Raw genomic sequence first — 57,671 nt, 5'->3', positions numbered from 1 at the left:
ATTCACGCCTGCCGTTGTCAACTATCTTTCCGTCTTCCCTGTACATGACCCCTGTTACACCCTTGAGGCCCTCGCCCTTTCCGAGCTTTTCACAGACCTCAACCATCGTTGCCTCGCCCTCGCCGATAACTATAAAATCAGCGCCGAACTCATTCATCGTCTCAATAGGCTTTACTGTTGTATGAACGCCTCCGAGGCAATACGGCACATTAGGGAGTTCCTTCTTCAGCTTCTTCATCATGGTTAAGGACTTCTGGTATCCAACGGTCAGAAATCCCAGGCCAATAAGCTCGGGCTTGAACGCCTTGATCTCACTGATAATGGTATCGTGATATTCAGGGTCTGCGTCAAAACACTGAACAGTATGGCCTGCCTTCTCCAGCATTGCTGCCACATACATCAGACCTAATGGCGGGACAACGTTATTACCGTCTAAAACCTGTGAATTGATAAGTGTGACTCTCATAGGCACCTTCCCTTGTAAAAGATTTGTTTATTTCCTTAAGCGCAGCAGGAACACTTAGTCCCCTGTGACTGCGGTTTTTTGCCTTTCAATGTGACTGAATAGAAGGTTATATACTCAACCTTCTTGTAAAGATAGTTTTGAGTTATCGTGACATCAGGGAAGCCGGCTTCTACAGCTACCTCGACAAAACGCTTGTCAGTCAGAGCTCCGGAAAGGCATGCCCCCCAGAGTTCCTTGTCCCTCTTCATATATCCCGGAACAGGCTGGTCAGCAATAATGTCTGAAATAACAAAACGCCCTCCGGGCTTCAGTATCCTGAAGACCTCTTTAAAGACATCCGTCTTGTCTTCAGTCAGGTTTACAACGCAATTGGATATAACAAGGTCTATTGTATTGTCTTCAGCAGGCAGGCTTGCAAGGTCGCCTTTTCTGAACTCTACGACATCGTAGCCGAGGTTATCCGCAACAGCCTTTGCATTCTCCCTCGCGGTATCCAGCATCGCGTCTGTCATATCAACGCCTATGACCTTGCCGTTCTTTCCAACGCGTTTCGCAGCTATAAAGCAATCTATCCCGCCACCGGAGCCGAGGTCAAGTACCGTCTCATTTTCTTTAAGTTCAGAAATAGCCGCAGGATTGCCGCATCCATAGGATACATCCAGCACTTTGTTTGGTATATGTTTAAGGTCATCCGGGTTATATCCTGTAGGGCAGTAGTAGTTCAGCTCCGGTGTGTCAGCTGCCTCCCCGTACTTCTTCTTTACCTTCCGGGCAACGTCTCCTTTTATCTCAGGCCTGCATACATTCTCTTCATCTTCAACATCAACAGAGAGCACGCATGAACAGTGGTAACAGCCGACCTCTGTCTTGTCGTCAATAGATGTAACTGCATTCGCCAGATAAGGAGGGAGCTTGGAATCCATGGCATTGAACACATGAGGCGTTACATACCCGTCCTTCTTCTCAGGCGCAACACCTTCAGCAGCCATGTCCCACATGATATCTTCATATAATGCTTTGTATGTAGAGCAGTAAGGGTCCTGTGCCTTTATGGAGCCCTTGCCGGAATCGACTTCGCTTGCGTAATAGCTGTGCGAGGTGCAGCCGCCGCCGCAGAAGAACTTTAGATAACAGTCCCTGCAGCCGTCCTTGTCCTGAACCGTATTCTCCCTGCCGCACTTCATCATATCCGAGCCCAGCCATATGTCCTTAAGCGACTTGTCTCTTATAGAGCCGGAATCAAAGGCAGGATCGCCGTTCAATGAGCCGCACGGATAAACATGTCCGTCGGCGTTTACGCATATCTTTTCATAGCAGTTATTGCAGAGGTCGTTCTTTCTTCCCCTCTTGTAGCGGATACGCGCCTTCAGCGACTCCTCGTTATCAACGATGACATCCTGCTCCTGAAATACCTTGCGCTGCTCCTTCATTATGCTGGTCACCTTCTCTGACGGGACATACAGCTCATCTACATTGCTTGCGCCGCGCCCCTTTGAATGCATCCAGAGTATGTGATGGTCTTTGATGCCGAGCTTTGAGAGGAATTCAGATGTCTCTTTTATATTGTCTTCGTTGTATTTGCTTATGGCGGTTGAGATTATAGGGATTATGCCGATAGCGACCAGCCTTTTTACGCCGTCGACAGCCTTGTCAAAGCTCCCTTCGCCGCGCAGTTTGTCATGTATCTCAGCGTTGGGACCTTCAAGGCTTACCTGCATTATGAGTTTCGGGCCTTTAAGTTTATCGAGCTTTTTGATCTTTTCATCATCAAAAAGAGTGGCGTTTGTAAGCAGTATAAGTTCGCGGTCTTTTGTCTTGGTGATATATTCAATGACCTCAAAGATGTCATCTTTTATAAATGGTTCTCCCCCGGTTACATAAAAACGGTTCACCCCAAGGGCAACAGCATCGTCAACAAGCTTCTTCACCTCTTCTGTGCTCAGCTCATCTTTCAGCTTGGCTCCTGCGCTCACAAGGCAGTGTTTGCATCTCAGGTTGCAGGCAAGCGTGGTATATATCCAGAGCTCATCAAGTTTCCCCGGCGCAATGGCCTTTGCCCTCCCTTTGTAGGCAGGCTTTACAACAGGTTTTTCAGATATGAACTGAAGCGTTCCGGCAGCGCTGATAAAATCCGATACCTCAGAATTTATCTTATCGTTATCAGGATATCTTTCAGACATGATCCTCTTGATATCCGAAACAGTATGTTTGCCGTTGCAGAGCTTAAGGATCTCAAGCCCGGTGCGGTTTACACTAATCCAGTTAGGCGACTGAGGGTCTATGAGAAGCTGTATGCCCTCTTTTTCTTTTATAATATATTCAGTTGAGTAGAGAGTATCATCAGGTTTAAAGGTCTTGAATACTGTTTCATTGACCTTCCAGTTATCCAGTTGATATTGCTGGATACGATCATCTCTTTCTGTTCCACAGCATGCTTTTGCCATATTATCCTCAATTTTTACGAAAAATATATAGTTAGTTTAGCATATAAACATGGTATTATTTTGAGCAGGAACGATGCCAGATGCTTAATGGACTTTTCATAGTTACTTATAATTTACGATAACATTATAATATTTATAAATACAAGGCTGCGGATCATGCATTAATAATGTAAAATAGTCCCATCTGTAAGATAATAGCTCACTATTTTTATTCGATAAAATTATGGCGCGTCCAAAAATAATGTTCCAATGCCAGAGCTGTGGATACGCGAGCCCGAAGTGGCTTGGCAAATGTCCTGACTGCGGCAGCTGGAACAGCTTTTCCGAAGAAGAGCGCATCACTAAATTTGCAGCCACAAGGGCGGCTGAACCCGTATCACTATCCAAGATAACCGCATCTTCCTATGAAAGGACCTCTACAGGCATAGCTGAACTTGACAGGACTCTTGGTGGAGGGGTTGTGATGGGCTCTGTCGTGCTTATAGGCGGCGACCCGGGCATCGGAAAGTCCACCCTCATCCTGCAGGCGCTCAAAGGGCTTACAAAGATCGGCAAACTTCTTTATGTCTCAGGCGAAGAATCTCCCGAACAGGTGAAGATGCGGGCAGACAGGCTCAATATAAAGTCTGATGACATAATCCTCCTGCCCGAAACCTCACTTGAAGGGATAATGACCGTCGCGCAGGCTATCAACCCAAAGGTTATAGTCATAGATTCGATCCAGACGATATTCTCCCATGAACTTCCCTCTTCACCCGGCTCTGTCGGACAGATAAGAGAGTGCGCCACAAAGCTGATGTTCATGGCAAAGAAACACGGCACTCCGCTCTTCCTTATCGGGCATGTCACAAAAGAGGGGGCAATAGCCGGCCCGAAAGTGCTTGAACATATAGTGGACACTGTGCTCTATTTTGAAGGTGATAAGGGAAACCCCTTCAGATTGATAAGGGCGGTAAAGAACAGGTTCGGGCCTGCAAATGAGATAGGCGTCTTTGAGATGACTGAAAAAGGGCTTCGCGAGGTCGACAACCCGTCGCAGCTCTTTCTCTCTGAAAAGCCGAATGATGTGCCGGGCTCTGTCGTAACAGTATGCATCGAAGGCACAAGGCCGCTCCTTGTTGAGATACAGGCTCTCGTCTCAACCTCCAAGTTCGGTGTCCCGCGAAGGATGGGGCTCGGCGTGGACTATAACAGGATAAACCTGCTCATCGCTGTCCTTGACAAGCGGATCGGAATGCAGCTTGGAGGCATGGATGTATATGTAAATGTTGTCGGCGGGCTTAAGATAGATGAACCTGCCGTTGATATGGGGATCATCACAGCCGTTGCCTCTTCATTTAAGAATAAACCTATAGCGCCGGGCATAATCACATTCGGCGAGGTCGGGCTGTCAGGAGAGCTTAGGGCTATCAGCCAGGCTGAGACAAGGATCAAAGAGGCTGCAAAGCTCGGCTTCAAAAAGGCAATCGTCCCCACTAATAACGCCAAAAAGATAAAGGGCCTGGATATCGAGGTGATAGGAGCCAAGAACCTTGAGGAATCTCTGGATATACTCTTCTTTTAATATTTCTCCTTATGAAAAATAAAATTATTCTTACCTCTTACTTCCTGTTTTTTGCTTTAACCATTATCGCCTGCGCTCCCAAAACCGCACCGCCTCCTGTTTATGAAAAAGCTGCTCCATCATTAGCAGAGATCATTGAAGCAACCGGGCTTAAAGATATAGAGACATTCAAAGCCATAACAGATATAAAGGTCCTGGCTGACGGCAAACCTCACTCTGATGTAAGCGCATCAGCGGTACTGCGGAAACCCGGCATGTCGCATATAAAGGCATATAAGTTCGGCATCCTCGTGGGTGACATCATTATAAAGGACGGGCAGGCGCATGTCCTCTCAGGAAAGGTGAGCGATAAAGTGAAGGAGTTCAGCAAAGAGCTTTATAACGCAGTCTTCTGGTGGGATGATATGAAGGACGCTAATATATACAGACGCGGAAAAGGTTATGTTTTGGAGAAAGAGAACAAGGTAATAACCTTGGACAGCGCCACCCTTCTTCCTCAGAAGCAGGCGATAAAGATAGGGGGAAGAAATATAGTAATAATGTACAGCTCACCAACAAAGTTTGATGAATTCTGGTATCCGTCGATGATGGATATAACCCTTGATAATTATGAATTCAAAGTCAGAATCGAAAAACTGCGGCTGAATCCGGAGATACTGGAGGAAGAGTTCATCCTGCCTTAAATTATCGGAATCCGATTCCGATAATCTTAAATAATTCTTATTATGCTATAATCATGTGGTTATGATTAAGCCGATATTTACTAACGATGGGCTATATCACATCTACAATCGAGGCGTAGAAAAAAGGGATGTATTTATGGATGATGGGGATTATTTGCGCTTTGTCCATAACCTTTATGAATTCAATGATGAGAGCCCTGTTTCAAATTTCAATTATCACTTTGACAAGCAAACAAAAACTGTCAGGTCAACTCATTTTACCGTCAAAAAAGAGCCCAGAAAACTACTTGTAGATATACTGGTTTTCACTCTCATGCCGAACCATTTCCACTTATTACTGAGACAGCGGAAAGAGAAAGGGATCTCAAAGTTCATGCAGAAAACAGGCATTGCCTATACAAACTATTTCAATAAAAAATATGAACGGGTCGGGCCGCTTTTCCAGGGTAAATTCAAGGCGGTGCATGTCAATGAAGAACCGCATTTCATACATCTCCCTCATTATATCCATATGAATTCATTACAGCTAAATTATGGGAATCGGATTCCGATAGATTTTCTTTCAGGCTACAGGTGGAGCAGTTTTCCGGATTATATAGGCAGAAAGAACTTTCCTTCTGTGACGAGCAGGGGCTTTTTGCTTGATATTTTCGGTGGTGAAGACGGGTATCTCAGATATACTGAAGAACGTTTGGGATATAAGGAGAATGAAAACATCTTGGAGCAAGTCGATGGAGTGGCGTTAGATTAAATTATTGAAATCGGATATCGATAATTTCTCTCAATATGTTACTTAATTTTACTCCAGCCCATACTCTTTCCATCTCTTGTCAACAAGTCTTTTGATCTCATCAGACATAAAGAGTTCATCAGGCCAGTCGCGGGTCATGCCTTCTTCTCTTGTCTTGCGGGTTGCGTCTATGCCCATCTTTGAGCCGTAGCGCGGGAAGTTTGCGGCGTGGTCGAGGTCATCAAGCGGGCCGTCGGCAATGACGACATCTCTCTTCCAGTCAACATTATTAAGCACGCGCCATGCGGTGTAGGAGATGTTCTGCACATCCACATCATCGTCAACTATTATGAGGAGCTTTGCAAACATCATCTGCCCCTTGCCCCAGAGGCCGTGGATTATTTTCTTCGCATGGCCGGGATAGCTCTTCTTTATTGATATGAGAGCGCAGTTGTGAAATACGCCTTCCATCGGCAGGTTCATATCCTTTATCTCTGTGAACTCCATCTGAAGCAGCGGAAGGAATATCCTCTCAGTCGCCTTGCCGATGTAGCAGTCTTCCATAGGCGGTTTACCCACAAGTGTTGCGGGATATATCATGTCCTTCCTGTGAGTGATACAGGTGACGTGAAAGACAGGATAATGATCAGCAGCTGAATAAAATCCGGTATGGTCTCCGAACGGCCCTTCGATGCGTGTCTCTCCGGGTTCAAGATAGCCTTCTATAACAAGCTCGCTGTTCGCAGGAACCTCTATATCGGATGTAATGCACTTGACCATCTCAACAGGCTCTTTTCTTAAAAATCCCGCAAACATCATCTCATCTATCGCCTCAGGAAGCGGTGCGGTTGCTGAGTACATGACAGCAGGATCGCTCCCGACTGCGATTGCGGCGGGCATGCGTTTATTCATCGCCTTGTACTTGTCATAATGGCGCGCGCCGTCTTTGTGTATGTGCCAGTGCATGCCTGTTGTCTGTTTATCAAATATATGGATGCGGTACATGCCGCAGTTCGGCCTGCCTGTTTCAGGGTCTTTGGTAAATACCATCGGCAGTGTGATGAACCTCCCTTCATCCGTGGGCTGTCCGTCATTGGGCCAGCACTTGATTATGGGGAATTTGCTCAGGTCAGGGTTATCCTTTTCTATGACCTCCTGACACGGAGCATTTTTGACAGTTTTTGGAAAGAACTTTGAGAACTCCAAAAGCTTCGGCAGCATTGAGAGCTTCTCCATCAGAGTCTTTGGCGGGGACTGCTTGAGCAGATCATTTATTCTTGCGGCGACATCATTGATCTTCCCGACTTCAAGCGCCATCGCCATCCGCTCAAATGAGCCGAAGATGTTTGTCACAACAGGAAATTTGGAACCTTTTACATTCTCAAAGAGTAGCGCTTTGCCCCCGCCCGGGCCTTTACAGACCCTGTCGGTGATCTCGGATATCTCAAGGATAGGGTCAACCTCAGCCTTTATCCGCTTCAGCAGTCCCTTCTTTTCCAGGACAGCAATAAATTCTCTAAGGTCTTTATAAGCCATGAAGATATGATACAGGAATTAAGCTGTTGGGAACAAGATAGTATGGCTAAGCCTTTTCGTAATCCTGAAGCTCCTTAATCGTCTGCGGATTGTAGGTATTCAACTCCAGCCCCTGGCATTTTATCATGCATGCAAACTCAAAGACCTCAGCATTCCTGAGCACCGTCTTCAAGTCTTTACCTATGGCGATCTGGCCGTGACCGCGAAGAACAAGTATATTGCAGTCCTGGCCCATAATATTCGCCTTGATATCCTGTGTTAAAAGCTCAGACCCGGGATTGGAGTATGAGATCACCTTTATGCTCTTCAGATAGGCCGGGACCTCTGGGATAAAGTTAAGGTTGAAGTCAAGAGTTCTGGCGCAGGAAAGTGTTGTTGCATATGGCGATTGAAAATGCAAAATCGCCTTGATATCCGGCCGCTCAAGATAGATAGCCCTGTGAAAAGGTGTTTCCCTGGATGGTTCAGGCCCGTCATATTTATCTTTGTCATCAAGGTAACAGGTGGTTATGTCATCCTGTGTCAGCTCGCCGAGCCAGGCGCCGGAAGATGATATGGCAAACATATTCTTATAGAGCCGGGTGCTGATGTTCCCGCTTGAACCGACTACAAGTCCGGCAGCTTTTACTTTATGAGCGTGGCTGATGAGCTTTTCTATCATATTTAATTATCCCCACTTTGACAAAGGGGGGCATGGGGGGATTTTAAAATAATGGTGCAGATAATTTTCATTGCAAAAAATCTCCCTTAACCGTTATTAACATTCTACAATGGAACAATATAATTTAAAAGTGTAAAGACAAATATTGTAATGCTTATGTAGCCGTTCATATTGAAAAATGCCATATCCAGCCTGCTGAGGTCTGACGGCCTTACAAGTGAGTGTTCATAAAGAAGCATCGCGGCTGCGATAAGAACTCCGAAAAAATATATCGCAGATAGATGAAAAAGGGGAATGAGAAGGAGGAGCATCGAGATGGTGACGAGGTGAAATGCCCTTGCCGTCCACAGGGTCTTATTTATCCCGAACCTGCTCGGCACTGAATATAATTTCTGCTCTTTATCAAAATCTATATCATGCAGGGCGTAAAAAAGGTCAAACCCTGCTACCCAGAATAGCACAGCTATGACAAGTGGGAATATCTCCGGCTCAATAGTGCCTCTCACAGCTGCCCAGGCGCCGAAAGGGGCAAATGATATTGCGATACCCAGCACGACATGGCATAACCATGTAAACCTCTTTGTATATGGGTAAAGGATAATGATCGCTATGGCAAATGGAGAGATCATAAAACATAAATGGTTCAGTTTATATGCCGCTGCCACAAAGATGGCAAATGCAACGATAGTAAAGAATAACGCCTCGCCTGACCTTATCGCCCCGCTTGGAAGCTCCCTCTCCTTTGTGCGCGGGTTGAGGGCGTCTATCTTTTTATCAACGATCCTGTTCATCCCCATGGCGCCGGAACGCGCGCCGAACATAGCTATCGTTATCCAGAAGATCTGCCTTATGGTCGGGATGCCCCCTGCGGCGAGCAGCGCTCCTGTAAAGGCAAACGGCAGGGCAAAGACTGAATGCGAGAACTTTATCATCCTGAGGTAGTCTGTAATTTTCTTCAGCATCGACATAACGACTTATTGTAGTTTCAGGCAAGAGTAAAAGCAATATCATAGAATTGTTTTAACATGTTTGAACTTTCCCCTTGCCAATGTTAAAATATTTTCCGCTCTTGTACCTGCATTTTAAAAGAGCCTTATTGACTACCATGGCTGAGATAATCCCGTTCAAAGGTGTTTTGTATAATCCTGAAAAGGTCGATGCCGGAGCTGTTACGGCTCCTCCATATGATATAGTCTCGCCCAAAGCCAAGGATGATCTCTACCGGAAAAGCCCTCATAATATCATCCGCATAGATTTCGGCAAGGACAATGATGGAGACGATGAGAATGAGAACCGCTATTCAAGGGCATCTGCGTTATTAAACGAGTGGCTTAAGAAAGATATTCTGCATCAGGACTCTGAACCGGCTTTTTACTGTTATGAATCTGCCTATAGAGTTGATGGTGAAGAGAGGAGGCTGAGGGGCATTATCGGCGCGGTGAAGATAGAGGAACTCGGCTCAGGAAGGATCCATCCTCATGAAGAGACCCACTCAAAGCCGAAGTCCGACAGGCTGAATATCCTCCGTTTCTGCAGAGCCAATATAAGCCCGATCTTTTCCATCTACAGCAGCGCTGAAAAAAAGACCTCATCTATTTTGGAAAAGGTTGTAAAGAATAAGCCGTTTATCGAAGCTATTGATAGCGACGGCTTTATTAACAGGCTCTGGAAGATAAGCGATCAAGAGTCGATAGATGCCATCAGAAAAGAATTTTCAGATAAGGACATATTCATTGCTGACGGCCATCACCGTTATGAGACAGCTCTTGCGTTTAAGCATGAGATGGAGCAGAAGGGCGAATCAAAGACAGGTGACGAACCATTTAATTATGTCTTGATGTTCCTTGCAAATATGGATGAGCCGGGACTGACGCTCCTTCCTACGCACCGGATGGTCGAGATAAACAGCAGCATAAACATCACTGAGGTTCTGCGCCACTGCTTTGATATAGAAGCCTTTTCATATAGTAATGACTCAGAAGAAAAGGCTGCCATGGACAAGATGTTCTATGCCATGAAGACCAAACAATACTCGATAGGCATGTTTGATAAAGATGAAAAAAAATATTATGACCTAAGCTTCAGATGCCCGCATGACAGCCTTGATTCTCATGATATCCTCAAGAAGCTCGACGTGACTGTGCTTCATAAACTCATATTCAGGGAGATGCTGAAAGTTACAAATTATGAATACGAGATGTCTCCTGAAGCAGCTGTCGAGCGGGTGAAGAACAGCCCTGCGCGCGCAGCCTTCTTCCTGAGCCCCACAAGGGTGGAAGACTTGAAGGCTGTTGCGCTTGAGGGACAGAGGATGCCACCAAAGTCCACGTACTTCTTCCCGAAGCTTCTGACAGGCATGGTCATTTTTAAATTCTGAACCTTAATAAGAGAATATCATAAAGATGAAGATCGGCATCATCTCAGATTCGCACGACCATTCAGAAAATATCATAAAGGCTGTGAATGCCTTCAAAGAGAAGAAGGTCGATCATGTCATACATCTTGGCGATTACGTAAACCCCGCTTCTATCAAACTCTTTAAGGATGTAAAGCTAATCGGCATCTTCGGCAATAACGACGGTGACAAGTTCAGGCTGATCAATTCATTTAATGAGATTGGCGGCGAGATAAAGGGCGACTTCCACGAGTTTGAGGCTGACGGCCTTAAATGCGCATGTTATCACGGCACAGAACACCAGCTCAGAAAATCGCTTGTTGATTCAGGCACATATGATGTTGTCATGTTCGGCCACACTCATGCATGTGTAAATGAAAAGGCCGGCAATACCCTTGTTCTTAATCCAGGCACTTCCCACGGCTTCTGGAAAAAGGCGACTGTGATGATATTTGACACAGTGACGAGAGAAGCTGAGATAATCGAGCTGAAATAATTCCCGGCAAAGAGACCTATTATAAAACCTCCCCATACCCCTCCTTGGTAAGGAGGGGATTTAAAATTCTCCCCTTACCAAGGGGAGACACAGAGGGGTGATCTTCTCTTGCATCCCAACCATTTCCATCATATGATTTAAATCATGGCATCGGTTTTTGAAAAGAGTTTTAATAAAGAAGTTTCAAAAATAATTTCAACTTAAGGAGGATGTACAATGTTTTGTAACCAATGCGAACAGACAATGGAAGGCGGATGTGACAAGAAGATAGGGGTATGCGGGAAGAACGAGGATATATCAAGCCTTCAGGATATTACTATCTTCGGGCTGAAAGGTGTTGCGGCATACGCGCATCACGCCAGAGAGCTTGGAAAGAGCGATCCTGAGATAGACGCCATTACACAGGCTGCTCTCTACTCGACGCTTACAAATGTCAATTTCAGCCTGGCGGACAATATCAAGACAGCTCTGAGTGTGGGTACGGCAACTGTAAAGGCGATGGCGCTTCTTGATGAGGCACATACCTCAAGATTGGGAATACCCGAACCTGTGACGGTCTCTGAGGACAGGGTGCAGGGCAAGAGCATACTTGTCACAGGCCACAACCTCTACGCTCTTGAAGACCTGCTCAAGCAGACCGAGGGCAAGGGCATTAATATATACACCCACTCTGAGATGCTTCCTGCGCACGGTTATCCCAAGCTTAAGAAGTTCAGCCACTTAAAGGGAAATGTGGGCAAGGCATGGCATGACCAGAGAAGGGTCTTTGACGACTTCCCCGGAGCCATCCTCGTCACAACAAACTGCGTGATGCCTGTGAGAGGCACATACGGCGACAGGATGTTCACTTATGACGTGACCGGCGTTGAGAATTCATTAAAGATCGAGAACAATGATTTCTCTCCTCTTATTAAGAAGGCTCTTTCGCTGCCTGATGCTGATGTTAAATCAGACAAAACTCTGACAACCGGTTTTCATCATGAGAATGTCCTGAAGCTTGCTCCGCAGATAATAGAGGCTGTCAAGGCTGGAAAGATCAAGAGGTTCTTTGTTATCGCAGGGTGTGATTCACCGGGTGACGGGAGCGATTACTTCAGGGAGCTGGCAGAGCTTGTTCCAAAAGACTGCGTGATACTGACAACTTCATGCGGCAAGTTCAGGTTCAATGACATTGACTTCGGGAATATCGACGGCATCCCGCGCTATATAGACCTGGGACAGTGCAACAACTCTATCTCCGCTGTCAAGATCGCGCTCGCGCTCGCTGATGCGTTCAAATGCTCGGTGAACGAACTGCCTCTTACCATAGCGCTCTCATGGTTTGAGCAGAAGGCTGTCGCGATTTTGCTCGGCCTCTTCAGCCTCGGGGTAAAGAATATCTACTTAGGGCCCAAGCCGCCTGAGTTTGTGACGCCCGGCGTATTAAAGGTGCTTCAGGACAACTTCAACCTGAAGCTTACAGGCGATGCGAAAGTTGACATAAAGAACATGCTGGGATAATTAAGTTACAAATTATTACATCTTGCAGTATAAACAAAGACCCTCTGAGAAAAAATCTCAGAGGGTCTTTGGAATAAACAGATCAGATACTTATTTCTTTTTGTGTGAAGAACACTTTGATGACTTACCGCTTGCAGAATTCTTGCATGCTTTCCCTTCTTTGGTCTTTGCAGTGCATTTTGCCTTCTTCGGCGCGGCTGCCTTCTTTACTACCTTCTTCTTTGCAGCTTTCTTCGGTGCGGCCTTCTTCTTTGTCGCCATGCTTCCTCCTTTTAAGGTTGTACATGATATGAATCTTTGAATAAGTATACCAGAATAAATACTTAATACATAGGGGTATGAGTGAAGAACAAAATAAATTGATGAGAGGCTGATAGTATTTTCAATTGCCGATAGTATATAATTAGTTCCCCTTCATGCGGTTCCTGCTCTGTTTCCATAAACGGTCCGGAAGAACTTGTCAATCCGTATGCGGCACATTATAATTTATAAAAGAGAGGTTTTATGAAACGTGAAGACATAAGAAATATCGCAATCATCGCCCATGTTGACCATGGCAAGACTACGCTTCTGGACGGCATGCTGCAGCAGGCAGGCATATTCCGCGTCAATGAAAAGGTGCGTGAAAGGGTAATGGACAGCAACGACCTTGAGCGTGAAAAAGGCATCACAATAATGGCGAAGAACACCGCTGTTGATTACAACGGGATAAAGATAAATATTATAGATACCCCCGGTCACGCCGACTTCGGCGGTGAGGTAGAGAGGACGATGAAGATGGCAGACGGCGTTCTGCTTCTCGTTGATGCTTCTGAAGGCCCTCTGCCCCAGACGCGGTTTGTATTGAACAAGGCGCTTGAACTGAATCTGCCTCCTATCCTTGTTGTGAACAAGATAGACAGGCCTGACGCAAGGATACAGGAAGTGCTGAATGAGGTGTACGACCTCTTCATCGACCTGAACGCAACAGAAGAGCAGCTTGAGTTTCCCATAGTTTATACAAACGCAAAAGTTGGAACCGCTACGCTCGACCTGGATGTTAAGCCTGAGAACCTGAAGCCTCTCTTTGACCTTATAGTTAAGACAGTCCCGCCTCCTGAAGGTGACAAAGACGCGCCGCTTCAGCTGCTCGTAACAAATATCGATTACAACGACTATGTGGGCAGGATGGCTGTGGGCAGAATATTTGCCGGTACTGTGAATGTAGGGGATACCGTGGCTGTGATAAACATCAACGGGGAGCAGGTGAAGACAAAGATAACATCAATGTTCACTTACTCCGGCCTTGAAAGGATAGAAGCAAAGACGGCACATGTCGGCGACATTATCGCGCTTTCCGGCATTGAAGGCATCAACATAGGAGACACGATCACAGATATAAACAAACCGATGCCGCTTCCGAGGATAAAGGTGGATGAACCTACCATCTCAATGATGTTCTCCATCAACACATCGCCCTTCGCAGGCAAGGACGGAAAGTTCGTTACATCAAGAAACCTGAGGGACAGGCTCGAGAAGGAGCTTCTTTACAACGTCTCCATCAGGGTGAGTTTTGACAATACAGATTCATTCAAGGTCATGGGCAGGGGAGAGCTCCAGCTTGCGATACTCATCGAGATGATGAGGCGCGAGGGATATGAGCTTTCAGTATCAATGCCTGAGACGATCACAAAAGAGATCAACGGCGTGAAGAATGAGCCTATGGAGCTTCTTGTCATTGACGTTCCTGAAGATTTTGTCGGTGTTGTGACTCAGCAGCTCGGCATGAGAAAGGGCAAGATGCAGAAGATGCTAAATAACGGAAAAGGCAGGGTGAGGCTTGAATTCAGGATCCCGTCACGCGGCCTTATAGGTTTCAGGTCGCAGTTCCTTACAGACACAAGGGGCACAGGACTTCTCAACCATCTCTTTGACGGTTACGAGCCGTGGCACGGGCCTATGACATCAAGGCAGACAGGCGCGCTTGTTTCAGACAGGACAGGCAGAACCACTACATACGCTCTCTTTCACCTTCAGCCAAGAGGCGTGCTTTTTATCAGGGATAACATCCAGGTCTATGAGGGCATGGTCGTCGGCGAGAATTCGCGCGATAACGACCTCGATGTCAACGTGACCAAGGAGAAGAAGCTCACCAACATCCGCGCATCTGGCACTGACGAAGCGCTTCAGCTCATCCCGCACAGACAGCTGACGCTTGAGCAGTCTATAGAGTTCATCAAGGAAGATGAGCTGATAGAGGTCACGCCTCAGCATATCAGGCTGAGAAAGAGGGTGCTTGATCCGGGCAAGAGGCCGAAGAGAAGGGAATAGAGGAAGAAATACGCGGCTTAAAGTTTTTCCGTGATAACTTTTAAAGAGAGGCCCTCAAAAGAGCCTCTCTTTTTTTATTACTGGATACTCAATGACATATTGGCGGAACCGATTCGAAATGATTATAATGGATATGGCCGGCTGACATGAAAAGCCGCTGAGATATTAAATATTAACCGGAGGCTGACTATGTTTAGAAGATTCTTCAGCACAGAGAATGACATCTCACTCTTTTTCATGAGGCTGCTTCTCGGTTTGGTGATGCTCCCTCACGGCGCGCAAAAGCTTATCGGCCTCTTCGACGGCTCAGGATATTATGGTACTATCGCATTCTTTACCGGAAAGATGGGTCTGCCGTATTCTGTGGCGGTGCTTGTGATAATAGCCGAATCTCTCGGCTCTATTTTTCTCATCATAGGTTTCATGACGAGGCTGGCTGCTCTCGGCATTCTATGCATAATGACAGGCTGCATATATCTTGTGCACATTGAGAACGGTTTCTTCATGAACTGGTCAGGAAAGCAGAGCGGTGAAGGCTTTGAATATCACCTGCTTGCTATCGCGATAGCCCTTGCCCTGATGATCAAAGGCGGCGGAAAGTGGTCGATAGACCTGTCGCTGTCCGGCGGAAAGTCAAAGAAATAATATTGAATAGAAAAAGCAGTTAGATCCCGAACCAGCTTTTAAATACTTCCTTGATCTCTTCCATCTCTGAATCGGTCAATCTTTTGCAAGTCGGAATGATGCGGATAGAGATGCTCTTTCCATTGCCCCACGGCCACCAGGCGCATAGGATGCAGGCATCCTGCTGAGTATCAGAGGACATAAGCATCTGCCCCTCCCTGAGATTGCCAAGACTGCCATTTACCGCCTGCACTGTATCAGGAGCTTTTTCGATATTAGAAATGTCCCAGGCGAAGTCAAGATATTGATCAAGTATCGCGCGGACCTTCTCCCTGTCACCTGTATCAAACTGAGCCATAACTGTCCCAAAGTAATCGTCCCATTTCCATGAGATGACCCCATTGAACGCGGCTGAAAATTCTTTGCAGATCTTTTCAAGGCCTGATCTATTCAAGTCGCTTATGACAGCCTCCGGTCTCCAATTAAAATTTTGACGCTCTAAACAGTATAGTGAATAACTGCTGAGTTAACAACTGAATAGTTCATAAAAGCAGCCTTGCTAAAAAAATACCGGCGCTTTGGAGATCCGTTCAAACAGCTTTATCTTATTGCGGTGAGGGGCCCAGTTAAGAAGAAACGTTGCCAGCGCCTCCCATAATGAGATCCAGGCGGCGATCGTCAGGCCTTCTGCAAATAACCGGCTTACTACGGTCTCATCAATTGCAAGTTCCTGATTCACCAGGACAGAGAGGGTAAGGATCACAACTCCTATCGAGAAGAGGGTAAGAGCTTTTCTGGTCATCCTCTTTAATTCGCGGACTTCGAGTTCTTTCTGGTGCAGGAAGTAATTCCTAATGCTCATCTGCACGCGGGAGGTATTTGTATCGTCGGTCATCGCGGAGAAACGGAAACGGATAACAAAATCTTCCTTGCCGATCTCATGAACCGAGTCTATGAGATAATCAACAAACTCCTGATCCAGGTCTTTTTTGAGATACGGGGCGTTCTTGTCGAAATAATTGTAAAGGTCCTCTATCCTTTCGGTGGTGATATCTATTATCACCTTCCCGTCAGCTGTGCGCGAATATCTTTCGAGCAGATCTTTCTTCATATTAATGGCCCGTAATTAATATAAAAGTTTTACTCTGTGCCCCTGTCTATCCGACCTTTACCTTCCAGCCTGTGCCGTCGGCCTTGTCCTCAAGTATGATCCCCTGTTCAAGAAGTCCGTCACGTATATTATCCGATGTCTTCCAGTCTTTATTAGCCCTTGCTTCCTGCCGAGCAGATATCATCCCCTGGATCTTCTCTTCAGTCAGCGTTATCCCCTTGACCTTTATCAAAGACCTGTACCATTCTTCAGAGGTCCTGTTAAAGATATTCAATATGCCGCCTGCCTCGGCAAGAAGGCTGCGCGTCCTCTGCACAAGATCCTTTGCCTTCTGGCCTGACGGTTTTGCGTCAAGGAATTTATTCACTTCCCTTATAAGCTCAAATATATGCCCCAATGCAGATGCGGTGTTGAAGTCATCATCCATCGAACCCTGGAATTTATCCTTAAAAGAAGAGAGGAGCGCTTCCAGTTCATCCGAAGATGCGGGCTTCTCTTTCTCTACTGCATTTTTAATAAAATCAGCGATCCTTGTGGCTGTTGTGTAATACCTGTCTATGTACGACTCAGCCTCATTAAGATGCACATCTGAAAATTCTATGGGACTTCTGTAGTGCGCTGAGAGCAGAAATGTCCTGACCACTTCAGGGTCGTACTTTGCGAGTATCTCCTTGATGGTGAAGAAGTTGCCGAGCGACTTGGACATCTTCTCTTTTGCCAGTGTGATGAAGCCGTTGTGCATCCAGTACTTCACGAACGGTTTGCCTGTGTACGCCTCGCTCTGCGCGATCTCATTCTCATGATGCGGGAATGTCAGGTCTGCACCGCCGCCGTGAATGTCAAAGGTTTCGCCAAGATATTCCGACGACATGGCTGTGCATTCGATATGCCATCCCGGCCTGCCTTTGCCCCACGGGCTCTCCCACCAGGGCTCGTTTGGTTTTGATGCTTTCCAGAGCGCGAAATCAAGCGGGCTCTTCTTTCTCTCATCCACGTCAACCCGCGCGCCTGCCATCAGGTCGTCAACATTCTTCTTTGAAAGCTTGCCGTATCCTTCAAACTTCGCGACCTCAAAGTAAACATCACCATCAACAGCATACGCAAAGCCTTTATCAATAAGCCCGCTGATCGTCTCTATCATCTCTTTGATATGGTCTGTGGCGTTCGGCTCAATGTCAGCCCTGCTTACGCCGAGAAGCTCCATATCAGTGTAGTATTCATCAGTATATTTTTTAGCCACCGCTTCTGTGGAGATGCCCTCCTCATTCGCCCTCTTTATGATCTTGTCATCAATGTCGGTGATGTTCCTGACATGGGTCACCTTATATCCCCGGTATCTCAGGTATCTCTTGATGATGTCAAATACTATGGCGCTTCTGGCATGTCCCAGATGGCATACGTCGTATGCCGTGATGCCGCATACATACATCCTTACGTTATTCGGGTCAACAGGAATAAAGTTCTCCTTCTCTCCGCTCATTGTGTTATATACCTTTAACATTTCACCTTTCCCTTCCAGTTTGTTTATTCTGTTCTCAAGCGCGCTGATATATTCCTTCATCTCCCCGAACCTCTCTTCAACAGGATCAGGAAGGTGCACATGGTCAAGCATCTCAACAGGCCCTTCATCAAGTATCTTTACGACCCGCCTCTTTATCACCCTGCCCGGCACTCCAACAACAATAGAGTTTTCAGGCACAGAGTGAAGCACTACAGAGTTGGCGCCTATCTTTACATGGCCGCCGATAGTTATCGCGCCAAGTATCTTTGCCCCTGCGCCGACGACAACATTATTGCCCAATGTCGGATGCCTCTTCCCCTTCTCCTTGCCTGTGCCGCCAAGCGTCACCCCCTGATATATGAGCACATTCTCGCCGACCTCTGATGTCTCGCCGATAACGACTCCCATGCCGTGGTCAATAAAAAATCCTCCGGCTATCTTTGCTCCGGGGTGTATATCGATTCCAGTAAGTATCCTTCCAAGATTTGCCAGAAGCCGAGGGAGTACTGGCACTCCGGCATTCCAAAGTTTGTGATTCAACCTGTGCAGAACTATCGCCTGAAAACCGGGATAAGCAAGGATCACCTCAAGCCGGTTCTTTGCCGCCGGATCCATATCAAAGACCGTCTTAAAGTCCTTACGCACATCACCCCAGAATCCCATAAACGGTATTATACTATAAAAGTCTCCGGTAGTCAGAAGAAGATTGGAAGAGTATTAAGGCTCCATCTCATTTTAAATTCACTCTGAGGTTTCTATCTTTCAAAGTAATTTTCCGAGGTGCTAGCACAATTTTATTTTATTGACCCGGCTATAGATTCTTGTTATTATCCAGTTGACTATCTGATAACTGGTTATGTGCAAATAATAAAAAGGAGAAACTATTATGGTTCTTATCGAGTCTCTTGATGATTTGAAAGCTAACTTGCTCACTTTAGAAAAATACCGAAATAGCAACGAGGCAAGGTATACTGAATTTTATAAGGAAATTATACGGCGTGGCGCATGTTTTATTGTTTACATGAATGATGAAAATATCCATTTTGCGCCTAGCAGATTTATAGGATACAAAAACAATAATATGAACGACCATATCGGAAGTAATACAAAAGACGGCAGAGTAACCAATCCAGTCATTGACAAAATCATTGGCAATAAAAGTGAACAAAACAGATCGAGAGAATTAGAATACATGAAATTTTGTAATGAACTAGGTGTTGACGCATGGAAAAGGAAAAAGAAATTCTGGGAAACTGAAATCATAGTGAACACTTAACAAAAGCATCAACACCGACCGGGGTTAATTCTGTTTTGCTTTAAGCATCTCTTTCGCATGCTTCAATGACACATCCGATATCTCACCGCTGAGCATACGGGCGATCTCCTCGACCCGGGCATCCTTCTCCACCCGATTTATCCTGACCCTGGTCTTGCCTTTCTCCGTCTTCTTCTCTATCTTGAGATGGATATCGGCGTAAGATGCTATCTGCGGAAGGTGCGTTATGCATATCACCTGATGCATGGATGAAAGGTCCTTCAGCCTTTTGCCCACAGTCTCAGCTGCCTTGCCCCCGATGCCAGCGTCTATCTCATCAAATACCAAGACAGGGATATTGTCGCCGTCAGACATGATGCCCTTTAGCGCAAGCATCACCCTTGAAAGCTCGCCTCCGGATGCTATCTTTGAGAGCGGCTTGAGCGTTTCGCCGACATTCGGAGATATGAGAAACTCGATATCATCGATTCCCATTGATGTCACTTTAAAGCCGTCTGCCGTATCATCACCCTGCTGCTGTGCGATGCTTATGGAGAATTGAGTGTCAGGCATGGAGAGCTTTGAAAGTTCCTCTATGATCTTCGGCTCAAGTTTTTTCGCAACCGATTTCCGCTTCTTTGAAAGCTCATGCGCCTTTTCAGTCAGCCTATTCCTAGAGTCATCAAGCTCTTTTTTAAGACTGTCCAGCATCTCTTCAGAATGCTGAAGCTCCTCAAGCTCTATCAGCGCGCTCTCTCTCTTATCAATAACATCCTGAAGTGTCTCGCCGTATTTCTTCTTCAGCCTCTTTATCAGTTCAAGCCTCTCCTGAACCTCCTCAAGCCTTGCGGGATCAAAATTGATCCCATCCTTATAGTCCCTGAGAAAGTATGAAGCCTCCTCAAGAAGCGGCATCGCCTCCTCTGCCGACTTGAGCGCCTCTGCAGCGCGTGAGTCTATGACAGATATCTCTTTGAGGTCATTGATCACTGAAGAGAGATTTGTGATACTGGCAGAATCCAGAGAATAAAGAGAGTCATAAGCCCGGTTCGCAAGCTCAGCCAGACGCACCGCGCTGCTGAGTATCTTTGTCTCCTCCTCAAGCTCCTCTTCTTCTCCAACTTTAACACCGGCTGACTCGATCTCTTTTATCTGGAACTGGAGCATATCAATTCTCTGCAGCCTCTCTTTATCCTTTTGAGTTAGCGCGGATATCTTCTGCCTCAACCCGCTCATCCTTTCATAGAGATCTGAAACCTCCTGCCGCTCTTTATGCAGCCCGCCGTGTAGGTCAAGAAGCTCAAGCTGTTTTTCCGCCGCAAGCAGAGACTGGTGCTCGAACTGTCCATGGATATCAATGAGAGCACTGCTCGCATCCGAGAGCGTCTGAAGATTGATCATGGAATCATTGATATACGCCTTGCTCTTTCCGGTGGATGAAATATTCCTCGTAAGGATGATGCCTTCATCAGCCTCGACGCCTGAGTCGCGCAAGAATGTCTCTACAGATTTATTAAATGCTCCGGGTTTGATATCAAAGAAGGCCTGAACTGTCCCCTCTTTTTCTCCGCTGCGGATGATGGTGCTCGTCGCTCTTTCGCCGAGAGCAAGTGATAAGGCAGATATTATGATTGACTTGCCCGCGCCTGTCTCGCCTGTGAGAACATTCAGCCCTGGCCCAAACTCAGCAGCAGCATCTTCAATGATAGCGAGGTTTTTTATTCGAAGCTCACGCAGCATTAGGTATTTTACAACAGGGGGATAAATTAAGGAATCAAATAACGCCCCCAGGCTCTGCCTCTCCCCCTCTTAAGATAAGAGGGGGTAAAGGGGAGTTATGATTTTTTTAGAAGCGGGGAATAATATTTATGAACTTCCGTATGAATGAAGTCCTGAGAGTACGAGGTTAACGCCGAGATAGGTGAAGATAACAGCTACAAAGCCGATGATGGCGAGTACTGCGGCCTTCTTGCCTCTCCAGCCTGCGACGAGGCGGGCGTGGAGATAGACTGCGTAGACAAACCATGTTATGAGAGACCAGGTCTCTTTCGGGTCCCAGCTCCAGTATGTTCCCCATGCGCTGTTCGCCCAGATCGCGCCCATTATGACCCCGCCGATCGTGAAGAGAGGGAAACCTACAGCGATGCTCTTATAAGTCATGTCATCAAGCATGTTGACACTGAGGTCAAGGCCTCCTAAAACCTTCTTAAGCCCGAGTCCGAACCTCCATACTGCCGCAATAAATATTGTCCCTACAACCCAGCTTAATGCCATCATGAATCCGGATGTGCTCTTGAATGTGGCTGTAAGGAAATAGCTCTGCAGCATTTGCCCGCGCTGTACAGATGAAAGGTTCACATAGTCAATGCCCATGGCAATAAGCACAACGAGAAATATCCCTATGACAACGCTGCCGAAGATATAGGGTATCTCATTCCTGGAATCAGTTATCATGATAAGGTACGCTGTAGCAGCGCCGAAAGAGACGCCGAAAGCAGCATAGCCTATGAAGCTCAAAAAGACATGGAAGAGGAGCCAGTTTGACTGAAGCGCAGGCACAAGAGGCTCGATCTCTGTGGACATTCCGGATACATCTATGAACGCAAGCGCAAGAGCTGCAACAGGAAGGACAAAAGCGCCGAGAGAGCGGTTCTTGTATTTAAACTCGGTCAGCAGGTGCATGGCTATCAACGCCCATACAAAGAAGATAAGCGACTCATAAAGATTCCTCAATGGGGCACTTCTTAAAACAGACTCGATCGTTCCTGAGTCAGGCACTCCACCTGTCCAGAAGTTAAAGGAATCACGCCACCTTAGAGCCAAGGCAATGGTTTGGCTTAAAAAACCCAGCATGGTAATGCCGCTGGCTGCAACAGCTATACCTGGTTTTCTGAAACCGACATAGCTGAAATAAACAGCCATGGCTATAAAATATAATCCCGTTGATATTCCAAAGAAAGTGCTGCTCATTTTGTGCTCCTTGCCTCGATCGCTTCAGAGGTCTTAGATAATATGCTTTCTATCTCCTGCTCAAAAGAGAGCCTGTTCTTTGTGGCAGAACCCCCGATCAGGATACTGACGGAATTCTTTTCGTTTACGAGCCTGACCCATATCTTTTTATTGCTCATAAAGAATGTGACATAAAGGCCTAAGCTCATAATAATACATGCTAAATAAATAATCCATACTCCCGGGTCCTTTGAGACCTGAAGCCCTGTATACTCCATGCCCCAGTATTCCACAAACTCGATACTGTGCCCTCCGTCCAGGAGCCATGTCTCAGGATGGCGCTGAAGGAACCAGCCGGTATATGGAGCCTTGCCCGGTTCCTCGATCTGAATTGCGATCGCAGGCTCCATCATCTGATCATCAAATGTATATAATATATTGGTACCAGGGTCACGGCTGAGAGCAGGTGAAAAGTCTGCAATAGTACCTTTTATCCCTGTGCCCGGGATCTGAAAAGACTCACCGTATTGAAGCCTGATGGTCTGCGGCTGGCCTCCTTCGGGGGTCATATTAAGAATGAACGCACCCAATCCGATGGGTATCTTGCCGAAGCTGGACGGATAATAAGAGATGTTCGGGTACATCTGCAGGGCGCTTCCATAGTTGGACTGATAAAATGTGATCCCTTTATATGTAAGCGGGTCATTGACCTCAATAGCCTTTGTCAGGACTTCCTTGCCGTCTTCTATGACAACCAGCTCGCTTTGAAATTCCTGCGGCCTGTAGCTTCCCTCATAATAGGTTGTGTTATACCAGTTGCATTTGACCATAAAATCCAAAGGTATCGTCTTCCCGTCAAAAGTATATATTGAACCTGATGAGCTGCCCTCGGGAAGGTTCAGGTATCCGTCAAACCCGAATTGAGCGCCGACCAGGGCGCCGACAAAAATAAGGAGGATGCTCAAATGCACAATATATACTCCAAGGCGGGTATATCTTCCTTTCTGTGAATACATCTGGACTGAATCACCCTCGGTTGCTTCAAGAGGCTGGTACTTCTTTGATTTCAGGGTGTTCAGGAACTCATCTCTTGCAACCTGAATGCTCGCCTTAACCTTGAGTTCTTTCTTTATCTGTAGGTTCTTTATTACATGTTCCTCAAGCGGATGGAGAGGGGTCTGGATTATATGCCATACCCTTGGCAGTTTATCGAGCGAGCATACTATAAGGTTTATGCAGAAGACAAAAAGGAGAAGCTTGAACCACCATGCGTGGTACATGTCCATAAAGTCGAGCGTAACAAAAATATTATAAAGGGTTGGCGCTGTATTGTCCCCGACTACCTTCGCCAGAAACTGGATGGCCTTGGCATCCTCCTGAGGTAAAACGGTCCCGACGATCGAGGTTATGGCAAGCAGCAGCAGAACTACTATGGCAAGCTTAATAGAAGCGCAAAAGTTCCAGATTTTCTGTAATAGGCCTGATTCCTGCTCTTTCAATATCTCTTCTCCTGAGTTGTTAAATTAGCATTAATATTTTATTGAAGTCAACTTCAGACGGGAGCAGCATTATTTCGGCAAAATAAAGTAAAAATTATTCCCGTAGCGGGTGGGCTCGTAACCCACTACCCCGCCGTGTATCTCAACGGCATTTTTTGTAAACGCCAGGCCATGGCCTGTCCCGGGCTTGTCAGACGCATTGTTTCCGCGGAAAGTATCCTCAAATAGCCTCCCGCGCTCTGCCTCATCAATATGCGGGCCGGTGCTGAATACATTCAGCTTGATGCCGTTTATTCCCTGCCCGAAGAAGTCATGAATTATCTCCCAGCCGTATGATATATACTTCTTGGTTTCCCCTGTATCAATTGTTACTTCCTGCGTGTATTTGACAGCATTGGAGAAGAGATTTGCATATACCTGCGCTATGAGCCCTATATCCACAACAGTTATGGTCTCTGCGTCAGGTATGCCGCTGAAGCGGTCATCTACTGAGATGCCCATGCTCTTAAACTGATCGATATAACGCTCTAACTGAGGCTGCACAACATCCTTCTTTATATTGCAGGGCTTTGTCCGGAGCGTCAGCTGCCCTTCGTCAAAATGGCTCTTTCTAAAGAGCGTCTCAATAAAGAGGCTCAGGTTCTTGAAATGCTTTTCAATGTTCACAAGTTCTGTGATCAAGCCCTGATTTACATCCGCAAGTTCCTGCAGGTGGTTTTCCATCCAGTCACTATCCATATTGCCTGAAAATACCTTTTCAGCAAGGGACATCTCCATCTCTATGTTCTTCTCTATCTTCCTTCTTAGCCCCTTAAGAAAGAGCTTATACACCATATTGGGAACTATAATATTATGTTCTATATCAGCAACCAGCGAGCGGATGAACCTCAGGTGTTCAATGTTCTTGTCAACCAGAAACCTGTTGTGAATATTGAACCCGATGCGGTTGGCATATTTCACAAAAAAGAGCTCGCCGTGCTGATCGATCCTCTCATCATAAAATACCTGGAGCAGCCCGAGGACATCATCCTCAATATGAAAAGGAAGCTGGTCGATCAATGATCTCTTCCCACGGATAGTCATAACCAGGCTTTTACTGTCAGTGTGGTAGGGATATTCTCTCGGGGCTAAATATTCAGGAACAGGCGATAGAAGTTCGGTTTCCAGGCCTTCTGTCTTTGAGACAAGCCTCATGAAGCCTAGTTTAGGGTCAATAACGTAAAGGCAGGCTTCCAGATTAAAGAAACTTTTTGGGATGGCCACGCATAAGTCATAAAAATCCTCAATATCGTCCAACTCCTGAGAAATGTCAAAGAATGTCTTTAAGGCGCTATTCTCTGTGTGTGTGAAACTATATCTGAAATAATCGCCTTTCTTGTTCTCAATGCGTTCAAATATGTGGTTGATATTTCTCATGTTGAAATGTAATAAAAAGATCCTATCTTATATAAGCCTCTGTCACATACCTTCTCATCATGCGGTGGCTGTTAAAGTAGTAGGCATTTTTGCCTATCGCGTTCTGCATCATCCTTATCCATGTCTTGCGGTCGTTATAATAAGTAGGGATGATGATCTTTTCGAGTTTATAATAAAGATCATCCGCATCTATCTTGTTTATGTTGTTCTCCGGGCCGATTCCGGTCGGAGCGGGGCCGATCGCCCAGCCGGTAAATCCCTCTATATGGCCTTCTATCCACCAGCCGTCAAGGACGCTGAAGTTCAGGACCCCGTTGTGAGCCGCCTTCATCCCGCTCGTGCCGGATGCCTCAAGCGGCCTTAGCGGAGTATTCAGCCATACATCAACCCCTGAGACAAGCTTGAGCGCTATCTCCATATTATAGTTCTGAACAAACGCTATCTTTATCTTGCCCTTCAGCTTCTCTATGGAAGAAAATATCCCCTGGATCAATTCCTTGCCGACATTATCCTTCGGGTGGGCCTTGCCTGCATAGATGATCTGTATCTTGCCGGAGCCGATATCTTCAAGCCGTTTCAAGTCAGAGAATAAGAGGTCAGCCCTTTTATACGCGGTGGCCCTTCTTGCAAACCCTATTGTGAGAGTTTCATGGTCCATGCCGGCGCCTGAAACAGAATTAACAAAATCAATAAGCTTTTTCTTCGCTTCGGAGTGCGCGGCCCAGATCTCTTCATCAGGTATGGAGCCTACCCTGACAAATATCTCAGGCTCATTTGCCCAGCCGGTCAGGTACTTGTCAAATATCTTCTTCATGCTCTCACATGTCCACGTGAAAGAATGCACGCCGTTCGTTATGGCGTTTATATGATAACCCGGGAACATCCCCTGTGAGACCTCACCGTGCTTCTTGGCAACCCCGTTTACATAATTGCTCAGATTAAAGCCGAGAAGCGTCATATTCACATTCTTCTCACCGGCAAGTTGTTTAAGCATCTTTGTCGGGAAATAGCTGCCGAACACACTATCGTAAAGCTCATAAGAGAACTTGTCATGGCCTGCTTCCAAAGGCGTATGTGTTGTAAAAACGCACAACTCTTTTACTGTTTTAATATCCCAGATCTGTGATTCGTCCCATACCGATTCTATATCTTTTTTATATTCCTGCAGCAGTTCAAGCGTCAGAAATGCCGCGTGGCCTTCATTCATGTGATACTTCTTTATCTTAAATCCCAGTTTCCACAGCATCCTGACCCCGCCGATCCCGAGGATCACCTCCTGCTTTATCCTGTAGCTGTCCCCGCCGCCATAGAGATGGTCGGTCAATGTCCTGTCATCCGTGCTGTTCTCAGGCAGGTCTGTATCAAGATATATCACAGGGACGATGCCGCCTGTAGGGCTGTTCACAAAATATACCCATGACCCTATGCGGACATCCCGTCCTTCGATCTGAACAGTAACCTTCTCCCCGGTATTGACCAGAAGGTCTGACGGCTCCCATACGGCAGGGTACTCTGTCTGACGGCCGCTGCTGTCGAGTTCCTGGCGGAAATACCCTTTTCTGCTTATAAGCGTGACCGCGACAAAGGGAAGTTTAAGGTCAGCAGACGACTTGACCGTATCGCCTGCAAGAACACCGAGCCCGCCGGAATATGTGGGTATCTCATCCCTTATGCCTATCTCCATTGAAAAATAGGCTATCTTCGGTTCAGTTATATGTTTTTCCAGCAGTGACATAGAGAAATATTATAGCAGATTTATACTGAACAAACGGTTCCGGCCATATCATCCCGGGGTTTACTCTAATTCAGCTTTTGGTTAAACTAACCCTCATGAAGGTTCTTGCGCTTGAGACAGCAACAAAGGCAGGCAGTATCGCTATTGCAGATGAAGAGGCATTTATCGGAGAGGTGAAGCTGGATGTCAGTAAAGCTCACGCTGAAAGAGTGATGGATTACATCGCATGGCTTCTGAAGAGTGCCAATGTTTCGATAAACGAGATAGATGCCTTTGCCGTATCCATCGGCCCCGGCTCCTTTACCGGCCTGAGGATAGGCCTCAGCACTATAAAAGGCCTCGCCTTCTCAAAAAAGAAACCGATCGTGCCGGTCTCAACTCTTGATGCTATGGCAAGAAGGCTTCCGTTCTCTGCTTATAATATATGCCCGATGCTTGACGCAAGAAAGGACGAGGTATATACAGCGCTCTACAAATGGGAAAACAACACCTGCATGAAGATCATACCTGAAACAGCCATAGAACCCGTGGAATTTATAAAAACAATAAAAGGCCCGACTATCTTCATGGGAGATGGAGCGATAAAATATAAAGACATCATTTCTGAAATTCTAAAAGCTGACGCCTTCTTTCCATCTTCATCCTTCATGTCGCCTTCTGCTTCGAGTGTCGCAGAGATAGCGCTCGAAAAATTAAGTGCCGGAATAGAGACCGACCCTATCAGTCTTACACCTTTCTATATAAGAAAAGCTGAGGCAGAGATACGTTGGAAAGCATGATCATCAGAGACATGGACTTTGCCGACCTGGACGAGGTTTACAGCATAGAGCAGGAATCCTTCACCACACCGTGGAGCATGGCATCTTTCGAGTACGAGCTGATGGAGGAAGATGCTATCTTAAAGGTAGCTGTCATTGATGACCATATCGCCGGATATATATGCATGCGGACCATTGCAGATATCACGCATATACTGAACCTTGCCGTGACGCCTGCGTTTAGGAGAGAGAACATCGCAAGCATACTTCTTAACAGCGCTTTAGATGAACTGCGGCATACACAGGAAGATGTAGATTATATAACATTAGAAGTGAGGGAATCATCTCCTGCCGTAAGGCTTTATGAAAAACACGGTTTTAAAGCTATAGGAAGAAGGAAACACTATTACCATAAACCGGTTGAAGACGCGATCCTGATGGGTCTTGAAATGGAAGAACTGCAATAATGACAGTAAGAACCGGGCTTGATATATTTGAGAAATACTGGCCGAAGCCGCTCGCTGGCGCCGATGTCGGACTGCTTGTGCATCCGGCATCTGTGAATATGAGGCTTGAACATGCCGCAAGCCTCTTCCAAAGATCACGCAAGGTGAAGTTAAATACCCTCTTCGGCCCCCAGCACGGGATACGCGGCGAGACACAGGACAACATGATCGAGTGGAAGGGGTTTAAGGATGAGAAGACCGGCATCCCTGTTTACAGCCTTTACAGCGATACCCGAAAGCCCACACCTTTGATGTTAAAGAATGTCGACGCTCTTGTAGTTGATATTCAGGATGTCGGCGCGCGATATTACACATTCATCTGGACGATGGAACTCTGTATGCAGGCATGCCTTGAAGAGGGTAAAAGTATTGTGATCCTTGACAGGCCGAATCCTCTGGGCGGCAGCATTACTGAAGGCTCTGTGCTGGATATTAATTACACATCCTTTGTCGGACAGCGTCCATTGCCTGTGCGCCACGGCATGACGGTAGGCGAGATTGCTATTTACCTTAAAGATAAATATTACCCTCAATTAGATCTTCATGTTATCCCTATGCAGAACTGGAAGAGAACGATGGACTTTGATGAAACAGGCCTTCCCTGGGTTATGCCGTCTCCGAATATGCCGACCCTTGATACGGCAATTGTATATCCCGGCATGTGCCTTCTTGAGGCTGCGAATCTGAGCGAAGGCCGCGGCACAACACGGCCTTTTGAGATATTTGGCGCGCCGTTCATTGATCCTGATCTGCTTATAAAAAAGCTTGGCGAGTTCAAATTGCCCGGTGTTGTCTTCAGGCCGATGTACTTTCAACCGACATTTCAAAAACACGCGGGCAAGTTATGCGGAGGCGCGCAGATACATGTTACAAATAAAAATACCTTTAAGCCGTTCAAGACAGGAATTGCGATACTGAAGGCATCGCATGACCTGTATCCAAAACAATTTAAATGGAAAAGGCCTCCGTACGAATATGAAAAGAAGAAGATGCCTATAGACATACTTGCCGGAACAAACAGGCTGCGCAAGGATATTGAGAAAGGCATCTCGCTTGAGAATATGGAAAAGTGGTGGAAAGAAGAGTGTATCAGCTTCAACAGAAGTGTAAGAAGAAAATATCTGCTATATGACTAAGATCAACGCATTCATCCTCGCAGCAGGCCTTGGTGAAAGACTGAGGCCGATAACAAACCAGATACCCAAACCTCTTGTCCCTGTTTTAGGCAGACCGATCCTTGAAAGGGTGCTTGAGCGTGTCTCTACCTTACCCATAAAAAAGATAGGCGTGAACCTGCATTATCAAAAAGATCTTATTAAGAACTGGATCGATGGCTCTCTTTATTCTGAGAAGGTCACAATGTTTCAGGAAGAGATGGTTCTGGGCACAGGCGGGGCGCTTAAAAATGCCGAAACGCTGCTCAGCGAGAGAACCTTCCTCCTTCATAATTCAGACATCATTTCAGACATAAACCTTGAGGAATTACTGAGGCATCACATTGATTCAGGGAATCTTGTCACACTTGCAGTGCATGACTGTCCTGAATTCAATACTGTTTATGTAGATAAAAATGGATTTGTGAAACGTGTAGGCAAACCTGATAAGCCTGATCCTGAGAAGTGGAAACGGCTGGCATATACCGGCATCTCTCTTTATGAACCCGGTTTTCTCAAACTGCTTCCTTCAGGCGCATCAAGCCTTGTGGACGGATGGCTTAATGCGATTGAAAAAGGACACAAGGTCGGCACCTTTGATGTAAGCGGTTCATATTGGAATGATATAGGCACTCCTGCAAGATATGCCGAAGCGATCTTCCAGATGCTTAAAAAAGAAGGCGAGATGATATATCTGCATCCCTCTGTAAGCGGATGCGGTGACGCTGATATAGATGGTTATGTTGTGATAGAGGATGGAGCTACCTTGGGACGCGGTGCTCTGCTGAAAAACACCATCATCCTCTCCGGTGGTATGGCGGAAGATGATTCTGAGTGTGAAGACTATATTCTCGGCCATGGTTTTAAGATAGCCCTCGGCAGCCCCGCATCAGGTGACGATACCCGCGAACTTATCGGCACGGGCGGATCTGACAGGACATATTACAGGATACGAAAACACGGGAAGACATCAGTGCTGATGGAGTGCCCGATAGACGACCCTGATTTTGAAAGGCATATCGAATACACCCGCTTCTTTCACAAACATTCCATCCCCGTGCCTGCGCTCCGGGAGATCTTTCACGAAAAGAAGATAGCAGTATTTGAAGACCTCGGAGACACCTCGCTTTATAACTGGCTGAAATGCAAACGTGAAGAAGAAGAGATAGAGAAGATATACAAAAAGATACTTGCGATGCTCGTGCTGCTTCATAACGATGCGACAAAGGATATTGCAGGCCTTCCCGCACTCGCGTCAAGGGTCTTTGACTATAAACACTTCAGGTGGGAGACAGGATATTTTGTTGAACGATTCATTAAAGGCCTAAAAAAGATAAAGGTCTATGATACAGCCGCACTGGGTAAAGAATTTCATGACTTGGCAGTAAGGTCTGACTCTTTCCCAAAAACTGTGATACACCGTGATTTCCAGTCGCAGAATATCATGGTCACAAAGGGAGGCGTTCCAAGACTGATAGATTACCAGGGCGCAAGAATGGGGCCGCCTGCCTATGATATCGCGTCAATGCTTTGGGATCCTTATTATCGGCTTGATGATGGGTTAAGGGAGCGGCTGCTGAAATATTACATAGATGGTATGAAAACTGCGGACGCGAAGTTTGATGTGAATATTTTCAAGACAAGCTTGAATTACTCCCGTCTTCAAAGACATATGCAGGCGCTTGGAGCCTATGGTTTTCTCTCTGTTGTGAAAGGGAAGAAGTATTTTCTCAAGCATGTGCCTGAGTGCGTGAGGTTGCTGAAGGAAGATATTGAACTTTTTGAAGATGAATTTCCTGCGCTTTATAAACTCGTGAATAATTTATAAGATAAAAGCTGTAAAATCCTTCTTCTCCCTGCTTTTTGGTGTAGAATCTAATTAATGAACTGGCTCACAGATATCATTCAGAGTTTGTGGATTAAGATAAGCAGGCGACTGAAGGCAAGCTCCTACGTTTACCTTTACCTTGCCGTGGTCTTTACGTTCGTTGTTTTAGCTGACAGCCTTCTGTTGAACCGGACAGCGAAGATGAAGCAGGCATCCTTTGACCTTATGATAAGGAACAGGATCGTGGTCAGCAAACCTGATCCTGATATCGTTATAGTGGACATTAACGAGGCGAGCCTTTCTGCTATGGCTAAAGAATACGGCCGATGGCCATGGCCGCGGCAGGTCATGGGAGAGTTTCTTGAGCAGATAGAAAAACAGCGCCCAAAGGCTGTTATCTTTGATATCCTCTTCTCTGACCCTGATGTGTACAATCCTGACAGCGACGCTTATTTTAATGACGCCGTCAATAAGACCGATAACACATTTTTCACAGTCCTTCGCCTTGACCCTCAAAATGACAATTTAAGCAGCATCCTTCCTGAACATATCCCCGGCACAACACGCATTCCAGGTGAGATTGCGGAGAACAAACCGATCGCTGTTGTCCTGCCATTCTTTGAAGCGGCTATCAAGGGCGGACGGCTGGGCATCAACAATATATATCCCGACAGTGACGGGGTAGCACGTCAATATACTGTGCATCGAAAGGATTACGGCTGGCTCATTCCATCCCTGCCTGCGCGCGTTGTAACATGGCTTGGGATAAAGCTGCCGGATAGAGATGATATCCTTATCAATTGGCGCGGCAAGCCTTTTACTTATCATTACGCAGGCTTTGCCGATGTATTTTGGGACATGACGAGCAAGTACCACAAACGGCCGCAGGACGAGTTTACCGGTAAGATCGTCATTATCGGCTCCACGGCAGCCGGGCTTTTTGATGTAAAACCCACGCCCATGGACAGCCTTCATCCCGGGGTGGAGATACTCGCGACTGCGATCGACAACCTCAAACATGACGATTATCTCCGTGTGCCCAACACCGGGCTTTCAAATCTTCTGCTCGCCCTCCTGATCATCTGGGGCACGACTATAGCATTTTTTAAAAATGTCGGGCAGGAGAAGCTCGCACGCATCTTCGGGGCTTCCCAATTCATGCTTATCGGGATCTCATACGCAAGCATCAACCTGATGACCACATATATAAACCTGACCGGGCCTGTCATGTTTGGAGTTGCCTATTTTACATGCGCAAAAATATATTACTTTTCCACCGGAAAGATTCTTGAAAAAAGCGCTGTCATGTCTTCTGTGGCGTCTGAAGGGGAGCTATATGCGGCGCTTATGCTGATACAAACCGGCGGAGAGATGAAATCCTCAGGAGAAAGAGCGGTTGCAGCTATACGCCATAGTCTTGAAAAACACGGGATACAGGCGAAGAATGTAGAGACGGTGAAGGGCTCGCAGAAAGGGATATGGGGTTTATTTGAGGGGACGATAGCTGTATCATGGACATGCGGGTTTAATGATGAAAGAACAAAGGGCCTTATCAGGGAAGAAGTAAAAGAAGTGGAAGAGGCGTCTGCTGAACTCCGGCAGACAAAAGGCTGGAAGGCGGGAGTGATGTCGGTTATTTTTCATGAAGGGAGAATTGACGGAGGCGAGCATGCCAGGGACGGGTGGGTCTTGCTTTTTGGCGAGGCGCTGATGCGCCTGAACGAAGCGGGGAGGACAAAAGTATGAGAACTTTAACAAAGTTGTTTTTTGCAGGATTATTGGTCTGCCTTACGGTGCAGACAGGCCTGACAGCCGAGACCGGCTCTGCTATTAAGGCAGATGTGATAAAGGCTGAACCCTTTCGGGACGCAAAGACGGTTGGCTCACTCGCTTCCGGCAGCAAGGTGACCATTGTCAAAAGGGACGGGGGCTGGATGCTGATCTCAGCTCCTAAAAAAGGATGGGTAAGAATGTTGAGCATACGCCTCGGCAGCGGCACATCTGCTTCAGGAACAAAAACGTCAAGCGTCTTAGCGCTGGCTTCAGGAAGGGCCGGGACCGGAAATGTGGTCTCATCAACCGGCATCCGCGGCCTCAATGAAGAAGACCTGAAGAACGCAAAGTTTAATGCAAAAGAACTTGAGCTTGCAGAATCGTTCATTGTCAATAAAAAAGATGCAGAACAGTTTGCCGCAAAGGCGCAGCTTAAAGCGCGCAGCGTGGCTTATCTGTCTGAATAGGAGAAGACAAATGTTTAAACGAATTGTTTTTTTAGTCTTAGGCATGTGCATTATCTTATCTCCCTTTGTTTACGGATTTGACCTGGGCAAGGAATTGCTGAACGGGATCGGCAAGGTATTGGACACAAAGACCGGACAAAATAAAGGGGTTTCTTCTTCCCCGGATACAGAAGAGATCGCAGTCGGCCGTCAGATCGCGGGCAATCTTCTTGGGGCATCGCCTTTGGTAAAGGACAATGCCTTGCAGAAGTACGTTAACAGCGTAGGCAGGTGGGTAGCAAACCAGAGCGAGCGGCCTGACCTCCAGTGGCATTTCGGTGTGATAGAGAGCGGCGATGTCAATGCCTTTTCAATGCCAGGAGGTTATATATTCGTTACACAGGGGCTTTACCTGTTACTGCAAAACGAGGCGCAGCTTGCCGGAGTGCTGGCACACGAGATCGGACATGTTGTAAGGAAACACCACTACCGTGTAATACAGCAGGCAAAGGTCATGGACTTCGGGACTAAATTGCTCAGCCGGGAGATAGGGCAGGACAACGAGCTCGTGCAAAGACTTATCGGAAGCGGGGCTGAAGTAGTGGCTCGCGGACTGGACAAGAACGCTGAATATGAAGCAGACCGCATGGGGGTTGTGCTCTCAGCAAGGGCAGGCTATGACCAGTACGCCCTTGCCGAAGTGCTGCAGCAGATGGGACATTACAGCAAAGAGGATGATTCCGTAAAGCTCCTATTCAAGACACATCCGCTTCCGGATGAACGCCTCAGCCGTCTTGACAAGTCAATGGGTTACAAACTGGATGACCTGAAAGGAGCGACCGTCTCAGCCCGTTTTTATAAGCTGAAAAAGAAATAATACTTTATAGAGGTAGTGCGGATAAATATCAGGCTCAGATCTGGGAAACGACAAAATCTTTCTTGTCGCTGTCCCATTTGAATGACTTCAGGCCGCAGATGTTCTTCTTTATCACTGAGACCACGATCTGTATAGCGTCCGGAAATTCAGGCTCTCCAAAAACGACCTGCGCCTCTTTGTCTGTCTCTGAAAAGTAGGCGTCACAGTCTATGTGCGAGTGGTAGAAGGCGATAACGTCTCTGCTATTCTCTTTTGCTTCAGAATATATCTTCCCGGCCTCAGCCCTGTCAATAGCATATGCCGTCCTTGCGTCCCTCGGATTTCCCTCAGGGTCATCGGCATGAAGCTCATTCTGGATGTTGCTGCACCTGTGAAGGATCTGCAGATCGTCTTTGCCCGTAATGATGCCGCAGCATTCATCAGGATAAGATTCAACAGCATGCTTATATATCCTGTCAATGATGTCTTTATTTATCTTCATAGTAATTACAATAATTAATGACTCAAAATAATACAATCTGTATAATTTAAACAGATAGCCCGAAGAATCAGAATCTTAATGTAAACAAGGGGGAGAGATGATAGTAAGGAACGAGGATATACAAGAGATCATCGCTGAAATACCTGAAGGCCACAGGCATATCAGGACAACTGTAAAATTCAAAGACGGGATCGAATACACCTTTCAGGAAGCTGCGATAGCAGGTATTGTAAGGGCTTTTATCGAGATAAAGACTCATCCCACGAGGAAGAAGATCCATTTAGTCAATAGACATCTACTGGAGAGAAAAGACGGCTATGCCGAGTGGCAGCTGGTGGAGGAATAGATGAACGGCACAATGCGCTCAGACATAAGGCCGGGATCGCGTGTTTCAATCGTGTTAAAGCAAGACCAGCGTTCCGGGAAACTTACAGAAGGTATTGTGAAAGATATCTTAACCAAGTCTTCTTCACATACGCATGGGATCAAAGTCCGTCTGCAAAGCGGAGAATTAGGGCGTGTAAAAGCTATACATCCTTGAAATCTGCCTTAAGCCTTTCTCTTCAGCAGAGTCAAAAAGAATATCCCGATGCTGACAAGCACTATCGTCGGGCCTGAGGGTGAGTTGAAGTGAATGGAGAGCATCAGGCCGGCGATGCCTGATATGACCCCGAATGTTATTGAAAGCCCGAAGAGCTGTCTCATGTTCGTTGCGAGGTTCTTTGCCGAAGCGGCAGGCACGATGAGGAGCGATGTCACAAGTATGATGCCGACTATCTTGAGGCTGACGGTAACTACAAGGGCTATGACAAAGAAGAGCAGGTACTCAAAGAGCCTGACCTTTGTGCCTTCTACTTTTGCGATGTCCTTGTTGAACGCTATCTGAAGAAGCGGTTTTAAAAAAATGACGAGAGTTGAGAGGACTATTATGCCGACAACAGAGAGCAGAAGAAGGTCGTTATTGCTGATAGTAAGTATATCGCCGAATAGAAATCCAAAGAGATCGCCCCTGTAGCCGTCTAACATCCCGATTATCAGCATTCCTGATGCGATCGCAGCGGAGAAACCTATCCCGATAGCAGTATCATTGGACAGCGTTGTCTTTTCTGAAAGATAGGCTATAAAAAAGGCTATAAGGATCGCCACGACAACGGATGAGATAGAGTAATCGATATTTAGAAGCATACCAGCAGCAATGCCCGCAAAGGCGGCGTGCGCGATCGCGTCAGAAAAGAAAGCCATCCTGCGCATCACAACAAAGCAGCCCGCGTATGAGCATAGAATGCCAACAACCACAGAAGCTATTAACGCCCTCTGCATGAACGGGTATGTCAGTATATCGCTAATTATGTTCATGGCAGCTGTGTATATAACCTCCCATCATCTCGCCGTACACGCTCTTTATGACCTCATCCGTAAGCGCGTCTGCAGGCCTTCCGGTGCATATCAGCTTTCTGTTCATGCAGAGCACATTATCGGCAAATCGGTAAACGATGTTAAGGTCATGGGATATCATTATGACGGTCACGCCCTGCTCTTTATTAAGCCTGTTTATGAGGTCATAGAACTTCTCCTGCCCGTCTATATCCACTCCTGAAGCAGGCTCATCCAGAAAGAGTATCTCAGGATTATTGGCCATCGCCTTGGCGATCATGACCCTCTGAAGCTCACCTCCGGAAAGGCTGCCTATCTTCCTTTGAGAGAGGTCCTGCGCCCCGACCTTTCTGAGGAGCGTGTCGGTATTTTTTTTCTCTTTCCGTTTTTTGTATAAAGAGAAGGAGAACATCGGAGAGACGGTCAATCCCAAAAGTTCGGATACTGTGAGAGGGAATGTCCTGTCAAACTCAAGCATCTGCGGAACATAACCGACCCTGCCGTTGAAGTTTCTGCCTTTTAAGAGTTCGCCGAATAAAAAAGCTGAACCAGCTGCTATCGGCATAAGCCCGAGGATAGCCTTAACAAGCGTGGTTTTTCCTGCACCGTTAGGGCCGATGATGGCAACTATGCTGCCCTTTTCAATAGAGAAGGTTATATTCTCTATGAGATGCTGTCCATTGACCTTGACACAGAGGTTCTCTACAGACAATATGCTCATTTGGAATTTCCTTTCGAGACGCCGTAATATTGATCAAAAGCCATCTTCATCACAAGCAGGTTGGCCCTTGTCTTTTCCTCATACCATCCTGAAGAAAGATCGCCTGCCTCCATGGTGTCAAGCCTGTATATCTCAACTCCCAGCTCCTTTGCTATCATCATCACCGCCTTGGGATGCGGCCCCGGTTCGGAAAATATCGCCTTGATGCCTGCAGCCCTGATCTTTCCCATTATATCTTTTAAATGGCCGGGTGTAGGTATCTTGTCAGGCGACTCAATTATAACACCAACCTGCCTTAGTCCGTAATCCTTGGCAAAATACAGAAATGCTGAATGCAGAGAGACAAAATCCTTTTTGCTCCAGCCTGAGGCCGCGCTGCTTATCTCTTCGTCAAGAAGCTTTAATTTAGCTATATAATCTTCAGAGTTTTTCCTATACGCCTTGCCGTTATCAGGGTCAGCCTTTATCAGCGCATCAGTAATGTTTTTCACCTGAACCATCGCATTCTTCGGAGATATCCAGATGTGCGGGTCATTGTTAATGACATCAACTCCAATGCTCGTGTCTATGACCTTCAAGCTGCCTGCACCGGTAAGATCAATCATGCCGTCAAGCCAGTTCTCAAGCCCGGCCCCGTTCTTGATCAACATCCGGGCATCTGCAACCCTCTTTACATCATTCGGTTTGAAAGAGTATTCATGCGGCCCGACACCTGAAGGCAGCAGATTCTCAACATCAGCAAGGTTTCCGACTATATTTTTTGTGAATGAATACAGGGGAGGGATTGTTGTGATTATCCTGAGCCTCTTTTCTTTTATTACAGCCTTGTCAGCAGGTTTCTGGCAGGCTGAGATGCTGATGAGTAAGATAAAAGCTAACGGTAGGATTAATATTTTGGCTGGTTTCATTGAAAAAATTATAACATAACCGCCGGCGTTCCAAACCCGATATATTCAACATAAACTGTCTAAATAATTAATTTGAAAAATTTAGTTGAATTAAATAAAGACATTTACTATGATAATTAAAATTTACATGGTTAATTTAAAGCTGTATTCTTAATAAAAACCAGGGAAGTTACTATGTTACTTAAAGGAGGAGCAAAATGAAGAGGTTTTCAATTAAAGCGCTTACATTGGCCATCGCCTTAGTCGCACTGTTTATGATCCTTCCGAATTATGTTCAGGCAGCAACAATTTGGGTAGAAGCCTTCATTGATGGGGAGAGCTACCTCGAGATCAGGGGAAATACAGCTCAGTGGAATCATGTAGATGCTGCCGCTCCCGGGACATGGACCGAAGTTGGCCCTCCGTGGAATAATTTCCCGACCATAATTAACTCTGTTCCCTGGATCCCTGAATGGCCTGAAGGTGAGAACCCTGATGATTGCGGCGGCGATTGCCGTTCAAATTTCTTCACCGGGGTCAGCCCCGCCCTGTCAACGACGCTTGATCAAACCGTAACAATATCAAATTCCTATAAAGTGAGAGATAGTGCATGGATAGAACAATCGCCAAACAGTGGCAACGATTACACATTGATTGTCGGTTTTAACGATGGAGATGGCGGAGCAGACTGGTATGTCATTGCATTGGACGTGCCGGAAACAGAGCCGGTAACCGGATCTAGGCCTTATGCCTATATCACAAACCTTGACAGCGCCAATGTCTCTGTTATAGACACGGCAACCGATACAATAGTCGCGACAACGCCAGTAGTAGGGGGTGGTCCTGCCGGCGTTGCAGTGAATCCTGCTGGCACGAGAGTATATGTGACAAACATCGGCAGCGGCAATGTCTCTGTTATAGATACGGCAACCAATATAGTGGTTGATACAATTGCAGTAGAGAGCCAGCCTTTTGGCGTTGCAGTGAACCCGACAGGCACAAGGGTCTATGTGGCAAACGCCGCCAGCAACACCGTCTCTGTCATAAACACGGCAACCAACACAGTGGTTGATTCGGTGCCGGTAGGTAGCAGTCCTCATGGTATTGTAGTGAATCCGGCAGGCACAAGGGTTTATGTGGCAAACTTCAACACTAACAACGTCTCTGTCATAAACACGGCAACTAATACGGTGGTTACCACAGTGCCGGTAGGAGGGTGGCCTTATGGCATTGCAGTAAATCCGGCAGGCACAAGGGTCTATGTAACAAACTTTCACTTCGGCAGCCAAAGTGTCTCTGTCATAGACACGGCAACCGATACAGTAGTTGCCACGGTCCCGGTTGGAATCAGCCCTGTTGGCGTTGCAGTGAACCCGACAGGCACAAGGGTCTATGTGGCAAATATGGACAGCGACAACATATCTGTCATAGACACGGCAACCGATACAGTGGTTGATACCGTGACAGTAGGTAACGGCCCTCATGGTATTGCAGTGAATCCTGCCGGCACAAGGGTGTATGTGGCAGACAGATACAGCAACAGAGTTTCTGTTATAGCCACATCAATTAATGAAGTGGTTGAAACAGTGGACGTAGGAACTGGGCCTATTGCTTTTGGTCTGTTTATCGGCAGTCCTCCGGAAGAAACAGATAGTAACTCTTCAAGCAGTTTTTGTTTTATAGCAACAGCAGCATACGGCAGCTACTTTGAACCCAATGTGAAAGTGCTGAGAGACTTCAGGGACAATATCCTTCTCACAAATAGGGCCGGGAAGGCATTTGTGAAGTTCTATTACAGGACATCTCCACCGATCGCCGGTTATATCGCTAAGCATGAAAACCTCAGAACCGTAACAAGATGGGCGCTTACCCCGTTAGTTTATGGCATAAAGCATCCGGGGATAGCGGTTATAACATTGATAGGGTTGGTGATGATACCTGTTGTAAGGAGAAGAAGGGCAAAGAGAGCAGGGAAAGACCTATAAATATCTGATCCCTGAAAAATACAAACTTCAAAAGAGGGCTGATCTGTATGGTCAGCCCTCTTTTTTATATGAAATTTCATTTTCTGTATTACTCTTAATTTTTGACAATTAGAACATTATTTCTGTATCTTACAATGTCATGATTGATCTCCATACCCACACACTCTTAAGCGACGGTGCGCTTCTGCCTTCAGAGCTCATCCAGAGGGCATACAGCTTCGGATACAGGGCTATTGCAATAACAGATCATGTTGATATTTCAAATATGGATTTTGTCATACCGAGAATAGCTATAGCAGCCAAAGAGATCGCGGCACAACTTGATATTAAGGTTTTAGCCGGAGCAGAGATAACTCATGTGCCACCTGCGCTGATCGGCAAGATGGTTGAAAAAGCAAGAGGGCTCGGTGCGCAGATAGTAATAGTCCATGGTGAGACTATCGTAGAACCCGTGATAGCGGGTACTAACGCGGCAGGGATTGAGGCAGGCGCTGATATAATTTCACACCCGGGGCTTATATCTATTGATGATGCCAGAAAGGCAAAAGAGAAGGGCGTTGCACTTGAGATAACATCCAGAAAGGGGCACAGCCTCTCAAACGGCCATGTCGCACGGATTGCGCTAAGGGCAGGCGCAAAACTGGTGATAAATACCGACAGCCACACACCGGACGACCTTATCACCAAAGGATTTGCATGGAGAGTCCTGCGTTCCGCGGGAATTGATGAAGAAGATATAGAGAAGGTCTTTAATAATTCAGAAGAACTTATAAAAAAATACAGCTAAGCCCATATGGGCTGTTAAATTCCGGAGGATAATAAATGCCTAAAGCGATAAAGAAAAGGGTCGTTAAAAAAACCGGCCTTGATGATGCAGATGTTAAGACCATGGCCGCTCACGCATGGGATAATATCAATGGCCTTATAAAAGACAAAAAGAAAGAGGCCACAATTGCCGTTTCAGTTGCCGGTTTAATAGTTGTGATATCAGCGGCCTTTCTGCTATACAATTCGTCTATAGAGAAAAAGGCGCGCGGCATTGAAATGGATGCAAATAAGATTTTTTACCCAAGCCAGCCAGGCTCGTTGGGAGAAGATAAGTTAAAAAAGGCGCTTGGCCTCTACCAAAGCTCTGTCGATACCAAAATTACTCCTACAGCCCTCTTCTCACTTGGGAACTCATATTTTAAACTCGGCAATTATGAAAACGCTATCAAAGAATACAACCGTTTTGTCAGCAAGTTTGGCAAGGAAGATGAGATACTCCCGCTTGTCTATCAGAAACTGGCATCTGCTTATTCAAGAACCGGCAAAAACGATCAAGCTCTTGACGCTCTCCACAAGCTCGCTGCTTTGAACAACGGCATATTCAAAGACACCGCTCTTGTACTTGAAGCGAGGAACTACGCAGCTGCAGGGAATAATGATATGGCGCTTACAAAGTATGAAGAGCTTGCAAAAACATTCCCATCCTCGCCATGGAAGGCAGAGGCTACGGCAAAGATAGCTGATAAAAACAAGCCCGTGGCAACCGGCACAGAAGAGAAGGCCCCGAAATAAGTTAGTCGGCGGAAAGTGAAAGTTCAGGTACAGGCGCTGTTTTAAACTACAGGTTTCTGCACTTGCTGAGAGGTTTTAAATAAACTACCTTACCGGCTTTGAGCTGTTCTGCCCTGTTTACCGGCACAAGAATATCTCTGCCTGCAACGATCACTGCATCCTTGCCAAGAGAATTAATATCAATGATCGCCTGTACCGATGAGTGGAACATCTTTGCTATCTTCCCTAAAGTATCACCGGCTGCCACCCTGTAGACCTTCACATAAAAGAGTTCATCTTCAGTGGCCTCAGCGATCCTGCTAAGAAATGACTCTTTTGTTCCTGCCGGTATCCGCAGGTTATATTCAGATACATTCAGAGGTGTGCACCAGGATTTCAGCTCCGGGTTCAGGTCTTTTATATCTTCCACACCGGCTCCTGTAAATTCGGCAACCGTGCTTAGATCCATAGAAGCCTTTATAACAACCTCATCATATATTAAAGGTTTAGCATGATCGATACTGTCAAAACCATATTTTTCAGGATATGTGGCTATCGCCGCCGCTGCCACAAATGAAGGGATGAACCTCTTTGTCTCTTCTGTAATATACCCTGTCCCCCTCATCTTCCAGTAATCATCGCCTTTATTTTGTTTTATAGCCATACCTATCTTGCCTTCCCCTGCGTTATATGCTGCAAGTGCAAGGTTCCATGAGCCGAACTTGTCATACATGTCAGAAAGGTATTCAGAAGCTGCAACAGTGGACTTCACCGGGTCACGCCTCTCGTCCACCCACGAATCTATCTTTAACCCGTACCTTCTGGCTGTGGAAGGTATGAACTGCCATATTCCTGAAGCGCTCTTGTCTGAAGATGCGTGGTTCCTGTATCCGCTTTCGATCAATGGAAGAAATGCAAGTTCCGCAGGCATCCCCTTTTCAATGAAGACGGCTGACATTTCTTTGATATACCTGCTCGCAAGGCCGAGGCTCTTGCTGAAGGATTTTTTCTTGTCAGAATAAAACATGATGCTGCCCTGGACAACTTTATTGAAACCGAATCTTTCAAAGAGACCATTGATCTCAGATTCTTTCTGTTCTGAATATTCCTGTGTCGTCTGTGAAGAAATAATCACATCGACCGGCGCCGTCTGCGCATCCGTAGCTGTCATCAATGATGATGAAGCCTCAATGACTGTTGCCAGCTCTTTATTTACATTAATATCCACGGCCGCATCAGTAGAGGCAAGCGCCCTCCCGGGGAAACAAGGAATTGCAGCTGCTCCCCCTAACACCAGGATAAATATAATAATATAATTAGTTACAGACTTAAACATGTTTTAAATTAATACAGGAAAGAGACCTCTTTGTCAAGGTTAAACTACATAATTGGTTATTCCATTATAGGCAAAAAACAAGAATCAGCTTGAAAAAACCTTTTAAAATCGCGGGAGAGTATTTCTTAAGGGAGCTACATGATAAGGTCGCGGTTCACAGTAATATCAACCATCTGCTTCATCCCGTCAATATAGACACGCATGGCCTGGTTCTTCTTTTGTGAAAGAAAGGCCTCAATTAACTGATCCTTGCCTTCTTTTACGGAATTGAGCATGTTCATCTCATCGGATGTCAGCTCGGCCGTCTCTTCGATCAGTCGGTTCATTTTATTAACAATGATGTCATTTCTGTATTCTGCCTCAAATGACTGCGGGCTCATGCGGTTCTGGCTGAGTATCCGTTCATAAAGAGCTGGGTCAAAGGAGCCGTTCTTTTGAAAATATGATGTATTTATGATCTCATTCCTGAGCTCTTCATCAGACACATCTATGCCTGCTCTTTTAGCGGCTACCAGAAGCACATTTCTGTCTATCATGGAAGAAAGAACACTCTCTTTAAGATCAAGCGCCTTAAGCTCCTCTTCGGTCTTATAAACTTCTTTCATCCTTCTGTATGCCTCATTATATTTATTCCAATATTCATCGATCATTATCCTTTCGCCTTCAATCTTCGCCAGAACGCCTGATTGATCGTTGGACTTGGGGCCGATACCCCAGAAAAGGAATGATATAGTGATAATAAAAATAACCCCGCCCAGAATAACCATACTGAAGAACTTACTGCTGTGCATTGCTTTAAGCATATTAAACCTCTATGTTTAGGATAGTAAGATAATAAGAACAGGAAATTATAAACCAATACGGAACAATAATGAAAGATACGTCAAAAAGTAATTATTGCCTTTGATTGTTTCCATAGACCTCAGCCAGTATCTTGCCGGCGCCTTTTGCAAGGAGTGATTCGGCAAGTCTTGTCCCCAGCGATTCTGCCTCTTCAGGCCTTCCGCTGATCATGTCCTTTATTATGATCTCTCCTGAAAGGCTACCTACAAGGCCGGTCAAGACAAGTTTCTCATCGCTCTCAAGAACAGCATGTCCTGCGATAGGCACCTGGCATCCGCCCTCAAGCTTCTTGAGAAACGACCTCTCCGCCTTTACACAGACTGATGTTTCGGCATGGTCAAGCTTCTTAATAAGGTCATTAATGAAAACATCATCGATCCTGCACTCAATCCCTACTGCCCCCTGGGCTATTGCGGGGAGACTGACATCAATGTGAATCCTCTCGGTTATCCTATCGGAGTAGCCAAGCCTCTTGACCCCGGCAGTTGCAAGTATAATAGCATCAAACTGGCCCTCATCAAGCTTTCTTATCCTTGTGTCAACATTACCGCGAAGCTGGGTTATCCTGAGGTCAGGCCTGATGCTCAGGAGCTGGCACATCCTTCTGAGGCTGCTCGTGCCCACATGCGCCCCTTGCGGGAGGTCATTAATGCTCTTGATCCCCTTCCGGGCCAGCAATGCATCCCTCGGGTCCTCCCTCTTGCAGATCGCTGCCAGATGCAGGCTCTCAGGCAGTTCGGTCGGCACATCCTTCATGCTGTGAACGGCAAGGTCTGCCGACCCATCCAGAAGCGCCTCCTCGATCTCTTTAACAAAGAGCCCTTTGCCGCCGACCTGCGCAAGCGGGACATCAAGGATGATGTCTCCGGTCGTCTTTATCTTGTTGAGGGTCACAGTAATCTCATTGTTTAATTCCAGGAGCTGCGACTTTATCCACTCGGCCTGCCATAGGGCAAGCATGCTGCCGCGTGTAGCTATTGTAATATTACGATTGGCCATTATCTTTCTCTCCTTCAAGGTCAAATAATCTTCTTATAACATCAACCACAATCTCTTTATCATCTTCAGCTGATTTCAGCGCTGCTGTCGGGCCGTGAATTATTTTATTTACGATTGAGCTGGCAAGATGCTCTATCGTCCTGGTCTGCGACTCTCCCAGAGGGCCGAGCTTCTTAAGCGCCTTCTCAAGCTCATCATTTTTAATAGCCTCTGCCTTCTCCCTGAGAGCAACGATGGTCGGGACTGAAGATAAAGACGCCTGCCACTTCATGAAGGTCTCTACCTCTGATTCAACGATCTCTGAAGCCTTTTCAGCCTCTATCTTTCTTTCATCTGCATTAACATCAATAATGCCCTGAAGGTCATCAGTATTATAAAGGTAAACGTTATCAAGATGATCGATCTCAGGGTCGATATTCCTCGGAACGGATATATCTATTATAAAGACCGGCTTTTGTTTGCGCTTCTTCATTGTCATGTGCATCTCTTCTTTCATCAGGATATAGTTGGGCGCGCCGGTTGAACATATAACTATATCCGTATCTTTTAATTCCTGCAATAAAGATTCAAACCTGACCGTTCTGCCCTGAAATTCCTTTGCAAGCTCTTCCGCCCTCTCGTGTGTGCGGTTTGCGACTATTACATCCTTTACGCCGTTATTAATAAGATGCCTGGCTGCAAGCTCTGCCATCTCTCCGGCGCCGATAAGCATAATGGCCTTTGTGGTCAGATCCCCAAATATTTTTTTGGCAAGCTCCACCGCAGCATAGCTGATATTCACAGCCCCCTTTCCAATGCCTGTCTCTGTCCTTGTCCGTTTTGCAACAGAGACCGTCTTCTTCATCAGCTTATTAAGGAGGGTTCCGGTGGATTTGCACTTCAGCGAGAAGTCATACGCATCCTTTATCTGGCCTAATATCTGAGGCTCGCCCAATACCATTGAATCAAGGCCTGACGCAACCCTGAATATATGCCTTACCGCATCACGCCCGTGATAAATAAAAAGGGACTTATCAAGCGCCTCCCTCGGGACATTGTGAAAATCAGAAAGAAATTTCTTGATATTCTCGATCCCTGATGCTATGTCCTTCACCCCGGCGTACATCTCAACGCGGTTGCATGTCGAGAGGATAACATTCTCATCTGTTATCTTTGACGCCTTGAGGATATTGACCGCCTCCTGAAGCTTGCCGCCGTCAAATGCGAACTTCTCCCTGACTTCAATAGGCGCTGTTTTGTGATTAAGACCTACAACGATAATATTCATTGAATTAGCAATTGTTAATGAGGTTCTTACTCAAAGACGTGAATCCCCTTTAAGAGCAGGGTAACCCCCAAAAATGTAAATATGACCAAAAGGAAACCGGCTATAGAAAGAATGGCAGCCTTCTTGCCTCTCCATCCGACGGTCAGCCTTAAATGAAGCACAAGCGCGTAGATGAGCCATGTTATCAGGGACCAGACCTCTTTAGGGTCCCACCGCCAATATGTCCCCCATACGGATTTGGCCCATATGGCGCCTGTTATCATTGCAAGTGTAAGGAGAGGGAAACCGAGAGTGATGAGGTGATAGTTGACCTCATCAAGCGACTGAAGGTTCGGAAGCCTCTGAAAGAGACCTCCCAGTTGCTTGTGTTTAACAAAGCGTTCCTGTATCAGGTACATGATGCCGATGCCGCATGCCATGGCAAACGCCGCGTCGCCAAGAAAAGCAAGTGCGACGTGAAAACCGAACCAATAACTCTTAAGCACAGGGCTCAGCTCTGTTATCTCCCTCGGGAATACAGATGATGAGAGCATGAAGATAAGCACTATCGGCATTATAAAAGAGCTTAGAAGGCCGAGCTTGTAGCGGTATTCATGAAAGAAGAAGAGGAGCAGGATACACCATGCTAAAAACGAAGTGGATTCATGCAGATTGGTAGCAGGCAGATGCCCTCCCTGCACATACCTGACCACGATATTGGCGGTATGTAAAAGGAATCCTATCAGCGCAAGATATAATGTTGCCTTTGATGTGGCCTTTATCTTCCTGAAGAGCTCTATTACGCCGACAATAGTGGCAAAGGAATAAAAGGTAAGGGCTAATTCAAAAAGCAGGACATTCGCTTCCATATTAATGAACAGGTCTCCTTAAAAACAGCCGAGCTCACATTCGCGTATCTTGATCTCAAGTCTGTTTGCGGCATCTCCGGCCTCAAGGTAAGTTGCCTCTGTCTCTTCAGCAATCTTCCTTATAGAATGGCATGTTATTACTCTGTCAACTGAAGCTTCCTTAATGCGAACCTCCAGCAACTCTCTCTTTGATAAAGGAGATGAGCTCATCAAATTCCCCCTTTTTTTCGATCAGATCTATACTGAAGACCCTGACATCCTCCCGCATTGGAACTGGAAGGTCGAAATGCACAGCATCTTTGCCGCAGTTATAAACTAAAACATCAGCCCTGCCGGCAACTTTAAGGGCTGATGGTTTCACTTCGCCATCTTGTGCAATTATGAATATTACCAGATGGGGATTTAAAAAATCCACAGGACTGTTGCCTTCTACAATGACCCCTTTCAGGCATTTCATCCTCTGAAGCGCCTCGCCTAAAACCTGTTCAAGCCCGTCTTCTCCGGGACTCTTTATCCAGAGCACCCTTTCCGCGCCTGCGCCATACATGATTGCCGTATCCTTCCCACGCTGCTTCAGAACCTCTTCATCATCTATCAGCGATGTGTAAAGAGGCGTCCTGGTGAATTTGATAGCTCCAAAACCTTTAAGCTCCTTTAACAGCATGGCACATAAAGTCGTCTTCCCCACGCTGCTGTGCGCGCCTGTGACAGAGATTATTATAAACGGGCTGTCATTATCCATAAGTATTCAGCAATTATAGCTCAAATATAATAATGGTGTTAGAGACTGCAACTTGTCTCTTATTAATCTGGTATAATTGACTTTAAAAGTTTTATTCTGTTACTTTATTTCTCCATTTCTCCAAAGGCGATGTAGCTCAGTCGGTTAGAGCATACGGCTCATATCCGTAAGGTCGGTGGTTCGAGTCCACCCATCGCTACCATATTTCTTGACATTTCATCTTTTTTAATTAATAATTTGCCATATATAACATCATTAACAAACCAATAACTTTTATAAACTTGGGAAACGGAGGTTAAGAAAAATGAAAAAATTTTTAATTATGCTGCCGCTGGTATTTTTTGTTTTGACTTCATGTGTGTCGGAAAAAAGGGCATTGAACCCGATAAAGCCTGAACTGAATCAGGCGGATGCTGCCAGACTTGTAGATATTGACCTTAAAACTGACGGGACTTCTTACAGTGATGCATCAGGAAAACTTTCACTTACAGTAACTCCATTGTACGGTGAGGAAGGTATGGTAACTGATGCTGACGGCATATTTTTTGACAGGCGTGTTAAAGAAAGAAGTTCCGGCTATAGATTAACATTCAATCAAAGAGTGAAGCTTTATTCTTATTCCATAGGGTTCAGTTCCGGGAAATGGGACGTGAATACCACTGCCGCATGTCCGGATGGTGTAAAACGCCCGCTTATTTTCGGGATCGATAACCATTATGGTTTCTCTGCAGATGGGCCGGGGCCTGAGCCTGGAGCCCCAAGTGTAAAGCATTATGTGATTGATGCAGGATTATATGGTGAAAGTTTTGTTGTAAATGAAGACGAGACATGTGACGGGTGTTACTTTTCTTTAGACTCTATTCAGGTTTTATTGCAATAACAAATAACGCATATTCATTATAGTGCGGGCTCTTGCCATACACAGAGCCCGCACTATAAATATCTTCTTAAATTTAGAATCCCCAAGCATTTAGATACCATCTGCTGCCTCATCTTTTTTCGATTCAATTGAAATTTATCTCTAGTATGTTTAAAGTAGAAAAATGTCAGAACTCTTTGATTCCTTTAATATAACCTCTCCATATCTGAAGGCTCTGATCACGATAATTTTATCTGTGGCCATTGCAAAGATATTTGATATCTTTATCTCCCGATTTCTTAAAAAGATAACGAAATATACAGAATCAGAAGTAGATGACAGGATTGTCGATTTTATACACAGGCCCATATTCCTGACAGCACTGTTTATCGGCATAAACCTTTCTGTCTCTTTCCTGGAAATGTCTGAAAAACTATCATTCCGCACCAGCGCAATGTTGTACAGCTTCATCGTCATAATATGGTTCTTTGCATTAATAAAGGTCAGCAGCCTCGTTATTCAGGCACAGATACAGAAAGAATCGGATTCCACCGGGCTGAAAAAAGATATCATCCCATTTGCTGAGAACATATCCAGGATCATCATCTTCGCAGCCGCGCTTATGGCCCTGCTTTCATTGTGGAAGATAAACATAACGCCTCTTGTCGCATCAGCAGGGATAGCCGGTGCGGCAGTCGCTTTTGCCGCAAAAGACATGCTGGGTAATTTCTTCGGTGGCATAAGCATATTCATAGATAAGCCGTTTAAGATCGGGGACTTTGTAGTACTCGATCAGGGTGAAAGGGGCGAAGTTGTTACGATCGGGATAAGAAGCACGCGTATCAAGACAATGGACGATATTCTGATAACCGTGCCGAATGCGATACTTGCCAATACAAAGATAATAAATGAGAGCGCGCCTGAACCAAAGTGCAGGATCAAGGTGCCGATTTCTGTTGCTTATGGCAGCGATATCGACCTTGTTGAGCAGATACTTTTGAACGTAGCCTCGGAAAACTCAAATGTTGAGAAAGAGCCTGAACCGCGTGTCAGGTTCAGAACCTTTGGTGATTCCGCTCTGAACTTTGAACTGCTCTGCTGGATACATGACCCTTCTCTGCGGGGTCTTACGGTTCATCAGATAAATTCCGGCATATATAAGAGCTTTAATGCCTCAGGCGTCAAGATCCCATTCCCTCAGAGAGACGTTCATCTTTACAAGGAAGAAGCATAAACTTAAACCAAAATGTTTTTATTCTTCATAATCTTCATTCTGACCTACGGAGGAATGCATCTCTACGTATTCCTTAAGGCTAAGGCTGCGCTTCATCCCGGCAAAAGGCCTCTGATTTTTCTTGCACTCTTTCTTGTATTGATGATATCAGCGCCCTTCTTTGTACGGTTCTATGAGAAACAGGGATTTGAGACATTCGCATATCTGACCGCCAATGTCGGATTTCTCTGGATGGGTGTTATGCTTATCTTCTTTGTTTATGGAGTAGCGATAGACGGTTACAAATCTATCCTGTTTATCATTAAAAGAATATTCGGAAAAGATCTCTCAAGGCTTCAACCGTCTTCAGGTTTTGCATTCTTCGCACCTCTTCTTATTGCAATCTTGATAGCATCTTACGGATACTTTGAAGCACTGGATATTAAAGTCGAAAAGGTGATTGTCCGTTCTTCAAAGATACCGGCAAGTATCGGCAAGATTAAGATAGTACAGATATCCGATGTACATCTCGGGCATATCGTAAGAGAGGAAAGGCTCAGAAACATACTTGATAAAGTTAAGGCAGAAGAGCCTGACATGCTTGTATGCACAGGAGATCTCATAGACGGCCAGCGCAGCGACCTTAATGATCTTTCAAATATGTTTAAGGAGATAAGGCCGAAATACGGGAAGTTCGCCATAACAGGAAACCATGAATATTACGCAGGCCTTGAGAAGTCGCTTGAGTTCATTGAAAGGGCGGGTTTTACTTTGCTCAGGGGTGAGGGGATGACGATAGACGGCATTATTAATATTGCCGGAGTTGATGATGGGGGAGGCGAGGGGTTTGGGGATATGAGAAGCATCTCTGAAAAGGAACTTCTGTCAGGACTGCCTTCAGACAAGTTCACCCTCTTTCTGAAACACCGGCCCCTTCTTGATAATGAAATCCTTGGCCTCTATGACCTACAGCTCTCAGGGCATACACACAAGGGACAGATATTCCCGTTCAACTTTTTTGTAGCCAGGTTCTTCCCCTTTATAAGCGGCTATCATAAGATAACCGACATCTCTGCAATTTATGTGAGCCGCGGAACAGGCACCTGGGGCCCTCCGATACGTTTCATGTCTCCGCCGGAAGTGACGGTTATAGAGCTATTGAGCGAATGAAGAATAAGTGGTATCTATTCAAGGCTGATGTGTTTCCCATTATAACTTGTCTAACACAGCCTGTCTCAGCTATAATGTTTATCCATTTCAGATAATAATATTGAGGTCATTATGCATAAAAAGATCACAGTCGTCGGTGCCGGGAATGTGGGCACAACAACAGCACAGTTAATCGCAGAGAAGAACCTGGCGGATATCGTTCTGGTTGATATCGTTGAAGGAGTTCCGCAGGGCAAGGCGCTTGATATACAGGAAGCATGCCCTCTCTGGAACTCATCTTCAAAGGTCATTGGGACAAACAGCTATGAAGAGACCGCAGGCTCGGATATAGTCGTTATAACTGCCGGCCTGGCAAGAAAACCCGGCATGAGCAGGGACGACCTGCTTCAGGCCAATGCCGGCATTATCAATGTTGTCGCAAGGAGCGTTGCAGAGACATCGCCTGAGGCGGTTATCATCGTTGTTACCAATCCAATGGATGTCATGGCGCAGCTTGTGCAGAAGATTACTGGTATTCCCCATAAAAAGATCATAGGAATGGGCGGTGTGCTTGACTCTTCAAGGATGAGGAGCTTTATAGCAATGGAGCTCGGTGTTTCTCCCAAAGATATTCAGACCATGGTACTTGGCGGCCACGGCGACCAGATGGTGCCCATGCCTCGTTTTACAACTGTGGGTGGAAAAGATATTTCCGATATTCTTCCTGAGGACAGGGTAAACGCTATTATTGAAAGGACAAAGAACGGCGGTGCTGAGATAGTCGGCCTGCTTAAGACAGGAAGCGCGTATTTTGCGCCCGCAGCTTCTGTTGTTGAGATGATCGAGACGATGTACGGCTATAAAGACGAACTGCTTCCATGCTCTGTCTATCTTGACGGCGAGTATGGGATCAAAGGCGTTTATCTCGGGGTGCCGGTCGAACTGTCTGCTGAAGGAATTGAAAAGATCGTTGAGCTGCCGCTGACCGATGAAGAGCTGAAGGCGATGAATGTTTCAGCAGAGGCGGTCAGGAGGCTTGTTGCCGGTCTTGAGATATAATTAAAAAAGTTTTGTAAGAACTGATAGCAAAACAGCTTACAATTAATAACTAATTTAAGGAGAGGAAAGATGAAGATAATGCTGCTTGGCTCACCGGGAGCCGGAAAAGGAACAGTTGCAAAACAGCTTGTAAATCATGACGGTTCAGTTCATATCTCAACAGGTGATATTTTAAGGGGCGAGATAAAGGCCGGTTCAGAACTCGGTAAAAAGGCAAAGAGTTTTATGGACAGCGGCGGGCTTGTCCCGGATTCATTGATAATGGACATGATGGAAAAGAGGCTGCAGGAGCCTGACTGCCAAAAGGGCTTCATCTTTGACGGATTCCCAAGGACGATACCGCAGGCTGAGGAGCTTGATAAGATGTTTAATAAGCTCGGCATAAAGTTTGACCTCGTGGCGAATATAGATGTCAGCAAAGATGTCGTACTCGACAGGTTGACAACAAGAAGAACCTGTTCCAACTCTTCATGCCAGGCAATATATAACGTAAAAAGCATGCCTACAAAAGTAGCGGGCGTCTGCGACAAGTGCGGCAGCCCGACAGTTCAGAGGGCAGACGAGACCGAAGAGGCGATAACCAAACGCCTTGAGACATACATTGACCAGACAGCTCCGCTGATCGATTACTATTCTAAAAAGGGGAATCTTAAAAATATTAAATCAACCGACAGCAAAGAGGTCATTTCCCAGATCATAAGCGCTTTATAAATAGACTTTTCAAATAACATTACATAAAGGGGACTGAAAAACATTTTCAGTCCCCTTTATGTTTTCCCAACTCCTCTGCAGACCTGAATAAACATCACTTAACTTCTCCTTCCCACTCATTTTATTAGGAATACCTTATTAAATCACAAGGGCATTCTGACGCATTGGCTTGACAATTTGCATATTTGGGATTATAATCCCAAATATGGCACAAGATATGAGAAAGACTGTTTCGTCCGCAGTCATAAGACTTCTTACGCCGCTTGTCAGGCTCTTTATCAGAAATGGGGTCTCATACGGCACATTCTGCGAACTTGCCAAAAAGGCATATGTAGATGTTGCGTCAGGAGAGTTTGCCATCCCAGGTAAAAAGCAGACCGTATCCCGTGTTGCTGTCCTTACAGGCCTTTCCCGCAAAGAGGTCAAGAGGGTGAGCGGGCTATCGGAGTCGGATGATATTGATTTAACTGACCGTTACAACCGCGCTGTCAGGGTAATTAACGGCTGGCGCAATGATTTTACCTATCAGGATAGAAAAGGGAACCCAAAAGAGTTATATTTTGAGAACGGAGAGTTCAGCTTCTCTTCCCTTGTAAAGGCATACAGCGGTGATATGCCGCCCCGAGCCATGCTTGATGAGATGCTGAGAACAGGAGTTGCCAAGATGAATAACGGCAAGATCAAATTGATGACAAAGGGATATATAGTTCAGAAAGGAGAGGCTGAGAAGATAAGTATTATGGGTACTGATGTCGGTGAATTGATATCAACCATTAACAACAATATTGTTAATGACCCTGCAGGAGCCTTCTTTCAGAGAAAAGTCTCATACGACAATATACCTGAAGATGCATGGCTCACTGTCAAAAAGAATGTCGAAAAGATGAGTGAGGACTTTATAGACTCGGTGAACACCGTCATCTCAAGTTACGACAGGGATAACAACCCTCTTATCAAGGGCGAGGGCAGGAGAAAAGCGGGCCTCGGCATCTTTTATTTTGAATAGGCAAGCAAAATACGGAGGATCAATATGTCATATATGAAACTAAAACATGCAGGCTGGGGAAAAATAGTGGCGCTGCTTCTTGCCGTTTTTCCGACGGTGTTTATCTCATGCGGAGGCGGTGCTACTGTTGCCGGAGGAGGAGTAGGCGGAACAGGAATGTACGCAGGTGTCGTATCTGGATTCGGCAGCGTATTTGTTAATGGCATAGAGTTTGAAACTGTTGGAACGCAGATCACAGTAGATAAAGGCAATGCAACAGAAACCGATCTAAAGGTCGGCATGAAGGTCGCAGTTACAGCTACAGGCAACTCTGCTTCAACAATAGTGTTTACACCTGAAGCAAAAGGTGCTGTTACAAGCATAAACACCGTTAATAATAGCCTGGTGGTGCTGGGCCAGAAAGTGACCATTGACGGCAATACTATCTTTGAGGGCGTGGCCGGGATTACGAGCCTGGCGGTTAGAGATAATGTCATTGTAAGCGGTTTTGTCAGCAGCAGCGGGAGTATCCTTGCTACATATATTGAAAAGCTCGCCTCTGCTCCTCAAAGCCTTGAGGTCAAGGGCGTTGTTTCCAACCATAACTCAACTAACAGAATATTCACCATAGGTACTCTGATGGTTGACTACAGCAGCGTTCAGTCCCCTCCGAATATTGTTAACGGGGCATTTGTTGAAGTTGAAGGAAGCCTGAGCAGCAGCACACTCTTTGCAAATGAGATCGAACTTAAGGAATACAATGCCGCAGACGGACAGTCTATGGAGATCGAGGACGTAATAACAGAGGTAACATCCCAGACAGACTTTATGGTAGACGGCCAGAGGGTGCAGACCAACTCCGGCACGCTCTTTGAGTATGGCACTGTAAATGACATAGCTCTTAATATCAGGGTTGAAGTTGAGGGCACGGTCAATGCTGACGGGTCTCTTGTTGCCGATAAGATAGAGTTTCGCGGACTGCAGACAGGGGATGTCAGCCTTGAAGGCAATATTGAGGCTGTCAATGCAGGGAATTCCACAGTGGCTCTTTTTGGCTTGACAGTACATGTGGATTCAAACACGATCTTCAAGGACGAATCACTGCAGGGGCTGAGGTCATTTAATTTTACTGACTTGCATGCAGGTGACTTTATTGAGATAGGAGGTTTTATCAGCAGCAGCGGCGATATCATAGCTGTCAAACTTAAAAGGAGTGATGACCCCGGCTTTGGCAATGATGAGATCGAGGGGCCAGTAGACTCGGAGAACCCTGATGCCTCTCTTGTGATATTGGGGATAAATGTTGATGTTACCGGCGCGGCATTTACGGATGCAAATGACAATAACGTAAACGCCTCTGCATTTTTTAACATAATCAGAACAGGCGACACAGTTGAGGCAAAGGGAAACTTTGACGGAGTTGATTTTATTGCAGCAAGTGCAGAGATAGAGGAAGAAAACTAAATAACTAAAGCCCTCTTTTGCTTCCGATGGAGTGAAAGAGGGCTTTTTAGCTGAATAATTTATAACAATTATTAACAAATAATTAATACAGGAGGAAAATGTCGATATTCTCAACAATGAAAGATCTGTATTTTAAACTGACGTTTCTTTCTATTTTTACCCTTGCCATTTGCGGAACTGCAAACGGAGATATGATATCTCCGGGACAGCTTTCCAAGTCTCACAGTGAGTTAACAGGCATATCAAATTGTGTAAAGTGCCACTCACTCAGCGGAGGCATAGAGGATTCTTCATGCAAGTCCTGCCACAAAAAATTAATGGGACGCATAAACTCTGATAAGGGTTTTCATGCAAAAGTTGAAGGAAAGTGTATTGATTGCCACAAAGAGCACAAGGGCGAGGATTACGATATTGTGCAGCTTAATAAAGAAGCTTTTATCCACAGCAAGACAGGATATGTCTTGCTGGATAAGCACAAGACGGATTGCAATAAATGCCATAAAGAGAAAAAGACATATCTTGGCCTCTCGCCCGAATGCCTGAACTGCCATGCTGATGTGCATAGAAAAAAGCTTTCAGAGGATTGCATAAGATGCCATACATTTACAGGATGGAAGGATGTAAGATTCGATCATGATAAATCTCCTGCATTTAAACTGACCGGCAGGCACAGAGAGGCCAAGTGCGAAAAATGCCATCCAAGGGAAACGGTGGAAGAAAAGCCCGGGTATAGAGATAAGGCTTATAGTGTTCCAAACTTCAGAGTTGCAGGCAATTTTAAAGAATGTTCAGGCTGCCATGAGGATGTACACAAAGGTAAGCTGAAAGAGAAGACATGCAGCAGATGCCACAGCACAGAGGGATGGACAAAGACAACGGTTGACCATAATGACGCGAAGCTTACCGATTTCAGGCTTGAAGGAAAGCATGAGAAGGTTGAGTGCAAAAAATGCCACAAGAAGGAAGATATAATTGGCAAGAATAAAAAGATCGCGATAAGCAACTTCAGCCCTCTAAAGAACAAGGAATGTTCTGGCTGCCACGAGGATATCCACAAAGGAAAACTGAAAGAGAAGACATGCAGCAAATGCCACACCACAGAGGGATGGGAAAAGGCAAAGGTTGACCATAATGACGCCAAGCTTGCCGATTTCAGGCTTGAAGGCAGGCATGAGAAGGTTGAGTGCAGGCTCTGCCATAAGAAAGAGAAGGTCTCAGTCAGTGTCAACGGCAAGGAAGAGAAGATAGATGTGAGGATATTGAAACCTGTCAAGAGCGGACTGTGTAGTGACTGTCATTTCGATATACACAGGGAGCAGTTCAAGGGAAAGAAGTGCGATTCCTGCCATACAGTTAAGAATGAGTGGAAGGAAGAGACCTTCAGTCATGCCTCTAATGAGTACACAGGATACAAGCTTGAAGGAAAGCATGAGAAGGTTGAGTGTGAAAAATGCCATAAGAAAGCAGAGGTGAGCTTTAAGGAATTCGGCAAGGATAAAAAGATCGCAATAGGCGACTTCAGCCACGTAGAGAACAAGGAATGCTCAGGCTGCCACGAGGATATTCATAAGGGCAAGCTGAAAGAGAAGACGTGCAGCAAATGCCACACCACAGAGGGATGGGAGAAGGCAAAGGTTGACCATAATGACGCGAAGCTTACCGATTTCAGGCTTGAAGGAAAGCATGAGAAGGTTGAATGCGAGCTCTGCCATCAGAAGGAGAAGGTCACAATAGCGGCAGGTAAAGATAAGCTTATCCGTGATCTTAAACCCGGCAATAGCGGGCTTTGCAGCGACTGTCATTTTGATATACACAGGGAGCAGTTCAAGGGACAGAAGTGCGATACCTGCCATACGGTTCAAAATATGTGGAAAGAAGAGACCTTCAGGCACAGCTCTGATGAATATGCCGGATACAAGCTTGAAGGAAAGCATGAGAAGGTTGAGTGCGAGAAATGCCATAAGAAGGAAAAGGTCAGCTTCAAAGAATTCGGAAAGGAGAAGAGCATTGATGCCGGCAGCTTCAGTTTAGAAGGCGACTACAAAGAATGTCTGGGCTGCCATAAGGATAAACATAAAGGCGAGTTTGGCAATATCTGCACTAAATGCCATTCTCCGGCCAGGTGGGATCCTATAACATATCTCCACAATTCATTGTCCTCGGAATTAAAAGGGGCGCATAAAAGCCTGGAGTGCGCAAAGTGCCACCGTCAGAGCGGCAGCTTTGGCAAGCTGAGTTCTAATTGCACAAGCTGTCATAACGAGCCGCACCAGAGCCAGTTCAGCCCTTTCTGCACCGACTGCCACTCTCAGGACAGGTGGGTTCCAGCAGTCTTCAACCATAATGATACGGGATTCAGGCTGACAGGATCTCACAAAAAAGCTGATTGTTCAGAATGCCACACTAACAACAATTTTATGAACACTTCTTCAGACTGTTTTTCATGTCATGAAAGCGATTACCAGACAGCTCCTCTCCATACATCAAGTGGTTTTTCAAAGGAGTGCACAGAGTGCCACTCAACAACAGGTTCATGGGACAAGGCCTCCTTTACCCATTCGGCATTTGGATTCAGCGGAGCGCATGCTTCCCTAAAGAATGACTGCATGACATGCCACAAGGATAATATCCGTTTATCAGGAGATGATTGCTACAACTGCCATTCAGCCTCAGGTGTCGCCGCAAGCAAATTTGAGCAGACAAATTCACCTTCTCATACAGCTCTGAACTTCAGCACCTCGTGCACAGATTGCCATTCTGAATTCAGTTGGGCAGACGCAAATTACAGCCATCAGAACTCCCAGCCTAAAGGGCCGCACACAGCTTTGGACTGTAACGCTTGCCACAGCAGCGGCTATCCGGGCAATTACGCAGGCACAAGTCCGGATGATTGTTATACCTGCCATGCCGGTGATCACACGAGAGAGCATCCTTCGTTCCCGAGGGACTGCACTCAGTGCCATAACGGAAGCACCTGGGGCGGCGCAGCAAG

General features: G+C 46.0%; 54 protein-coding genes, 1 tRNA gene and 1 pseudogene (1 of these 56 running past the window's edge). 30 read left to right on the top strand and 26 right to left on the bottom strand.

Going from position 1 to position 57,671, the window contains the following annotated elements; all coding sequences use genetic code 11:
• Positions 1-466: the beginning of a radical SAM protein gene (locus Q7U10_03160; GenBank protein ID MDO8281615.1), read on the bottom strand. The gene continues 1,013 nt to the left of window position 1, outside the view; the window shows 466 of its 1,479 coding nt (coding positions 1-466); it begins with the start codon at positions 464-466; its stop codon lies beyond the left edge, outside the window.
• A 35-nt stretch (positions 467-501) separates the two neighbouring features.
• The gene (locus Q7U10_03155; GenBank protein MDO8281614.1) at positions 502-2,910 is read right to left on the bottom strand and encodes a PqqD family peptide modification chaperone; all 2,409 of its coding nucleotides are present in this window, start codon (positions 2,908-2,910) and stop codon (positions 502-504) included.
• A gap of 223 nt (positions 2,911-3,133) precedes the next feature.
• On the opposite strand from Q7U10_03155, the gene radA reads away from it, so the two are divergent.
• The 3 genes from radA to Q7U10_03140 all read left to right on the top strand — a co-directional run bounded on the left by radA (position 3,134) and on the right by Q7U10_03140 (position 5,908).
• Positions 3,134-4,474 (top strand): DNA repair protein RadA, encoded by a 1,341-nt coding sequence (gene radA, locus Q7U10_03150; GenBank protein ID MDO8281613.1) that lies wholly within the window; start codon positions 3,134-3,136, stop codon positions 4,472-4,474.
• 11 nt (positions 4,475-4,485) lie between these two features.
• Complete coding sequence (locus tag Q7U10_03145; GenBank protein MDO8281612.1) at positions 4,486-5,157, top strand: hypothetical protein; 672 nt, start codon at positions 4,486-4,488, stop codon at positions 5,155-5,157.
• 61 nt (positions 5,158-5,218) lie between these two features.
• Positions 5,219-5,908, top strand: coding sequence for a transposase (locus Q7U10_03140; GenBank protein ID MDO8281611.1), 690 nt, complete (start codon positions 5,219-5,221; stop codon positions 5,906-5,908).
• 48 nt (positions 5,909-5,956) lie between these two features.
• Here the strand turns inward: Q7U10_03140 and Q7U10_03135 are convergent, their stop codons facing one another.
• The 3 genes from Q7U10_03135 to Q7U10_03125 all read right to left on the bottom strand — a co-directional run bounded on the left by Q7U10_03135 (position 5,957) and on the right by Q7U10_03125 (position 9,052).
• Positions 5,957-7,423, bottom strand: a complete 1,467-nt coding sequence (locus Q7U10_03135; protein MDO8281610.1) for a menaquinone biosynthesis decarboxylase — start codon at positions 7,421-7,423, stop codon at positions 5,957-5,959.
• Between the two features lie 46 nt (positions 7,424-7,469).
• On the bottom strand, positions 7,470-8,084 hold the full coding sequence (locus tag Q7U10_03130) for a class II aldolase/adducin family protein (GenBank protein ID MDO8281609.1): 615 nt from the start codon (positions 8,082-8,084) through the stop codon (positions 7,470-7,472).
• A gap of 104 nt (positions 8,085-8,188) precedes the next feature.
• Positions 8,189-9,052, bottom strand: a complete 864-nt coding sequence (locus tag Q7U10_03125; protein MDO8281608.1) for a UbiA-like polyprenyltransferase — start codon at positions 9,050-9,052, stop codon at positions 8,189-8,191.
• A 137-nt stretch (positions 9,053-9,189) separates the two neighbouring features.
• Here Q7U10_03125 and Q7U10_03120 point away from each other — a divergent pair, with 137 nt between their 5' ends.
• From Q7U10_03120 to hcp, 3 genes are all read left to right on the top strand, one after another.
• Positions 9,190-10,461: a DUF1015 domain-containing protein gene (locus Q7U10_03120; protein MDO8281607.1), complete on the top strand. Its 1,272-nt coding sequence runs from the start codon at positions 9,190-9,192 to the stop codon at positions 10,459-10,461.
• Positions 10,462-10,486: 25 nt separating this feature from the next.
• Positions 10,487-10,975 carry a metallophosphoesterase gene (locus Q7U10_03115; protein MDO8281606.1) on the top strand — a complete coding sequence of 163 codons (489 nt, stop codon included), beginning with the start codon at positions 10,487-10,489 and terminating at the stop codon, positions 10,973-10,975.
• 216 nt (positions 10,976-11,191) lie between these two features.
• Positions 11,192-12,475 carry a hydroxylamine reductase gene (gene hcp, locus Q7U10_03110; protein ID MDO8281605.1) on the top strand — a complete coding sequence of 428 codons (1,284 nt, stop codon included), beginning with the start codon at positions 11,192-11,194 and terminating at the stop codon, positions 12,473-12,475.
• A 90-nt stretch (positions 12,476-12,565) separates the two neighbouring features.
• Here hcp and Q7U10_03105 read toward each other — a convergent pair whose 3' ends face one another.
• A complete protein-coding gene (locus Q7U10_03105; protein ID MDO8281604.1) occupies positions 12,566-12,736 on the bottom strand; it encodes a hypothetical protein in 171 nt (56 codons plus the stop codon).
• 243 nt (positions 12,737-12,979) lie between these two features.
• On the opposite strand from Q7U10_03105, the gene typA reads away from it, so the two are divergent.
• Both typA and Q7U10_03095 read left to right on the top strand, forming a co-directional pair.
• Positions 12,980-14,785, top strand: coding sequence for a translational GTPase TypA (gene typA / locus Q7U10_03100; GenBank protein MDO8281603.1), 1,806 nt, complete (start codon positions 12,980-12,982; stop codon positions 14,783-14,785).
• 189 nt (positions 14,786-14,974) lie between these two features.
• Positions 14,975-15,430, top strand: a complete 456-nt coding sequence (locus Q7U10_03095) for a DoxX family protein (GenBank protein MDO8281602.1) — start codon at positions 14,975-14,977, stop codon at positions 15,428-15,430.
• 19 nt (positions 15,431-15,449) lie between these two features.
• On the opposite strand, the gene Q7U10_03090 is transcribed toward Q7U10_03095, so the two are convergent.
• From Q7U10_03090 to cysE, 4 genes and pseudogenes are all read right to left on the bottom strand, one after another.
• A complete protein-coding gene (locus Q7U10_03090; GenBank protein ID MDO8281601.1) occupies positions 15,450-15,863 on the bottom strand; it encodes a hypothetical protein in 414 nt (137 codons plus the stop codon).
• A gap of 105 nt (positions 15,864-15,968) precedes the next feature.
• Positions 15,969-16,520: a hypothetical protein gene (locus Q7U10_03085; protein MDO8281600.1), complete on the bottom strand. Its 552-nt coding sequence runs from the start codon at positions 16,518-16,520 to the stop codon at positions 15,969-15,971.
• A 46-nt stretch (positions 16,521-16,566) separates the two neighbouring features.
• Positions 16,567-18,021 (bottom strand): cysteine--tRNA ligase, encoded by a 1,455-nt coding sequence (gene cysS / locus Q7U10_03080; protein ID MDO8281599.1) that lies wholly within the window; start codon positions 18,019-18,021, stop codon positions 16,567-16,569.
• A gap of 156 nt (positions 18,022-18,177) precedes the next feature.
• A pseudogene (gene cysE / locus Q7U10_03075) lies at positions 18,178-18,684 on the bottom strand (serine O-acetyltransferase).
• A gap of 223 nt (positions 18,685-18,907) precedes the next feature.
• Between cysE and Q7U10_03070 the strand changes: the two are divergent.
• Positions 18,908-19,297 carry a hypothetical protein gene (locus Q7U10_03070; protein ID MDO8281598.1) on the top strand — a complete coding sequence of 130 codons (390 nt, stop codon included), beginning with the start codon at positions 18,908-18,910 and terminating at the stop codon, positions 19,295-19,297.
• 24 nt (positions 19,298-19,321) lie between these two features.
• On the opposite strand, the gene recN is transcribed toward Q7U10_03070, so the two are convergent.
• From recN to glgP, 5 genes are all read right to left on the bottom strand, one after another.
• A complete protein-coding gene (gene recN / locus Q7U10_03065; GenBank protein MDO8281597.1) occupies positions 19,322-21,016 on the bottom strand; it encodes a DNA repair protein RecN in 1,695 nt (564 codons plus the stop codon).
• 126 nt (positions 21,017-21,142) lie between these two features.
• Positions 21,143-22,246 carry a c-type cytochrome biogenesis protein CcsB gene (gene ccsB, locus Q7U10_03060; GenBank protein ID MDO8281596.1) on the bottom strand — a complete coding sequence of 368 codons (1,104 nt, stop codon included), beginning with the start codon at positions 22,244-22,246 and terminating at the stop codon, positions 21,143-21,145.
• Entirely contained in the window at positions 22,243-23,724 is a 1,482-nt protein-coding gene (locus tag Q7U10_03055) for a cytochrome c biogenesis protein ResB (GenBank protein MDO8281595.1), read from the bottom strand. Before Q7U10_03055 ends, ccsB (Q7U10_03060) begins: the two co-directional genes overlap by 4 nt.
• A gap of 69 nt (positions 23,725-23,793) precedes the next feature.
• Positions 23,794-25,140: an ATP-binding protein gene (locus tag Q7U10_03050; protein ID MDO8281594.1), complete on the bottom strand. Its 1,347-nt coding sequence runs from the start codon at positions 25,138-25,140 to the stop codon at positions 23,794-23,796.
• 22 nt (positions 25,141-25,162) lie between these two features.
• Positions 25,163-26,875, bottom strand: coding sequence for an alpha-glucan family phosphorylase (gene glgP, locus Q7U10_03045; GenBank protein ID MDO8281593.1), 1,713 nt, complete (start codon positions 26,873-26,875; stop codon positions 25,163-25,165).
• A gap of 77 nt (positions 26,876-26,952) precedes the next feature.
• Between glgP and tsaB the strand changes: the two genes are divergently transcribed.
• Genes tsaB through Q7U10_03010 form a run of 7 tightly spaced genes read left to right on the top strand, consistent with a single transcriptional unit; the run spans position 26,953 to position 34,217 of the window.
• Positions 26,953-27,654 (top strand): tRNA (adenosine(37)-N6)-threonylcarbamoyltransferase complex dimerization subunit type 1 TsaB, encoded by a 702-nt coding sequence (gene tsaB / locus Q7U10_03040; GenBank protein MDO8281592.1) that lies wholly within the window; start codon positions 26,953-26,955, stop codon positions 27,652-27,654.
• Positions 27,651-28,100: a ribosomal protein S18-alanine N-acetyltransferase gene (gene rimI / locus Q7U10_03035; GenBank protein ID MDO8281591.1), complete on the top strand. Its 450-nt coding sequence runs from the start codon at positions 27,651-27,653 to the stop codon at positions 28,098-28,100. Before tsaB ends, rimI begins: the two co-directional genes overlap by 4 nt.
• Positions 28,100-29,275 (top strand): DUF1343 domain-containing protein, encoded by a 1,176-nt coding sequence (locus Q7U10_03030; GenBank protein ID MDO8281590.1) that lies wholly within the window; start codon positions 28,100-28,102, stop codon positions 29,273-29,275. Before rimI ends, Q7U10_03030 begins: the two co-directional genes overlap by 1 nt.
• Positions 29,268-31,121 carry a sugar phosphate nucleotidyltransferase gene (locus Q7U10_03025; GenBank protein MDO8281589.1) on the top strand — a complete coding sequence of 618 codons (1,854 nt, stop codon included), beginning with the start codon at positions 29,268-29,270 and terminating at the stop codon, positions 31,119-31,121. The genes Q7U10_03030 and Q7U10_03025 overlap by 8 nt, the downstream gene beginning before the upstream one ends.
• Positions 31,122-31,175: 54 nt before the next feature.
• Entirely contained in the window at positions 31,176-32,867 is a 1,692-nt protein-coding gene (locus tag Q7U10_03020) for a CHASE2 domain-containing protein (GenBank protein ID MDO8281588.1), read from the top strand.
• Positions 32,864-33,361, top strand: a complete 498-nt coding sequence (locus Q7U10_03015; GenBank protein MDO8281587.1) for an SH3 domain-containing protein — start codon at positions 32,864-32,866, stop codon at positions 33,359-33,361. The genes Q7U10_03020 and Q7U10_03015 overlap by 4 nt, the downstream gene beginning before the upstream one ends.
• 10 nt (positions 33,362-33,371) lie before the next feature.
• Positions 33,372-34,217, top strand: coding sequence for a M48 family metallopeptidase (locus Q7U10_03010; GenBank protein ID MDO8281586.1), 846 nt, complete (start codon positions 33,372-33,374; stop codon positions 34,215-34,217).
• A gap of 34 nt (positions 34,218-34,251) precedes the next feature.
• Here the strand turns inward: Q7U10_03010 and Q7U10_03005 are convergent, their stop codons facing one another.
• Positions 34,252-34,698 (bottom strand): M67 family metallopeptidase, encoded by a 447-nt coding sequence (locus Q7U10_03005; protein MDO8281585.1) that lies wholly within the window; start codon positions 34,696-34,698, stop codon positions 34,252-34,254.
• Positions 34,699-34,795: 97 nt separating this feature from the next.
• Here Q7U10_03005 and Q7U10_03000 point away from each other — a divergent pair, with 97 nt between their 5' ends.
• Both Q7U10_03000 and Q7U10_02995 read left to right on the top strand, forming a co-directional pair.
• A complete protein-coding gene (locus Q7U10_03000) occupies positions 34,796-35,044 on the top strand; it encodes a hypothetical protein (protein ID MDO8281584.1) in 249 nt (82 codons plus the stop codon).
• Complete coding sequence (locus tag Q7U10_02995) at positions 35,045-35,239, top strand: YwbE family protein (protein ID MDO8281583.1); 195 nt, start codon at positions 35,045-35,047, stop codon at positions 35,237-35,239.
• A gap of 8 nt (positions 35,240-35,247) precedes the next feature.
• Here Q7U10_02995 and Q7U10_02990 read toward each other — a convergent pair whose 3' ends face one another.
• Genes Q7U10_02990 through Q7U10_02980 form a run of 3 tightly spaced genes read right to left on the bottom strand, consistent with a single transcriptional unit; the run spans position 35,248 to position 37,701 of the window.
• Positions 35,248-36,054, bottom strand: coding sequence for a metal ABC transporter permease (locus tag Q7U10_02990; protein ID MDO8281582.1), 807 nt, complete (start codon positions 36,052-36,054; stop codon positions 35,248-35,250).
• Positions 36,041-36,793: a metal ABC transporter ATP-binding protein gene (locus Q7U10_02985; protein ID MDO8281581.1), complete on the bottom strand. Its 753-nt coding sequence runs from the start codon at positions 36,791-36,793 to the stop codon at positions 36,041-36,043. Before Q7U10_02985 ends, Q7U10_02990 begins: the two co-directional genes overlap by 14 nt.
• Entirely contained in the window at positions 36,790-37,701 is a 912-nt protein-coding gene (locus Q7U10_02980) for a zinc ABC transporter substrate-binding protein (GenBank protein MDO8281580.1), read from the bottom strand. The genes Q7U10_02985 and Q7U10_02980 overlap by 4 nt, the downstream gene beginning before the upstream one ends.
• 197 nt (positions 37,702-37,898) lie before the next feature.
• On the opposite strand from Q7U10_02980, the gene Q7U10_02975 reads away from it, so the two are divergent.
• The 3 genes from Q7U10_02975 (at position 37,899) to Q7U10_02965 (ending at position 41,225) form a co-directional block, all read left to right on the top strand.
• A complete protein-coding gene (locus Q7U10_02975) occupies positions 37,899-39,665 on the top strand; it encodes a YncE family protein (GenBank protein MDO8281579.1) in 1,767 nt (588 codons plus the stop codon).
• A gap of 139 nt (positions 39,666-39,804) precedes the next feature.
• Positions 39,805-40,452 (top strand): histidinol phosphate phosphatase domain-containing protein, encoded by a 648-nt coding sequence (locus tag Q7U10_02970; GenBank protein ID MDO8281578.1) that lies wholly within the window; start codon positions 39,805-39,807, stop codon positions 40,450-40,452.
• Between the two features lie 35 nt (positions 40,453-40,487).
• Positions 40,488-41,225 carry a tetratricopeptide repeat protein gene (locus tag Q7U10_02965; protein ID MDO8281577.1) on the top strand — a complete coding sequence of 246 codons (738 nt, stop codon included), beginning with the start codon at positions 40,488-40,490 and terminating at the stop codon, positions 41,223-41,225.
• 46 nt (positions 41,226-41,271) lie between these two features.
• Here the strand turns inward: Q7U10_02965 and Q7U10_02960 are convergent, their stop codons facing one another.
• From Q7U10_02960 to Q7U10_02930, 7 genes are all read right to left on the bottom strand, one after another.
• The gene (locus tag Q7U10_02960; GenBank protein ID MDO8281576.1) at positions 41,272-42,432 is read right to left on the bottom strand and encodes a transglycosylase SLT domain-containing protein; all 1,161 of its coding nucleotides are present in this window, start codon (positions 42,430-42,432) and stop codon (positions 41,272-41,274) included.
• 242 nt (positions 42,433-42,674) lie between these two features.
• A complete protein-coding gene (locus Q7U10_02955) occupies positions 42,675-43,343 on the bottom strand; it encodes a SurA N-terminal domain-containing protein (GenBank protein ID MDO8281575.1) in 669 nt (222 codons plus the stop codon).
• A gap of 91 nt (positions 43,344-43,434) precedes the next feature.
• Entirely contained in the window at positions 43,435-44,382 is a 948-nt protein-coding gene (gene hemC / locus Q7U10_02950; GenBank protein ID MDO8281574.1) for a hydroxymethylbilane synthase, read from the bottom strand.
• Positions 44,369-45,649 carry a glutamyl-tRNA reductase gene (gene hemA, locus Q7U10_02945; GenBank protein ID MDO8281573.1) on the bottom strand — a complete coding sequence of 427 codons (1,281 nt, stop codon included), beginning with the start codon at positions 45,647-45,649 and terminating at the stop codon, positions 44,369-44,371. The genes hemC and hemA overlap by 14 nt, the downstream gene beginning before the upstream one ends.
• Before the next feature lie 26 nt (positions 45,650-45,675).
• On the bottom strand, positions 45,676-46,497 hold the full coding sequence (ccsB, locus tag Q7U10_02940) for a c-type cytochrome biogenesis protein CcsB (GenBank protein MDO8281572.1): 822 nt from the start codon (positions 46,495-46,497) through the stop codon (positions 45,676-45,678).
• An 18-nt stretch (positions 46,498-46,515) separates the two neighbouring features.
• Positions 46,516-46,707 (bottom strand): hypothetical protein, encoded by a 192-nt coding sequence (locus tag Q7U10_02935; protein ID MDO8281571.1) that lies wholly within the window; start codon positions 46,705-46,707, stop codon positions 46,516-46,518.
• Positions 46,658-47,239 (bottom strand): hypothetical protein, encoded by a 582-nt coding sequence (locus Q7U10_02930; GenBank protein ID MDO8281570.1) that lies wholly within the window; start codon positions 47,237-47,239, stop codon positions 46,658-46,660. Before Q7U10_02930 ends, Q7U10_02935 begins: the two co-directional genes overlap by 50 nt.
• A gap of 125 nt (positions 47,240-47,364) precedes the next feature.
• Between Q7U10_02930 and Q7U10_02925 the strand changes: the two genes are divergently transcribed.
• The 9 genes from Q7U10_02925 to Q7U10_02885 all read left to right on the top strand — a co-directional run.
• A tRNA-Met gene (locus Q7U10_02925) sits at positions 47,365-47,441 on the top strand.
• Between the two features lie 102 nt (positions 47,442-47,543).
• Positions 47,544-48,119: a hypothetical protein gene (locus tag Q7U10_02920; GenBank protein ID MDO8281569.1), complete on the top strand. Its 576-nt coding sequence runs from the start codon at positions 47,544-47,546 to the stop codon at positions 48,117-48,119.
• 163 nt (positions 48,120-48,282) lie between these two features.
• Entirely contained in the window at positions 48,283-49,332 is a 1,050-nt protein-coding gene (locus tag Q7U10_02915) for a mechanosensitive ion channel (protein ID MDO8281568.1), read from the top strand.
• Between the two features lie 54 nt (positions 49,333-49,386).
• Positions 49,387-50,481 (top strand): metallophosphoesterase, encoded by a 1,095-nt coding sequence (locus tag Q7U10_02910; GenBank protein MDO8281567.1) that lies wholly within the window; start codon positions 49,387-49,389, stop codon positions 50,479-50,481.
• Positions 50,482-50,592: 111 nt separating this feature from the next.
• Positions 50,593-51,519 (top strand): malate dehydrogenase, encoded by a 927-nt coding sequence (gene mdh / locus Q7U10_02905; GenBank protein ID MDO8281566.1) that lies wholly within the window; start codon positions 50,593-50,595, stop codon positions 51,517-51,519.
• 69 nt (positions 51,520-51,588) lie between these two features.
• Positions 51,589-52,230, top strand: coding sequence for an adenylate kinase (locus Q7U10_02900; protein ID MDO8281565.1), 642 nt, complete (start codon positions 51,589-51,591; stop codon positions 52,228-52,230).
• Positions 52,231-52,447: 217 nt separating this feature from the next.
• Positions 52,448-53,236, top strand: coding sequence for a DUF6502 family protein (locus tag Q7U10_02895; GenBank protein MDO8281564.1), 789 nt, complete (start codon positions 52,448-52,450; stop codon positions 53,234-53,236).
• 24 nt (positions 53,237-53,260) lie between these two features.
• Positions 53,261-54,679, top strand: a complete 1,419-nt coding sequence (locus Q7U10_02890) for a DUF5666 domain-containing protein (protein ID MDO8281563.1) — start codon at positions 53,261-53,263, stop codon at positions 54,677-54,679.
• Positions 54,680-54,777: 98 nt separating this feature from the next.
• A partial coding sequence (locus tag Q7U10_02885; GenBank protein MDO8281562.1) for a hypothetical protein occupies positions 54,778-57,671 on the top strand: 2,894 nt, incomplete at its 3' end.

This window comes from Thermodesulfovibrionia bacterium, from assembly GCA_030646035.1.
Taxonomy (GTDB): domain Bacteria; phylum Nitrospirota; class Thermodesulfovibrionia; order UBA6902; family UBA6902; genus JACQZG01.
Note: the sequence above shows the minus strand (reverse complement) of the source record. Positions and strands in the feature narration are given on the sequence as shown.

Excerpts from the sequence above, each read along its gene's own strand:
- Q7U10_03155 (MDO8281614.1), bottom strand. The coding sequence starts at position 2,910 with ATGGCAAAAGCATGCTGTGGAACAGAAAGAGATGATCGTATCCAGCAA.
- radA (MDO8281613.1), top strand. The coding sequence starts at position 3,134 with ATGGCGCGTCCAAAAATAATGTTCCAATGCCAGAGCTGTGGATACGCG.
- Q7U10_03145 (MDO8281612.1), top strand. The coding sequence starts at position 4,486 with ATGAAAAATAAAATTATTCTTACCTCTTACTTCCTGTTTTTTGCTTTA.
- Q7U10_03140 (MDO8281611.1), top strand. The coding sequence starts at position 5,219 with ATGATTAAGCCGATATTTACTAACGATGGGCTATATCACATCTACAAT.
- Q7U10_03135 (MDO8281610.1), bottom strand. The coding sequence starts at position 7,423 with ATGGCTTATAAAGACCTTAGAGAATTTATTGCTGTCCTGGAAAAGAAG.
- Q7U10_03130 (MDO8281609.1), bottom strand. The coding sequence starts at position 8,084 with ATGATAGAAAAGCTCATCAGCCACGCTCATAAAGTAAAAGCTGCCGGA.
- Q7U10_03125 (MDO8281608.1), bottom strand. The coding sequence starts at position 9,052 with ATGTCGATGCTGAAGAAAATTACAGACTACCTCAGGATGATAAAGTTC.
- Q7U10_03120 (MDO8281607.1), top strand. The coding sequence starts at position 9,190 with ATGGCTGAGATAATCCCGTTCAAAGGTGTTTTGTATAATCCTGAAAAG.
- Q7U10_03115 (MDO8281606.1), top strand. The coding sequence starts at position 10,487 with ATGAAGATCGGCATCATCTCAGATTCGCACGACCATTCAGAAAATATC.
- hcp (MDO8281605.1), top strand. The coding sequence starts at position 11,192 with ATGTTTTGTAACCAATGCGAACAGACAATGGAAGGCGGATGTGACAAG.
- Q7U10_03105 (MDO8281604.1), bottom strand. The coding sequence starts at position 12,736 with ATGGCGACAAAGAAGAAGGCCGCACCGAAGAAAGCTGCAAAGAAGAAG.
- typA (MDO8281603.1), top strand. The coding sequence starts at position 12,980 with ATGAAACGTGAAGACATAAGAAATATCGCAATCATCGCCCATGTTGAC.
- Q7U10_03095 (MDO8281602.1), top strand. The coding sequence starts at position 14,975 with ATGTTTAGAAGATTCTTCAGCACAGAGAATGACATCTCACTCTTTTTC.
- Q7U10_03085 (MDO8281600.1), bottom strand. The coding sequence starts at position 16,520 with ATGAAGAAAGATCTGCTCGAAAGATATTCGCGCACAGCTGACGGGAAG.
- cysS (MDO8281599.1), bottom strand. The coding sequence starts at position 18,021 with ATGTTAAAGGTATATAACACAATGAGCGGAGAGAAGGAGAACTTTATT.
- Q7U10_03070 (MDO8281598.1), top strand. The coding sequence starts at position 18,908 with ATGGTTCTTATCGAGTCTCTTGATGATTTGAAAGCTAACTTGCTCACT.
- recN (MDO8281597.1), bottom strand. The coding sequence starts at position 21,016 with ATGCTGCGTGAGCTTCGAATAAAAAACCTCGCTATCATTGAAGATGCT.
- ccsB (MDO8281596.1), bottom strand. The coding sequence starts at position 22,246 with ATGAGCAGCACTTTCTTTGGAATATCAACGGGATTATATTTTATAGCC.
- Q7U10_03050 (MDO8281594.1), bottom strand. The coding sequence starts at position 25,140 with ATGAGAAATATCAACCACATATTTGAACGCATTGAGAACAAGAAAGGC.
- glgP (MDO8281593.1), bottom strand. The coding sequence starts at position 26,875 with ATGTCACTGCTGGAAAAACATATAACTGAACCGAAGATAGCCTATTTT.
- rimI (MDO8281591.1), top strand. The coding sequence starts at position 27,651 with ATGATCATCAGAGACATGGACTTTGCCGACCTGGACGAGGTTTACAGC.
- Q7U10_03030 (MDO8281590.1), top strand. The coding sequence starts at position 28,100 with ATGACAGTAAGAACCGGGCTTGATATATTTGAGAAATACTGGCCGAAG.
- Q7U10_03025 (MDO8281589.1), top strand. The coding sequence starts at position 29,268 with ATGACTAAGATCAACGCATTCATCCTCGCAGCAGGCCTTGGTGAAAGA.
- Q7U10_03020 (MDO8281588.1), top strand. The coding sequence starts at position 31,176 with ATGAACTGGCTCACAGATATCATTCAGAGTTTGTGGATTAAGATAAGC.
- Q7U10_03015 (MDO8281587.1), top strand. The coding sequence starts at position 32,864 with ATGAGAACTTTAACAAAGTTGTTTTTTGCAGGATTATTGGTCTGCCTT.
- Q7U10_03010 (MDO8281586.1), top strand. The coding sequence starts at position 33,372 with ATGTTTAAACGAATTGTTTTTTTAGTCTTAGGCATGTGCATTATCTTA.
- Q7U10_03005 (MDO8281585.1), bottom strand. The coding sequence starts at position 34,698 with ATGAAGATAAATAAAGACATCATTGACAGGATATATAAGCATGCTGTT.
- Q7U10_03000 (MDO8281584.1), top strand. The coding sequence starts at position 34,796 with ATGATAGTAAGGAACGAGGATATACAAGAGATCATCGCTGAAATACCT.
- Q7U10_02995 (MDO8281583.1), top strand. The coding sequence starts at position 35,045 with ATGAACGGCACAATGCGCTCAGACATAAGGCCGGGATCGCGTGTTTCA.
- Q7U10_02990 (MDO8281582.1), bottom strand. The coding sequence starts at position 36,054 with ATGAACATAATTAGCGATATACTGACATACCCGTTCATGCAGAGGGCG.
- Q7U10_02985 (MDO8281581.1), bottom strand. The coding sequence starts at position 36,793 with ATGAGCATATTGTCTGTAGAGAACCTCTGTGTCAAGGTCAATGGACAG.
- Q7U10_02980 (MDO8281580.1), bottom strand. The coding sequence starts at position 37,701 with ATGAAACCAGCCAAAATATTAATCCTACCGTTAGCTTTTATCTTACTC.
- Q7U10_02975 (MDO8281579.1), top strand. The coding sequence starts at position 37,899 with ATGAAGAGGTTTTCAATTAAAGCGCTTACATTGGCCATCGCCTTAGTC.
- Q7U10_02970 (MDO8281578.1), top strand. The coding sequence starts at position 39,805 with ATGATTGATCTCCATACCCACACACTCTTAAGCGACGGTGCGCTTCTG.
- Q7U10_02965 (MDO8281577.1), top strand. The coding sequence starts at position 40,488 with ATGCCTAAAGCGATAAAGAAAAGGGTCGTTAAAAAAACCGGCCTTGAT.
- Q7U10_02955 (MDO8281575.1), bottom strand. The coding sequence starts at position 43,343 with ATGCTTAAAGCAATGCACAGCAGTAAGTTCTTCAGTATGGTTATTCTG.
- hemC (MDO8281574.1), bottom strand. The coding sequence starts at position 44,382 with ATGGCCAATCGTAATATTACAATAGCTACACGCGGCAGCATGCTTGCC.
- hemA (MDO8281573.1), bottom strand. The coding sequence starts at position 45,649 with ATGAATATTATCGTTGTAGGTCTTAATCACAAAACAGCGCCTATTGAA.
- ccsB (MDO8281572.1), bottom strand. The coding sequence starts at position 46,497 with ATGGAAGCGAATGTCCTGCTTTTTGAATTAGCCCTTACCTTTTATTCC.
- Q7U10_02935 (MDO8281571.1), bottom strand. The coding sequence starts at position 46,707 with ATGAGCTCATCTCCTTTATCAAAGAGAGAGTTGCTGGAGGTTCGCATT.
- Q7U10_02930 (MDO8281570.1), bottom strand. The coding sequence starts at position 47,239 with ATGGATAATGACAGCCCGTTTATAATAATCTCTGTCACAGGCGCGCAC.
- Q7U10_02920 (MDO8281569.1), top strand. The coding sequence starts at position 47,544 with ATGAAAAAATTTTTAATTATGCTGCCGCTGGTATTTTTTGTTTTGACT.
- Q7U10_02915 (MDO8281568.1), top strand. The coding sequence starts at position 48,283 with ATGTCAGAACTCTTTGATTCCTTTAATATAACCTCTCCATATCTGAAG.
- Q7U10_02910 (MDO8281567.1), top strand. The coding sequence starts at position 49,387 with ATGCATCTCTACGTATTCCTTAAGGCTAAGGCTGCGCTTCATCCCGGC.
- mdh (MDO8281566.1), top strand. The coding sequence starts at position 50,593 with ATGCATAAAAAGATCACAGTCGTCGGTGCCGGGAATGTGGGCACAACA.
- Q7U10_02900 (MDO8281565.1), top strand. The coding sequence starts at position 51,589 with ATGAAGATAATGCTGCTTGGCTCACCGGGAGCCGGAAAAGGAACAGTT.
- Q7U10_02895 (MDO8281564.1), top strand. The coding sequence starts at position 52,448 with ATGAGAAAGACTGTTTCGTCCGCAGTCATAAGACTTCTTACGCCGCTT.
- Q7U10_02890 (MDO8281563.1), top strand. The coding sequence starts at position 53,261 with ATGTCATATATGAAACTAAAACATGCAGGCTGGGGAAAAATAGTGGCG.